Consider the following 57,671-nt stretch of genomic DNA (forward strand, 5'->3'; position numbering starts at 1 on the left):
TTGTTGTAATGGTTTTAGTAGTGCTCGATGTAAGAAGTAGTAAGTAACACATGCGGGAGTAGCTCAGTTGGTAGAGCGCAACCTTGCCAAGGTTGAGGTCGAGAGTTCGAGCCTCTTCTCCCGCTCCAGATTTTGTTGTAATGGTTTTAGTAGTGCTCGATGTAAGAAGTAGTAAGTAACACATGCGGGAGTAGCTCAGTTGGTAGAGCGCAACCTTGCCAAGGTTGAGGTCGAGAGTTCGAGCCTCTTCTCCCGCTCCAATTTCAAAGAGCAGATTTTCCTTTGATCTGTTTTATAGTTGCACCGCTTTTTTGTTATCAGTTTTAATGAAAAACGCACCCCTGGCGGGGTAGCAAAGTGGTTATGCAGCGGCCTGCAAAGCCGTTTACGCCGGTTCGATCCCGACCCCCGCCTCCAATATTTCTCCCTTTGAAAAAAATAAGTTACGAAAACAATTCGCAGATGAGTTAAGCGCGGATTGTCTGCGGTATTTTTTTTGTCCTTAGCTCACTCTTGCTATAGTTGATCCACTTATTCCAGGGAGAAGTGGTGGCCGCCTTTTGTTGGTTATAGTCCGCTAAATTTGAAAGCCACTTCCGGCATGCTCCCGCCGATTATTTCGCTTATCGCGCGTCCGGAACCTGCGCCCATAGTCCAGCCCAGACTGCCGTGGCCGACATTGAGATAGAGATTGTGAAACTTTGTTTTCCCGATATAAGGGCGATTGGAAGGTGTCAATGGCCTTAGCCCAGACCAATAAATTGGGTTTTCGTAACAGCACGCATCAGGAAACAGCTCGCGAGTGCGGCGAGTAATTGCTAAGCAGCGGGCTGTATTAAGTTCGCGCGAGTAACCATTAATCTCGCAGGTCCCCGCCACGCGCAGGCGCTCACCCAAGCGTGATATTACGAGCTTATAGCCGTCGTCCGTGAGGGAAACGCAGGGTGCTTGATCTGGTTTGACGATAGGGTAGGTCGCCGAATAGCCCTTGCCTGGATAAATCATTAAATTTATACCCAATGGACGCAGTAATTGCGGTGCAAAGCTAGCAATGGCAACCACATAGGCATCCGCGTGCAAGATTTTGTATTGACCAGTTTCATCAATCACTTCAACACCGATAATCTTTGCGCAAGCGCCACTACCTTCAGAGAGTAAGCGCGTGACGCTTGTGTTGAATCGAAAAGCTACCCCTGCTGCAGCAGTTTGCTGCGCAAGGCCGCAGGTAAATTTGTGGGCATCACCTGATTCATCGGTTTCCGTATAATCACCACCGACTATCTTGTGACGCATGCTGGATAAGGCTGGTTCTTTTTTTACTACCTCATCGGCATTTATTGTGTTACGTGGGCAGCCAAGTTCGCGCATTAATTTTGCGGCATGCAAAGAGCGTTCGAACTCTTGTTGGTTGGTGTAGAAATGCAAAATCCCTTTGCTTAAGTTGTCGTAACTGAGTCCGGTTTCTTTGCGCACAGCCAGCAAGGTTTTGCGACTGTATTCTGACAGTGCAAGGATCTGGCGGATATTTTCATCAGTACGTTTGCGGCTGCATTCCCGTAAAAAACTTAAGCCCCAAAGCCATTGTTGCAGTTCAGCACGAGGTCGAAACAGTAGTGGTGCGTCGTCTTTCCCCAAATATTTTAAAAGCTTAAAAGGCGCATGGGGATTTGCCCAAGGTTCTGCGTGCGATACCGCAATTTGTCCGCCATTGGCAAAGCTGGTTTCTTGTGCGACGCCTGGTTGCCGCTCGATTACGCAAACATCATGGCCTGCTTTATTTAAAAACCATGCGGAGGAAGTACCGATGATGCCCGCGCCCAAGACCATGATCTTCATTGGTGTGCGCGCCACGGTGTCGCTACTAAGCTAAGCGTGTGCCATATTGGGTCAATGTGAGTCATCAAAGCAGTAGGAGGACGGGGCAGGGGCGCTGCTAGAAAAAATGCAGTAGGAGTTTATTTGGATATCTTGGCTTTGGTGATTTCTTGTGTAACGGCACGTGTAATCACCTCTTCCATCGTTTTGTGGAGTCCTGAGCGTATTTCTAATGCAAGACTCTCGACGGCGGTTTGCAAGACATCTGCCAGGCTATCTCTGACCCTGTGCTCGAGCACAAAATCAATCCGCCCCAATACTTGTCGTAAAACGTTTTCCCGTATGGTTTGTTCTAGTGTCTGCCACTGTTCTTCGCTAATCTTTGCCTGACTAAGAGAGGCTTGGTTGCTAGCATCCTCAAGTTGAAAATCAGAGTTCAGGCTGGGGTAAATTACTTCGGTAAGGACGGGGATGCTTGAGTCGATTTGATTATTCATGTTGATTTTGCGACGATGTGAGTTGGCGTCATGCCTTGCTGTTGATAGTTGCGGTAGCGCTCGCGGCCAGAATTGGTATCTTGTTGCTCGCTAGAGATGATTTCTATCAGGCGCGTAAAACGATTGAAATTTTTGGGAATGCGCTGCGTCAGATTGATGAGTAGCTCGTGATGCGGGAACTCTGCGTTGGCATCGTCCGTCAATATGATCGCAGTCTGGCGCGCCAGGGAATCACCAGACATCACATGAGGCAAAAAATCGCTTTCTGAGAAGTTCCAAAGTGCCTCATTGAGCTTGCTAAGTTGCACTTGGTCATTGTCAAATACCACCACTTTGCAGTTGGCTGCGCGGGCTTTTCTGATTAAACGGCAGGTGTAGCTAATTTTGTCGGCGACATTGCTGTGAAAGTCGATTCTAGTCATGATAGTCTGGTCGGGCTCAGAAACGAATACCAGATTCGGATTCCGATTTACGATTCGATTCTGGGGGCGCTTTCTCGGGAGCGTTCTTAGTTTTCGGCGCAGGTGCAGGGGCGGCCGACTCTGCCGCTGGATAGCGATATTCTTTAGGCAGTTTGCTGCTTTCTGGGTAGCCAGCAGTACTAAAGGCGGTGCGCCATTCTGCGCTGTTAAATCCGCGAAATTTGCTATTTTTAATTACCAGCAGCGGCAATTGCGTGTCGCCCCCCGCTTGCTTTAATTTGGCAATGTCATCGTTAGATGTGACAGTTTTTTCTGAAAACGGTATGCCTTGTTGTTTGAGTAATGCGCGTCCTTCATTGCAGGGCGCGCAGGATTCTGCGGTGTACAGGGTGACCGGGTTCATCGCAACCGCGGCAGCTAATTCAGGTGGTAATGGAACGCCGCTATTGTCGCTGCTGAGAGATTTTCTCTCTACTTGTTTAGCGTTGGCCGGTGGCGGTACATCGCTGTACGTTATTTTTCCATCCGCGCCTACCCATTTGTATAGCTCGGCGTGGGCATTGGCCGCTAACAGGCAGCTCAATAACAGGCAACTGGCATTAAATAAAGTGTGTGGTTTCATGGTCAAAATCTCCTTGGAGCAAATAGTGCATGATAGTGCATGATTTATCGATTGAACTGTATTTCAATTTGTAAGCGCGCCTTCAATTACTCATGCCGCTATGGCGCAACAGTGCATCTATGCTTGGGTCGCGATCGCGAAATGCGCGGAAAGATTCAATTGCCGGGCGCGAGCCGCCCACTTCCAACACTTCAGTCTGGAATTTTTTCCCAGCGCTGCGTGATAAGGTGCTGCCTTCGATTTTTGCCGCTTCTTCAAAAGCGCCGTAGGCGTCGGCAGATAAGACCTCGGCCCACTTGTAACTGAAGTAGCCAGCGGCATAACCGCCGGCGAAGATGTGGCCGAAAGAATGTTGAAAGCGATTAAACTCAGGGGGATTAAATACCGAGACTTGTTCCCTGACAGTATTGAGTATGTCTTGCACTAAATGAGCTCCGCCTGGGTGGGCGTCATTATGCAAGCGCAGATCAAACAGAGAAAATTCGACTTGGCGTAAAGTCTGCATGCCAGACTGGAAGTTTTTCGCGGCGATCATCTTATCGAACAGGGCGCGCGGCAAAGCTGCGCCGGTATCTGCATGCGCCGTCATATGCTGCAAGACATCCCATTCCCAGCAAAAATTTTCCATGAATTGTGAGGGGAGTTCGACCGCATCCCACTCTACGCCGGAGATGCCGGAGACTGACAAGTCCTCCACCTGGGTCAGCAAATGATGCAAGCCATGGCCGAATTCGTGGAACAAGGTGATCACTTCATCATGCGTGAACAGGGCTGGCTTCTTGACGCCATCTACGCTGACTGGCTCGCTGAAATTACAGGTCAGATATGCCACTGGTGTTTGCATGCCCTTGCTGGTGCGACGGCGGCCGCGCGCATCGTCCATCCAGGCACCGCCACGTTTGCCATCACGCGCATACAGGTCCAGGTAGAACTGACCGACCAGTTGGCCGTCTTTTTCTAGCCGGTAAAATTTCACGTCAGTATGCCAGCTAGGGGCACTGTCTAGCTTGATCTCTACCGCAAACAGGGTTTGGATCACGCGGAACAAACCATTTACCACCTTCTGCTCTGGGAAGTAGAGTTTCACTTCTTGTTCAGAAAAGGCATAACGCTGTTCTCGCAATTTTTCAGAGGCATAGGTGGTATCCCAGGCTTGTAAATCATCAAGGCCCAGATTGTCACGTGCAAAGGCGCGCAGTTCTGCCAGATCTTTTTCGGCAAAAGAGCGTCCGCGGGTTGCCAGGTCGAGTAGAAATTCACTTACTTGCGCCGGGGTTTCTGCCATCTTGGCGACCAGTGAAACTTCAGCATAATTTTTGTAGCCGAGTAAAACGGCTTCTTCTTTGCGTAGCTCGAGTAATTCGTTAATGATGCTGGTGTTGTCCCATTCAGGCTTGGCACCTAACTCTGAAGCTTTGGTAGCATTGGCACGATAGATACTTTCACGCAGCGCGCGATTTTCTGCGTATTGTAAAACCGGGAAGTAAGAGGGGAAATGCAGGGTAAATTTATAGCCTGGTTTTCCATCTTTTTCTGCCGCATTTTTTGCCGCCTGCAAGACGTCTTCCGGCAATCCTGAGAGCTCGCTCACATCTTCTACGAACAGACCGTAAGCGTTGGTCGCGTCAAGTACGTTTTCAGAAAACTTGGTCGACAAGGCAGCATGCTTTTCTTGTATCTCGGCATAGCGCTGTTTTTTATCATCGGTCAGTTCGGCACCGCTCAGGCGGAAATCCCGTATCGCATTGTTGATGATGGTTTTTCTGGCCGCTGGCAGTTGTTCAAAATTGGCGGCGGCGCGCAAGGCCTTGTATTTGTCGAACAGTGCCAGGTTTTGGCCTAGCTCGGTCCAGAATTCGGTGACGACGGGTTGATTCTCGTTGTAGACGGCGCGTAATTCAGGCGTGTCGACCACTGCATTGAGATGGCCGATGATGCTCCAGGCGCGTCCTAGTTGTTCGGTCGCGTCTTCTAAAGGCACTACAAAATTCTCCCAGCTTACCGGCTCTGTACTTTGTTCTAGTTGCGCCACTACCGCACGATTTTGTTCCAGTAAAAGCTCAATGGCTGGCGTGACGTGTTCTGGCAGTATCGCGTCAAAACGCGGCAAATCACTAAAGTCGAGTAGTGGAGAGGGAGAATTTGCTAGTGTCATATTAGGTTCTTTCAGCTGCTTCAATCGTGTTAACCAAGAGCATGGTAATTGTCATCGGGCCTACGCCGCCAGGTACCGGAGTGACATAGCCAGCGACTTCCTTGACGTTAGCGAAGTCGATGTCGCCACAGAGTTTTCCTTCATCGTCACGGTTCATGCCGACATCGAGTACCACGGCGCCAGGTTTGACCATGTCCGCGGTGACGATGTTGCGTTTGCCGGTGGCGACCACCAGAATATCTGCGTTACGGGTGTGGTAGCCCAGATCACGGGTCTTAGAATTGCAGATGGTGACGGTAGCGCCTGCTTGCAAGAGCAACATGGCCTGCGGCTTACCAACGATGTTCGATGCACCGACCACGACTGCATTGGCGCCACGTATTGGATAGTCGATCGATTCCAGCATTTTCATCACGCCATAAGGCGTGCAAGGGCGGAACAGCGGCTGACCTGTCATTAACAGACCGGCGTTGCTGATATGAAAACCGTCCACATCCTTGTTGGCAGCGATCGCTTCGATGACCTTATTGGCGTCGATGTGCGCAGGTAAAGGCAGTTGTACCAAGATGCCATTGATTTTTGGATCCTGGTTGAGTCGATCTATATGTGCCAGCAGCGCCGCTTCGCTGAGCTCAGCTTCATATTTCTCTAAAACCGAATAAAAACCACAGTCTTCGCAAGCCTTGACCTTGTTGCGTACATACACTTGTGAGGCCGGATTTTCACCGACCAAGATCACCGCCAGGCCTGGTTGTTTGCCCTGCGCGCTCAGTGCCGCGGCGCGTTGTGTCACGTCGGCTCGAATTTGTTGGGAAAGTTGGGTTCCGCTAATGATGTGGGCTGTCATGATGGGCTTTAGTGTAGATGTGTAAAGAAGAGTGCAAATTAGTTCAGACTAGGATTATAAGGGATGCATACAGGATGAGGGCGCTCAGTGATACTGAAAAGCCTTGATTAAGTGTGGTTTGTGGCGGTTATTGCGAAACCTGTGCTGCGCCCGATGACGCGGTTTTTTAGAAAAGTTAAAAATGCTCTGCGCAATATCCATGCGCCTTACAAGCCATTTATGCTCTGGAAGGCGCATGGATGCTGCGCGTAGCAAAAAAAGAGCGAATTTACTAGAAGAAAAAGTAATATATTTATTGAAATGATATTTTTCCCCAGGGTTTTGTTTGATGCCCGCATATTGCCAAATCAGGCGCGAATGCTAGGTGAAAAAGACATGAATATTTTTGCACCGCAGCACAAATGCCACATTATGAAATCATAAACCGCAATTTGAAAAATTGAAAAACTCCTGTTAGAATGCCTACACTAATACAATGATGTGCAATTTGTACTCGGTTTGTCTGCAGTTTTGAGATTCTATTTTGTTTGTCGTTACGTCCATAGCGCACTCCCCATAAGCGCACCCACTAGGAAAGAGGAGATTCTTTATGTCACCCCAGATAGACCAAGTTTTGGCGCAAGCCATCAATGATCCTGATGTTATCGAAACCAATGAATGGCTGGCGGCCTTAGAGTCAGTTATTGATAACGAAGGACCTGAACGCGCGCATTATTTGATGGAGCGCATGGTCGATCTGGCGCGCCGCCGTGGCTCGCATATCCCTTTTTCCAGCAATACCGCCTACGTCAACACAATACCGGCCGATGTCGGCGCGCATTGTCCGGGCAATCTCGAGATCGAAGAAAAGCTGCGTTCCATGATGCGCTGGAATGCGATGGCGATGGTGGTCAAGGCGAATCGTCTGGATGGCGATCTGGGTGGTCATCTGTCTAGTTTCGCTTCTTTGGCGAATATGTTGGGCATAGGTTTCAATCACTTCTGGCATGCACCTACTGAAGACCATGGCGGCGATTTGCTGTACATCCAGGGCCATTCTTCACCAGGCGTGTATGCGCGGGCCTTCCTGGAAGGCCGTCTGACCGAAGATCAGTTGCTGCACTTCCGCCGCGAAGTCGATGGCAAGGGTTTATCTTCCTACCCTCATCCGAAATTGATGCCAGACTTTTGGCAGTTCCCTACCGTGTCTATGGGCTTGGGCCCTTTGATGTCTATTTACCAGGCGCGTTTCCTGAAATACCTGCATGCGCGCGGGATTGCCGATACAGCCAATCGTAAGGTTTGGGCCTTTTGTGGCGACGGCGAGATGGATGAGCCGGAATCGATGGGCGCGATCGGTATGGCCGGGCGCGAACAACTCGACAATTTGATCATCGTTGTCAACTGTAATCTACAGCGTCTGGACGGTCCGGTGCGTGGCAACGGCAAGATCATTCAGGAGCTGGAATCCGATTTCCGTGGTGCTGGCTGGAACGTGGTTAAAGTCATTTGGGGCGAGGGCTGGGATGCCTTGCTGGCCAAAGATAAAGACGGCATCTTGCAAAAAGTCATGATGGAAACCGTGGATGGCGAATACCAAAACTACAAAGCCAAAGATGGTGCCTATGTACGCAGCCATTTCTTCGGCAAGCACCCTAAATTATTAGAGATGGTCGCGCAAATGTCGGATGACGATATCTGGCGTCTGACCCGCGGTGGCCATGATCCACACAAGATTTACGCTGCCTTTAAAGTGGCACAAGAGCATAAAGGTCAACCGACAGTCTTGCTGGTGAAAAGCGTTAAAGGTTTTGGTTTCGGTAAATCTGGTGAGGCGCGCAATACTGCCCATAACACCAAGAAGCTCGATGACGAAGCCATCAAGGCGCTGCGTGATCGCTTCCAGTTGCCGATCTCGGATGATCAGTTGCCGGCGATTCCTTTCTTCAAGCCGGCCGATGACACGCCAGAGATGAAGTATCTGCAAGAACGTCGCGCTGCCCTCGGTGGTTATTTGCCGCAACGCCGCCAGAAAGCGGATGAAGTACTGGTGGTGCCAGAATTGACGGCGTTCCAGGCGATGCTTGAGCCTACCGCCGAAGGTCGTGAGATCTCAACTACCGCAGCCTATGTGCGTGTCTTGACCGCCTTGTTGCGTGATTCCAGCCTGGGTCAGCGTATCGTGCCTATCATGGTCGACGAGTCGCGCACCTTTGGTATGGAAGGTCTGTTCCGTCAGATCGGTATCTTTAGTCAAGTCGGGCAATTGTATGAGCCTGTCGATAAGGATCAGGTGATGTACTACCGCGAAGATAAGGCCGGCCAGATTCTACAAGAAGGTATCAATGAAGCCGGCGGTATGAGTTCATGGATCGCTGCGGCGACTTCTTACTCGACGAATAACCGCGTGATGATTCCGTTTTATACCTACTACTCAATGTTCGGTTTGCAGCGCGTCGGCGATCTGGCTTGGGCGGCTGGTGACATGCGTTCACGCGGTTTCCTGATGGCCGGTACAGCTGGCCGTACTACCTTGAATGGTGAAGGTCTGCAACATGAAGACGGTCATAGCCACGTCTTGGCCTCAACCATTCCTAACTGCGTTCCTTACGATCCGACTTTTGCGCATGAGGTTGCGGTGATTATTCATGACGGTCTGCGCCGCATGGTCACCAATCAGGAAGATGTGTTCTATTACATCACCATCATGAACGAGAACTATAGCCATCCTGGTCTGAAAGCGGGGCAGGAAGAGGGCATCATCAAGGGTCTGTATCAGTTGCAAAAATCGCCTGAGACGACCAAGCACCGTGTGCAGTTGATGGGTTCGGGCACGATCTTGCGTGAAGTGATCGCCGCCTCTGATCTGCTGTTTGCTGATTGGGGGATTGCCGCTGACGTTTGGTCGGCACCATCGTTTACCTTGCTGGCACGTGATGGTCAGGACGCAGAGCGCTGGAATATGTTGCATCCAACCGATGATGCACGCCTGCCTTACATCACCGCGTGTCTGAAAGATACTCAGGGTCCTATCGTGGTCTCTACCGATTACATGCGTACTTTTGCCGAGCAGGTGCGTGCCTTTATTCCTAAGGGCCGCAGCTACAAGGTCTTGGGTACCGATGGTTTTGGTCGCTCCGATTCTCGTGCTAAATTGCGTGAGTTCTTTGAAGTGAACCGCTATTTTGTCGTGATTGCCGCCTTGAAATCGTTAGCAGATGAAGGTGCGATTTCTGCATCGGTAGTGGCGCAGGCGATAGATAAATATGGCATTGATGCTGAAAAAGCCAATCCAGTGTCGGTGTAAAAATATGCGTAGGGTGGGCACCGATCTTGTGCCCACGCGGTTGATTTAGGCATGGTGGGCAAAAAATGCCCACCCTACATAAAAGCAAAGCGGAGTGAATACTATGAGTGCAATCGAAGTCAAAGTGCCGGATATCGGCGATTTCAAGGAAGTGGAAGTCATAGAGTTGATGGTCAAGGTAGGCGATACCGTCAAACTTGATCAGTCACTGGTGACGGTAGAATCAGACAAGGCCAGCATGGAAATTCCCTCCAGCCACGCCGGTGTCGTCAAAGAGATTAAAGTCAAGGTCGGTGACAAAATCGCCGAAGGTTCTCTGCTGCTGATCGTAGAATCCGCTGGTGATGCCGCTGTTCCTGCTAGTGCAGCACCCGTAGCTGCCGCTGTGGCCGCAACCGCAACTGCTGCTACCCCGGTTGCAGCAGCTGACGCCGCGCCTGCACCAGCCGCATCAGCCGCAGCACCAGCCGCAATTGCTTCGGTGACGCCAGCTGGTAATGCGCACGCTTCGCCATCGATACGTAAGTTTGCGCGTGAACTCGGTGTCGATCTGACGCGGGTTTCCGGATCGGGCCAAAAAGGCCGGATTACCGAAGAAGACGTACAAAACTTCGTCAAAGGCATCATGTCCTCATCGACTGCTGCGCCAGCATTGGCTGCCAGTGCGGGTGGTGCTGGTAGCGCCACCAATGGTAGCGGCCTGGGTATCAACCTGTTGCCTTGGCCTTCGCTCGATTTTAGTAAATTCGGCGCGACCGAATTACTGCCTTTGTCACGCATCAAAAAACTCAGCGGCCCGAATCTGCACCGCAACTGGGTGATGATCCCGCACGTGACGCATTTTGACGAAGCCGATATCACAGGCCTGGAAGAGTTCCGTAAATCGTCCAATGATGCTTTGGTCAAGTCTGGCGTTAAGCTGACTATGCTGGCCTTTGTGATCAAGGCTAGCGTTGCGGCACTGAAGAAATTTAAGGCCTTCAATGCTTCCTTAGACGCCACCGGTGAAAACCTGATCCTGAAGTCTTACTACAACATCGGCTTTGCCGCCGATACGCCAAATGGCTTGATGGTGCCGGTGATTAAAAACGCTGACCAGAAAACCCTGTCGCAAATCGCGCTAGAAATGGGTGAGTTGTCGGCGCAGGCGCGTGACGGCAAGCTTAAACCTGCTGACATGCAAGGCGCGACTTTTACGATTTCCTCCTTGGGCGGCATCGGTGGTACGGCATTTACGCCTATCATCAATGCGCCTGAAGTGGCGATTTTGGGTCTCTCCAAGTCTTCCATGAAGCCGGTCTGGGATGGCAAGCAATTCGTGCCGCGCCTGATCCTGCCTATGTCGCTGTCCTACGATCACCGCGTGATCGACGGCGCGATGGCGGCCAAGTTCTCTGCGTATCTGGGCGATGTCTTGTCCGATCTGCGTAAAACCTTACTGTAAGCGGAGACTAATAATGAGCACGATAGAAATTAAAGTACCGGACATCGGCGATTTTAAAGAAGTTGAAGTCATAGAATTACTGGTCAAAGTGGGCGACACCGTTAAGGTCGATCAGTCACTGGTGACGGTAGAGTCAGACAAGGCCAGCATGGAGATCCCTTCCAGCCACGCCGGTGTCATCACCGAACTAAAGGTCAAGATCGGTGACAAGATTGCCGAAGGTTCTTTGCTGGCAGTAGTCACGGCAAGTGCTGATGCGGCACCTGCAGCGGCACCAGTTGCAGCAGCCCCCGCTCCAGTCGCAGTATCACCAGCTGCAGTAGCAGCACCGGCAGCACCGACAGCAGCGCTTACGGCTGCACCAGCCGCTTCCAGCTATGCCGGTCAAGTCGATGTTGAATGCGACATGATGGTGTTGGGCGCAGGTCCGGGCGGCTATTCGGCCGCGTTCCGTTCGGCTGATCTGGGCATGAATACCGTCTTGGTCGAGAAGTATGCCACCCTCGGCGGTGTCTGCCTCAATGTCGGTTGCATCCCGTCCAAAGCCCTGTTGCACGTGGCTGCCGTGATCGATGAAACCGCTTCCATGGCCAAGCATGGCGTGACGTTTGCCGCACCGGCAATCGACATTGCGGCTTTGCGCGGCTACAAAGAAGGCGTCATCAAAAAAATGACCACAGGCTTGTCCGGCATGGCCAAGGCGCGTAAGGTCAATGTAGTGCAGGGTGTCGGTCAGTTCGTCAGCCCGCATCACATCACCGTGACTGCGGCCGATGGCACGCAAAAGACCATACAGTTCAAGCAGGCGATTATCGCTGCAGGTTCTGCCGTAGTGAACCTGCCATTTGTGCCGGCGGACCCGCGTATCGTCGATAGTACCGGCGCGCTGGAATTGCGTCAGATCCCTAAACGCATGCTGGTCATCGGCGGCGGCATCATCGGCCTGGAAATGGCGACTGTGTATTCGACTTTAGGTGCGCGCATCGACGTGGTCGAGATGATGGACGGTCTGATGCAAGGCGCAGACCGCGACATGGTCAAGGTCTGGCAAAAGTTCAACGAAAAACGTTTCGACAATATTATGTTGAAGACCAAAACCGTAGCCGTAGAAGCACTGCCTGAAGGCATCAAGGTCACGTTTGAAGCCGCAGAAGCGGGCGCTGCTGCGCCGGCACCACAGCTGTACGATCTGGTATTGGTTGCGGTAGGCCGCAGCCCTAACGGCAAGAAGATCGCCGCCGACAAGGCTGGCGTGGCAGTGACGGATCGCGGTTTCATCAACGTCGATAAGCAGATGCGTACTAACGTGCCGCACATCTTCGCCATCGGTGACTTGGTCGGCCAACCTATGCTGGCGCACAAGGCGGTACATGAAGCGCATGTCGCAGCCGAAGCAGCGTTTGGCGAGAAAGCCTTTTTTGACGCCAAGGTCATCCCATCGGTGGCTTACACCGACCCTGAAGTGGCATGGGTAGGGATCACCGAAGACGAAGCCAAAGCTAAAGGCATCAAGCTGGAAAAAGGGCATTTCCCTTGGGCTGCCTCTGGCCGTGCAGTGGCCAATGGTCGTGACGAAGGCTTCACCAAGTTGCTGTTTGATGCGGAAACCAAACGCATCGTCGGCGGCGCCATGGTCGGCACCCACGCCGGCGACATGATAGGTGAGATCGCGCTGGCAATAGAGATGGGCGCAGATGCAGTCGATATCGGCAAAACCATCCATCCGCATCCAACTCTGGGTGAATCGATAGGCATGGCAGCAGAAGTCTACAAAGGCGTCTGCACCGATTTACCGCCTATGCGTAAGAAGTAAATCAGCGCTTAGCACTAGGATCTGAACTTTAGACCTAAGCCGCCAAAGCCTAAAAAGCCCGCGTGCAAGCAATTGCCAGCGGGCTTTTTTATTCAGAGTAAATAAAAATAGTGCCTAGCCCAGCGCGCATATTCCATGCGGGCTGCAGGGCAGGCAGGCTGGAAACCCGCATGGAATATGCGCAGTGACGTTGCCTGCATTTGAAATTGCATGCGGGGTAAACGATGAAGTCCTATACGCCTTACTGGCTTATGTATTGATTGCGGCTTCTGGGCCTGGTGTGTTCATATCGGTAGGGTGCGCCATGCGCACCGCTGGCGCGAGACCAACAGCAGGTAAATTCGGCAAGCATTGCTTCAAATGGTGCGCATGGCGCACCCTACGCTTGATTGATGACGCACAATTACATGTCAAATTAATAGCAATATTGTAAGCGCATCGCTTACAATCTCCAGTGTGGCCGCCGCTGAGGCGGTTTCGTCAAACAAAGTTCATCCGCCGCAAGCAGGCCGCGGATCTTATTTTTGCGTTCCGGTGCGGCGGATAAACGCTATTCGTTAGGCGTCATTAACCCCATGCTCCACGACAATCTTCTTAGCAGAATCTTCGACCATGTGGAAAACGGCGAAGTCGACAAGGCCGTTAGAACCTGCCTGCGTTTGTCTCGCCACATTGGCGATCACATGAATACAGCACTGTTCCTACGTGAACTCCTCGACGATAAGAAGGAAATCGAGCGCGTTTTATTTGATGAAACCAGTCATCTGAAGGAAGAGGCACAAAAGTACATATCCAAACAGTCATTCGAACGATGGTTAAATTCGCGAACCCTCCCGTTTAGTATGACGCAATCGACATCTGACGGCGAAGAACGGAATGTACTAGTGATCTCTGTTGGAGAGTTCCCGGCAGAACTTGAACAATGTGAAAAATCGATCTCAGACCTAAAACTGCCGCCAACTATGGGTGAGTACGACAGCGCTGCCTTTACGGATCGATACGACTCAATGAAGAGTGGATTTCGATTGCGAATCAAGGGAATTAACACTATAAAATCGAGAATTCTGAACCACTGTCAGAATTTTTCTATTCAAGTTGAAAAGCAACTGCAAGCCCAAAAGAAGTCAGTGACGTTCCTGCAAGCCGCGCAAAACGAGGTGCAAAACTACTTTAAAACCAGATCTGATGATGTCTATGAGAAGTTGCAGAAGGCCAATCAACTCGTGGACTCAAATTCCAGTGAAGATTTCTCATTGCTTCTTACTCAAGTGCGCAGAGCAATAAAATCGGTAGCCGATCATTTTTACCCAGCGGAAGTCGCACCCAAACGCTGCGCCGATGGCGTTGAACGCGTCTTGGGCGATGAGCAGTATCTAAACAGACTCCATGAGTTTGTCTACACGAGTTTCCCTCGATCGACCGCTACGGATCTCTTTCGGGCGGAGTTGGATTTCCTCCTGCTCTTCGCACGTAAACTTAACGACATTGCTTCCAAAGGCGTTCATGCAGATGTTTCGCTCTCAGAGGCGAAGCAGGGTTTTCTAGGGCTCTATCTATTTCTCTACAACCTATGTCAGCGGCTTGAAGAAAAATGACAACTAACGAGTAAGGTTAGATTGTGATCGCGAAGCGAGTCACAATCTAAAGAGGTCAGGGTCAGGCCTTTCGGTAACACATTTGCACGAGCTGCCAGGGTCAGGTCTTGCGTTGCAACAGCGTTGTGAAGCAAGGCGCACTCGATGTGCGGCATGCGCAATGCGCAGCAAGCTCAGTGGTAAACTGCTCGCTGCGAAGAAAATTCGATGAATATCCAATAGAGTGAGCACATGAGTTCAAAAGGTCCTGGGTTTGCCGTTTTGTATCGGTGGCGTCTGCACGAAGACGCTGAAGTATCATTTGTGAGAGCATGGACACGCGTTTCAGAGTTGCTGCTTTCTGAGCGTGGCTCGCTAGGCTCTCGTCTGCACCGCGGTCCCGATGGTCTGTGGTACAGCTATGCACAGTGGCCGAGCGCAGAAGCCAGAAAACAGGCATTCGCTCTCGAATCTGTCGATCCTGAAGCTGAGCGCCAGATGGCCGAGGCCATCGCCGAAGGGTTTCCTGAAATCGTTCTAGAGTCAGTCTCTGACCTCATGGTTCTACCTACAAAAAACCAAAAAAGTGGGCATCGCAATTGAATTCAAGCTTGCAACTCGGTAAGGCGTAGCGCGCTTCATCTATTCCGCCGTAGACAATCTCAAAACAGGCACCGCCACTGCGCATATTCCATGCGTGCTGCAGGCCAGGCAGGCTGGAAACCCGCATGGAATATGCGTGTTGGCGATACTCATTTTTGTTTTAGCTCCTGGCGCATCGCGTCTAAGGCTACCGACTGGTGGCCGGCGCGCCAGACTAAAACGGTTTTCACGCGTGCTAGCCGTTGCGGCAAGGTGGACACGGTAATCTCATTTTCTGCGCGCACGGTATCGAGTACCGAGCGCGGCATGATGGCTACGCCGGCGCCGGCCGCCACACAGGCGACGATGGCATGATAGGAGCCTAGTTCCAGCACGCGGTCAGGCACGGTGTCAGAGGCGCTTAGCCAATCTTCTAAAATGCGTCTATACGTACAGCCTGCCGGAAACGCGATCACGCTGCGTTTTTTTAAATCTCTGGCAGTCTTGACCGCTGGGGTATTCTTGGCGGTAATTAACACCAGTTCTTCGATGAAGGCGACTTCGGATTCGAGTTCATTCAGAGTAAATGGCTGGGCCACGAAGGCCGCTTCTATCTCAAAATTATGTAGCTTGGCGATCAGCGCGCCGGACGTACCCGGCACCAACTCTAACTGTACCTCTGGATATTTGAGGTGATAGTTTGACAGCAGTGGTGGCAGGCGTGCCGCCGCCGTGCTCTCCATCGTACCCAGGCGCAAGCTGCCGCGGGGTAAGCCGCTACGCATTGCCGATTCTGCCTCGGTCGCCAGACGCAGCAAGCGTTCTGCATAGCCCATCAGTATCTTGCCTTCGCTAGACAAATTGAGTTTGCCGCCGTGGCGCTGGAACAGTTGCACGCCCAGACGTTGTTCCAGATTTTGCACCCTTGTCGTGATGTTCGATTGCACGCGGTTCAGTTGGTTGGCGGCCTTGCTAATGCCGCCGTAATCGGCAACCGTCTTGAAAATATGCAGTGATTCCAGATCAATGTTTCTCATGCTATGTTTCTCATTTTAAGATCCTCCTATCTTTATTATTCATTTTTACAAATACCTTAGTCAAGTTAAACTTGTTGCATGACTGATCGCCACTTACCCATTTCCTCGCATTCATGCGCCGCTGCTGATACGCCAGTAGCCTCACCCTTAGCCAAGGTATTGGCTGGCTTGATCGCACTGGCGATTGCGATGGGCATAGGGCGCTTTGCGTTTACCCCGTTGCTGCCGATGATGTTGCAGGATGCTGGCTTGTCTATCTCAGGCGCAGCCTGGCTGGCTTCGGCCAATTATCTTGGCTATCTGATCGGCGCCTTGAGCGCCATGGGCTTGCGCCTGGTGCCGCCACGCGCTATCCGTGCCGGATTAGTGCTGATCGTGATCGCCACCTTCGCGATGGGGTACACGCAATCGTTCCAGGCATGGTTATGCTTAAGACTGATCGCCGGCGTCGCCAGCGCCTGGGTATTGATCGCAGTGTCGGCCTGGTCGCTGGCAGCATTGGCGGTGTATCAAAAACCGCTGTTCAGTAGTATGGTTTTCTCTGGAGTCGGCTGTGGTATGGCTGTGGCAGGTATCGCGTCCTTGGTACAGACTGAGCGCCATGCCGGATCGGCCACAACATGGATGGCACTGGGACTGATGGCAGCAACGGCGACGGCCCTGGTCTGGCGCTATTTTCGGGCCGACCAAACGCTCGCTAGCGTTGCTGCTGATGCGGCTAGCGCTGGTGGCAATGGCAGCAAGCGATTTCAGTGGAATAGCGATGCCATACGCCTGGTATGCTGTTATGGCGTGTTTGGTTTTGGCTATATTATTCCGGCCACTTTTTTGCCTGTGATGGCTAAAAATTTATTGCAGGATTCGAGCTTGTTTGCCTGGTTGTGGCCAGTGTTTGGGCTTGCCGCTGCCGTTTCTACGCTGTTGGTGGCTGTGCTGGTACGGACTATGAGCAGACGTCATATATGGATGTTGAGCCAGTTGCTGATGGCGTTTGGCATCGTCTTGCCGGTAGTCTCACCGCAATTGCTGACCGTGTTTGTGGCCAGTTTATGCGTAGGTGGTAACTTCATGATCATTACTCTGGTGGCTTTGCAGGAAGCACGGCAGACAGCGGGCCATAATTCCGACTATGCCGGCCATCATGCCGCCACCTTGATCGCCGCCATGACGTCGGCGTTTGCCTGCGGGCAGATTATCGGCCCGCTAACGATTAATGCGACGCTTAATGGCAACGCCCGATTTTCTAGCGGACTGGTGATGGCGGCAGTCTTGCTGGCGCTGGCGACGCTGCTATTACGTAAACCTTTGCGCAAACCAGCCAGTGACAAACTACAGATTTTTAATCAGGGAGTAAAGCGATGAGTCATAGTGAACAAATACAGCCAACGGCATCAATGAATACCGGTATGTCAGGCGCTGAGCGTATGCCGGCCTTATCGACGGAGTCTATGGATGCGGCCCAGCGCGCAGCCGCCCAGGAATTAATCGATGGACCTCGCGGCGCTGTATTCGGCCCTTTTATTCCTTTGCTGCGCAGCCCGGATCTGATGAGTAGGCTACAGAAAGTCGGTGAATATATCCGTTTTCATAGCGCACTGGAGACGCGCATCAATGAGTTCGTGATGCTAATCGTATCGCGTCAATGGACCCAGCAGTTTGAATGGCGCATGCATTATCCGCTGGCGCTCAAAGCCGGTGTGGCAGAAGATGTGTTAACTGCGCTCGGAGAAGGACGTCGTCCGCTAGGCATGCGCGAGGACGAGCAGATCGCCTATGACGTATGCGAAGAACTGGCGCGCACCCATGGCGTCTCTGACTTCACTTACCAACAGGCGGTAGCGCAATTTGGCGAGCGCGGCGTGATCGACATGCTGGGCTTGGTAGGATATTTCAGCACCGTCTCGATGATCATGAACGTGGCGCGCACACCGCCTATGAGTAGTTCATATCTGCCACCCTTGGCAGCGTATCCGGCTTAGTGCTACCGCATTGAAGGCTAGATTTGCGACGGGACGGTATTCCAGCAAATACACGTGATGAATTGCTGCTTGATCGCCATGCTCGTCTTGCCTTACGACAGCTTTGTCTGCGCTGCCCACAGAGAGTGAAATTGACCAATCAGGGTTTTCCCGGAATGTATCATTTTGGGGGAGTGTTACTGTAGCCTTTTGGGGTGTATGCTGGTGGTTCTGTTATATACAGGGGAAAAGCCATGCGGCGTCGCACACTAATACAACTGGCCGGGCTATCTGGTCTTGGCGTTAGGCCTGCATGGGGGCAGGAACTCAAACCCATGCAGATTTCCACCTTGTCCGAGCTAGACCCAGCGACCCGCATCGCGGAATTAATCATTACTGAGGCCTATCGTAGGTTGGGGATACAGGCGGTGGTCCATAAACTACCGGGTGAGCGCTCATTGCGTAGCGCGAACAATGGTGAAATGGATGGCGAGCTATATCGTAGGCTGGGGATGGAGCTTGACTATCCAAATTTATTGATTGTACCGGTACCTCTACTGACGTATGAAATTGTGATTTTTTCGCGTGGCACCAATTTTGTGGTTAACGGTTGGGAGAGTTTGCGTCCATACACGATAGGCTTTGTCAAAAGTATCAAAATTGTAGAAAAAAATACACAGGGAATGAAGGTCGAGGTGGCGAATAGTTTGCGTCAGGCATTTTTGAAAATGATGCTAGGTCGTTCTGATGTCGTTGTGGCGAATCGAGCCTCGGGTTTAGCGGTGCTCAGAGAACTTAATTTGACTGAAATTAAAGTGCTGACGCCACCCTTGGCTTCGTTTCCCGTATTTCACTATCTCAATAGTAAGCATGCGGCCCTGGTGCCTAAGCTGACCACGGTGTTGCAGCAAATGCAGAAAGACAAAAGCATAGAAAACTTCCAAAAGACGGTCATGTCTGAACTGGATGGGTATCTTGCTCCGCCTGTCGATCTGAGCGTGCCAGGCAGCGTTTGAGTGCAGTGGCAAGGGTGGCGATTGCTTGCGAACATCAAGCATTCATGCTTTTTTGATCCGGTTTCGACGTTCAACTCATCCCCATCGGTGCCAGGCAAACGGCAGAGCAAGCTGATTGATGTGCTTGCTTTCGTTAGCGCTAAGCCTTACCTTGCTTGCGGATCTAGGCAACTTCTAACAGCCGCTATTCGGACGTATCGCCTTGTTGTAACTCCTCACAATACCGACCTTGCTTTGGTTTGCGCCTTGCGCTGTATCCCTATCAAAGCCTTTTAAAAGTTCACTGAAGTCAGGACTTAGAATTTTCTCAAATATTGTGTTGCTTGTAATAAATAAATTGCGACATTTGAACTGTTGTTGTAGTCAGATCGCTCTGTTGTTCAATCTGGGTTTGCCGTTGTCGTTTATCGACTAAATGTCTGCTAGCATGCAAAGTAGCCAGCAATGGCGCCAATGCAGAAGAACGAGAAGTTAAGGGGGAATCCCGACTGCATAGAACAAAAAACTATTTTTGGAGAAATGGGTGTTCAATTCCTACTCTGGTGTAAGTCGATTGCTCGGTGTAGCGCTAATTCATGCATTGGCGATCTGCCTGGTACTGGACTATCTGACGATCGATGGAAATATCTCTATTTTCTGGATACCTAGTGGCATCGCTTTGGCCAGCGTCTTACTGGGTGGTCGCGCTTATCTGATATCGATTTTTTTCGGGGCATTCGGTGCCTACCTGTGGATGGGGCGTAGCGTGGCTCCCGCTCTGATTATTTCTCTGGTCAATATAACAGACGTCTGGCTAGTGAACTTACTATTGAGCCGACTGAGTGTTCATCACTTCCCATTTAACGCCCGCCTGACGCATGCCCGAGATTATCTGGGTTTGCTGGCGGTTGCCATGCCGGTTGCTGTACTGGCTGCGCTTATCGGCGTGCTTTGTTTGTTGGTTGTGGGTGAGGTCGGTGCTGACGCGTTCGCGATTTCTCTGCTGCATTGGTGGATGGGCAGTGTCTTGGGAATTGGCATCGTCACGCCCTTGATCTTGGTGTGGCGACATAATACCGTTGGTCAGTTTATTGCCGCGCGTGCCGCCGAAGCCTTGATCGGGTTTACTTTGTCTTTTTTGATAGGCCAAATCGTTTTCTTGGGGTGGTGGGACGAATCGCTAGAAATTATTGTCAATCCGTATTGGAGCTTTTTGTTTGTCGCCTGGGCTGCCGCACGTTATGGACGGCATGGCGCTTTGTTAATGGTCTGTATGAGTGTCTTGCAGGCGCTGATGGGAGCAATTCGTGTCAGCGGCTATTTTGCCAAAGACAGTGTGCAGTTGGGCTTAACAAATTTATGGTTGTATGCGTTAGTGCTGACGGTGTTAGGCGTGATGCTTGCACTGGTTATTAATGAGCGCAAGCAGGCTGAAACTCTGGCGAAGGAGAGTGAAAAGAGCCATAGGAATTTACTCGATTGCTCACCTGAGGCTATCGGGGTGATACGTAATAACCGTATCGTCTATGTAAATCGCTCCGCAGTGACGATGTTTGCTGCGAACAGTATCGAGGATTTGGTCGGTAAATCGATGTTGGATTTGGTGCATCCTGATTTTCATTCAATCGCAGCGGCGCGCGCTAAACAAATCGTCGTCGATGGCGTCGCCGTACCCATGATAGAGGAAGTATTTGTCAGATTGAACGGTAAACCGTTTGATGTTGAGGTACAAAGTACCCCGATTATTTTCGATGGTTTGGCCTCGGTTCACGTCATTGTGCGCGACGTGACTGAGGGTAAATGGAATATTAAAAATGAAAAATTTCGTACCAAAATTTTAGAGTTGCTCGCCAGCGACACAGCACTTCGCGAGCAGCTCCAGGCTATCGTGTTGGGTGTAGAGCAGCTCGATACGACTGCCATTTGCAGTATTTTATTACTCGATAAATCAGGCCTGCATCTTGGCCAGGGAGTCGCGCCCAACTTACCTGATTTTTATAATCAAGCCATTGATGGCGTCGCTATCGGAATGGGAGTCGGTTCATGTGGCACGGCGGCGTTTACCGGCGAAACCGTGATCGTCAGCGATATTGCCCACCATCCTTATTGGGCACCCTATGCCGAGCTAGCGGCGCGTGCTGGTCTGAAAGCCTGTTGGTCGCAGCCGATACGCTCGTCTGCAGGGGCAATTTTGGGCAGTTTTGCGATTTATCATCGGACCGTGAATATCCCTGGCGATAAAGATATCGCACTCATAGAGCAGTGCGCAGATCTGGCCAGTATTGCGATAGAAAGAAATAATGCGGAAGAAAAGCTGAGCGAGAGCGAAGCGCATTTCCGCCTGCTCACGGAAGATGTTGCCGATGTGGTGTGGCGCATGGACAGTAACTACATCATCACCTACGTCAGTCCGGCTGACGAACGATTACGGGGTTATCCTGCTAGCGAGGTAATCGGACGCTCTTTGGCTGATTTGTTGACAGGCCTAGGGTCCGAAAAAGTAGCAGAAATCATGCATCGCCGTAGTACCGCTGAACAAGCCGGGCAGTTGATAGGGAGTGAGACCTTTGAGGTGGAGCAACACTGCAAACATGGCAAAACCATCTGGATGGAAACCACCTCAAATCCGGAACGCGGCCCCGATGGGGAGATCATTGCTTATCATGGGATTAGTCGTGATATCACAAAACGTAAGGACGTAGAACTGGAGCTACGCATTGCGGCGATAGCTTTTGAATCGCAGCAGGGGATGTTTGTCACCGATGCCGCATGGTCGATTTTACGTGTGAATCAGGCGTTTACTGAAATTACCGGTTATAGCGCAGAGGATGTATTCGGGCAAAGCCCACGCATGCTCAGTTCAGGGCGGCACGACGAGAAATTTTATGAAGAAATGACAGAAAGAATCGCTAGCAGCGGAACCTGGCAAGGCGAGATCTGGGATAAACGTAAGAACGGCGAAATTTTCCCTGCCTGGTTGATCTTGACTGCGGTCAGTGGCGAGGATGGTTTGACCAGCCATTACGTCGCAACCCTGAGTGATATGAGTGTGCGCAAGGCGGCCGAAGAGCAGATTAAGACCCTGGCGTTTTATGACTCGTTGACGGGATTGCCGAACCGACGTTTATTGGTAAATCGCCTCGAACAAGCCATGGCAACTGTGTCGCGCCATCAAAGGTACGGCGCTTTATTATTTATCGATCTGGATAATTTCAAGACGCTCAACGACACCTTGGGCCATGATATCGGTGACTTATTATTGGAGCAGGTTGCGCAGCGCCTGTGTACCTGCATACGAGATGGCGATACGGTAGCGCGTTTGGGCGGCGACGAATTTGTGGTCATGTTGGAAAATTTAAGTGAGCATCAGATAGATGCAGCCAGCCAGGTCGAGGTTGTCGGTGAAAAGATTTTACATGCATTAAATCAGACTTATCAGCTGGCGAACTATGAGCATCAAAGTACCCCTAGCATAGGCATGACCTTGTTTGGCGGTGAGCGCGAGAGCATAGAAGAGCCGCTAAAACGTGCCGATTTAGCGATGTACCAAGCCAAGGCAGCCGGCAGAAACACCCTGCGCTTTTATGATCCCAAGATGCAGGCCGTGGTGACGGCAAGAGTGCTACTCGATGCAGAATTACGTGAAGCGCTAAGCAGTGCGCAGTTCGTTTTGTATTACCAGGCGCAAGTCCAGGGGACATGCCGAACCGTCGGTGCGGAGGCGCTGGTGCGCTGGATGCATCCACAACGCGGTATGGTTTCACCTCTGGAATTTATTCCATTTGCCGAAGAGTCAGGCTTGATCCTGCCTTTAGGGCATTGGGTCTTGTGTGCCGCCTGTAGGCAGTTGGCCGAGTGGGCGCTGCAGCCGGAGATGAGTGCATTGTCGATGTCGGTCAATGTCAGTCCGCGCCAGTTTCACCAGGTCGATTTTGTCGATCAAGTGTTACGCATTCTCGACGATAGTGGTGCCAATCCCGAGCGACTCAAACTGGAATTGACTGAGGGACTGTTGGTTACAAATGTGGAAGACGTGATCGCCAAGATGAGTGCGCTCAAACAAAGAGGGGTGGGGTTCTCGCTGGACGATTTTGGTACTGGCTATTCTTCTCTGGCGTATTTGAAGCGTCTGCCGCTGGATCAGTTAAAGATTGATCAAAGCTTCGTACGCGATATTTTGATCGATCCGAATGATGCCGCGATCGCTAAGATGGTGGTGGTGCTAGCCGATAGTTTGGGTTTAGCTGTGATTGCCGAAGGCGTTGAAACTGAAGAGCAACGCGCCTTGCTGGCAAGCCAGGGCTGCCATGCTTACCAGGGTTATTTATTCAGCGCTCCTCTACCGATTGCGCAGTTTGAAGACTTTGTCCGCTATAGTTTTGCCGCCAGTCTGCAGGATCGCAATTTACTGGGGCTATCCAGGCATCCCCGCCAACACGCATATCCCATGCGCCCTGGCGGGTAGGCAGGCTGAAGACCCGCATGCTTATTGCGCAATGGGCCTGGGCTATTTTGAGATGAGTTTGGTGCCAGGTACTAACCAGTGCTTGGCAAGTTTCAGGTAAACCTGAATGGCCGATATGCCGTAAAAAAGCCGGGCAGTTCGATTGGCCCGGCTTTACATTTTGCGTTAGGGGCGCTCAGTGCCCGCGGTGTTTCAGCGTTGAAGTGCCTCAGTCTATAAGTCGCAGACTTAGTAAGGTCCGCTTTCTAACCAGCGTTCTAATTGCGGCATTCTGTCGTTACCCCAGAAACGCTCGCCTTCAACGATGAAGAAGGGTGAGCCGAAAACGCCACGGGCTTCGGCCATGTCTACCTCGGCTTTGACGCGGGCGCGGCTGGCCGGCGCGCTGATCGCTTCCTGAAATTCTTCAGTTTCTATTCCCAGTTCGGCGGAGAGGCTCTGTAATTCTTCTGTCGCGGCGATATTTCTGCCTTCGACAAAATAAGCTTTGAGTACCAGATTGGCGAATTGACAGCCAAGTTTAGGGTTGCGATCGTGGATGGCATGAAACACGCGTGTCGCCTGTTCGGTATTCACGCCTAAGGACGATGGACTCTTGTAGGCAACGCCATAATACGCGGCCAGACGTTCGGCATCGCGTATCACATAGTCGCTACGCATCATACTGCTAGGTATTTTGATGCGCTCCAGCGATTGAAAATTGGCATCGAGTACGATTGCGTGCCAGTTGACGCTGCGCGCATGGCGCGCTGCCAGAGCATCAATCAACTGCGAGGCGATATAGCCGTAAGGAGAAGAAAAGTCGAAATAAAAATCGATAGGCGTGGACATGCATGTTTCCTAAGGGTGAGCGACGGGGCAGGGCGCTTATGCCACCTTGCGAAGAACGCAAAGTATCTATGAAACGGGCACTTCTCACAAGTACCAGTTGTTCGAATTTTAAGGCTGCTCGCTTTTCAATGCGCGCGTGCCAGCGTGCACGTTTATTCGGGGCGGTGATTCAGCGGAGAAGGTCAAGGAAAATTCGTGTAAAATTGCCCGTTGGAAACAATCTTTAGTTGTTCAGCACTCGTTTTTTGAGCGGCTACAATGAGAGTAATCGCAATATCAGCATAGATAGACCATGAATAACGACGTTACATCGCAACACCATAAAGCCATGGATTTTTTCCTGGCGCGGCAACCTATATTGAATCGGCAGCAAAGTTTGATGGCCTACGAATTACTCTTTCGTAGTGCGGCTCTTGGTCCTGCAGGTGTGGTGGACGATGTGGCGGCGACCGCCTCGGTGATTGAGCATGCTTCAGAACTGGGGCTGGATAATGTAATTGGTGGCTCATTGGGCTTTTTTAATGTCGATACCAAAGTCTTGTTAAGCGATTTTATAGAGTTTTTACCACGCGATAAGGTGGTGTTGGAGATTTTGGAAACGGTAGAGGCCAGCGACGAAGTGCTGGCGCGGGTAGCCGGGTTGCTGGCGCTGGGCTATCGATTTGCGCTCGATGATGTGATTGCTGATTCACCCAGTCTGCGTAAGCTCTTGCCTATGGTAGAGATTATCAAGATCGATATTATGGGCATGTCGCGCAGCGATCTGACTGCCCTGTATCAGCAATTTAAAGGTGCCAACAAGAAAATGCTGGCCGAAAAAGTCGAGACTCTGGACGAATTTAATTTTTGCATGGGCTTGGGTTTTGATTATTTCCAAGGCTATTATTTTGCCAAGCCGCTTATTCTGACTGGCAAAAAGCTCTCGCCCTCACAACTGGCCATCGTGCAATTGATTGCATTGATCGTGGCCGATGCCGACACTGCTGTGATAGAGCTGGCGATCAAACATGATGCTTCTTTAGGTTTAAATTTACTGCGTCTGGTCAATACGCCTGCTTTTTTGACTTCTCAACGCATAGAGTCGTTGCGCCAGGCGCTGGCTGTGTTGGGGCGTAGGCAGTTACAGCGCTGGTTACAAATTTTACTGTATGCCGCACCTGGTAAAGTCGACAGTTTTATGTCGCCCTTGTTGATGCTAGCCACCACCCGTGGCAAGTTGATGGAGTTAATCGCCCAACAAATCATGCCACGTAATCAAACTGCGGCCGATACCGCTTTTACGGTCGGTATCATGTCCTTGATGGATACGCTCTTTAGTTCTGCTATGCCGCAAATTTTGGAACAAATTTCGGTGGTGGACGAGGTTAAGTCGGCTTTGCTGGAGCGCCGTGGACGCTATGGCGAGATGCTGCACTTGGTCGAGCAGATCGAAATGCTGGATCAAGATGAAGTGGCCGCAGCGCAACTGCTGGCTGAGTTGGAACGGCTAGGCATCAGCAAGGAGAAACTATTCGAATTGCAAGTACAGGCCTTTGAATGGAGTGATGCGATTTCGCGCAGTGCGGCCTAATTTTTTTCGAATCAATACGCTTCACTTCATCGCTGTGCTAAATTTTCATACGTGTCTGGCGCATTTACTGTAAGGTCACGCTACTCTTCCGCAGTAGTAAGCGCGGCCTTCCTCTCTCTTTCCCCCTCTGTAAATATTGACGCGAGTTTGATCGTGATGGTCCGGGCTCGGGCATGGCGGTGCTCTGGATTGATGCTTATGCTGGTGGCGAGTGAAAAAGCGTAAAGTCTCAGAAAGCAGTATGGCAATATCTTCCGTGTTACCAGTATCTCCTGATTATTTTAGTGATGCCCTGCAGTTGAGCATGCTGGCCAATCTGAGCCAACACGGCTGGTCGCAACACAGGCTTTTTTTGCCTGAAACGCTCAGAATGTTGTTGGCGGCAGAGTGTGGCAGTTTAGCTGCCAGCGGCGCACTCAAACCGGCCGGGGTTGGGCGTACGGCCTTATTGACCTTGCAACCGGCTATCCGAGGAGATCAGATCCTATGGTTAAACCCTGGTCAGTCTCAGGCTTGTGACGATTATTTGGCTATCATGGAAAGTCTGCGCCTAGTTCTCAACCAGCATTTTTATCTGGGGTTGGAGGAGTATGAAAGTCACTTTGCTTTCTATGCGCCGGGTAGCGCGTATCGGCAGCATCTGGATAGATTCCGGGATGACGATAGCCGTACCGTATCGGTCGTAATTTACCTGAATCAGGATTGGCTGTCCGAGCAGGGCGGTGCCTTGCGCTTGCATCCGCAAGGGCTGGCGAGCCAGGATGTGCTGCCTACGGGCGCCACCATGGTCTTGTTCTTATCGGCAGAAATGCTGCATGAGGTCTTGCCGGCAACGCGCGACCGCCTGTCGCTGACCGGCTGGTTCCGCCGGCGTCGTTAATTTACCCCAGCCTAACCCGCATTTACAACACATACTCCAGGATGGCAAAGTAATGCGCGCCGCTGCCACCCAAGACAAACAAATGCCAGATGCCGTGGCCGTGCTTGACACGGGTGTCGAGCACAAAAAAGATAATGCCTACGGTGTACAGTAAACCGCCTGCTGCCAGCCAGGCGAAGCCTGCGCTGCCCAGTGCGTTCATCAAGGGTACGATGGCGGCTAAGGCGGCCCAGCCCATCACGACATAAATCACTACAGAAAAAATTCTGGCTTCACTTTGTGGCCTCAGCTCCAACAGGCTGCCTAGGATGCCTAGACTCCAGATCACTGCGAGTAAAGGCCAGCCCCAAGAGTGGCGCAGTGTAACCAGACAAAATGGGGTGTAACTGCCGGCAATGAGCAGATAAATACTGTGATGGTCTAGTTTTTGTAAGAGGCTTTTTGCCGGCCCGCGCACGCTGTGATACAGGCTAGAGAAGCTATATAGTAGTGTCAGCGTGATACCGTAAATGATGACACTGGTGAGTTTCCACGGGTCGCCGTCCATCGCTGCACGCATTACCAGCACGCCGCTACCGATCAGGGCTAACAGCGCACCGAATAGATGAGTCGCTGCGTTAAATCTTTCTCCGTAGTACATGGCTTGATACATCCTGTGGGTTTGAACTGTGTGCGGTGCAGCATAGCACGCCCCGGTTTTTTCTTGCTAGAGGGCGTGGTCTAGCTTAGGCCAGACTGCGCAATGTAGAACCGCAGGGCAGCGCGCCGCTACTGCGATTTTGCATAAGTCCGAATAGGCTGTGTTAGTCTGCTGGCATGAAAAATATGGCACTTACATCAGAATCACGAAACCAGTCTTGGAAAGACTGGTTTTTACTCCTATTTTTACTCAGCGCAGCCACGCTGGCGTGCCTATTGTTGGACCCGTATGTCTCGCTAACTAGTCTCTCCATGCTATACGTGTTGGCGGTCGTGCTGGTTTCGTCTCGCCTCGGCCGTAGCCATTCCGTGCTGGCTGCGTTTGCCGCGGTGGCGGCTCTGAATTTCTTTTTCGTACCGCCACGCTGGACGTTTCAGGTGGAACGCTCGGAACATTTTATCGCGCTCCTGACCATGTTGGTGCTGGCTTTGGTGATTAATCACTTAGCCTCAGGGATGCGGCGCGAGACTGAGATGGCAAGGCTCAATGAAACCCGGGCCCGCCAATTGCAAAGCCTGGCCATCGCATTGGCCGATGCCGATACGCCGCAGGCGGTAAAACTGTTGGGGCAGCGTGCACTCGATACCGCCTTCAGCGGTACCAACACCCTGGCGCTATTCGAGGCTGACGCGAGCGAACTTGATCTTCCATTAGAACTTCCGAATGCAATACGTGACGGCTTGCGCTGTTGCCTCAAGGAGGCCGTGGTCCTGGGGGCGGGTACTGGTCGCTGGACTGAACTCGATGCCTGGTATATACCGCTAGGTGAGCTGCGTCAGGGGCGAGAGTTGAGTGGTGCAGTCTGCATACAAGCGGTGGCCGGCGATGATGAGAGTGGCCGTGAACACGCGGTGGCGCTGTGTAGCATGCTCGCGCAAGCTTTGTGGCGTCTGCGCCTGAGCGTGGCGATGCAGGCTGCGCAGCGGGAGGCGCAAAAGCAGCAATTGCAAGGCATCTTTCTGGCAGCGATTTCGCATGATCTACGTACTCCGCTGGCGGTGGTGGTGGGTGCCGCCTCGGCTTTGCAACTGCAGCACGATAAACTTAGCGTGCTAGAGCAACAGCGCTTATTGACGAGTATCGTGAATGAGGCTGGCCATTTGGCGAACCTGACCGAAAATACTTTGCAATTGGTACGTCTGGCCAATTCTGCTCAGCCCTTGACACGCGACTGGGAGTCTATGGAAGAAATCACCGGCAGCGTGCTGGCCAGAATCAGGCAATACGATAGTAGTCGCCGTATCGTCTCTAAGGTCCCGGATAGCCTACCTTTGGTGCGAGTTGATGCAGTGCTGATTTCTCAATTGATAAGCAATTTGCTTGAAAACGCATTGAAATATACCGACGCCGCCATCCATCTGGTAGTTAGTCTGGAGACTCAGGTTGAGGGTGAGAATCTGCTGGTATCTGTCAAAGACCGCGGCCCGGGTATCTCGGAGGCCGAGTTAGCCACTATTTTCGATGCTTACTCGCGTGGTGATCATAGCGAGCGCAGTCAGCAACGTGGCTCAGGCCTGGGTTTAGCCGTCTGCCGCGCCATCGCGCAGGCGCACGGCGGCAGCTTGATTTTGCGGCGCCGTAGCGGTGGCGGCAGCAGCTTTATCCTGAGTTTGCCGCTAACTCTAGAACAACCATTTAAGCAAGGAGAGCAGCCATGAGGGTGCTAATCGTCGAAGACGATAAAGATATCAGAGCGCTGATGCGCACCTCGCTGTCGGTAGAGGGCTTTGAGGTGCAGACGGCGGTCTCGGTGAGCGAAGCGAGCGCCTTGTTAAAACACGCTATGCCGGACGTGATGGTGCTCGATCTTGGTTTGCCCGATGGTGATGGCGTCGATCTGGTACGCCAGGTGCGCAGACATCACAACTTGCCGATTTTGGTGGTGTCGGCACGACATCAAGAGGCACAAAAAATCCAATTGCTCGATGCCGGTGCTGACGATTATCTGACCAAGCCTTTTAGCGTGGGCGAGTTGCTGGCACGCATACGGGTCGCCTTGCGCCATCGCGGTACCAACTTGGCGGCGGCGGTCACGCAATATAGTCTGGCCGATTTGTGCGTGGATTTAAACGCACATTCGGTTGTTAATAAAGGGCAGCAACTACATCTGACCAAGACCGAATTCAACTTGTTGGCGCGACTGGTGCGCAGCAGCGGTAAGGTGGTCACGCACAGACAATTGCTGGTCGATGTCTGGGGTGACGAGTTCGTCGATCACACTCATTACCTGCGTTTGTACATGGGGCAGTTGCGCGCAAAAATCGAAGACAATCCGGCCGAACCACGTTATCTGTTAACCGAAACCGGGGTCGGCTATCGCTTGGCGGCGAGCTGATTGACGGACAGGAAGCCCGCATAAGAAAGTCGTTGGGCTGTGTGTAAATACTACAATGAAATTTTTCCTTATGCTTTCCTAATGCTGGTGAATGGATAGTGGCCACCTGTCCCACTTTTTTGGATTGTCATGAGTAATAATTCTAGTCGCGAAAGCGTCGCTGCACTCACTCTGGGTGCTTTAGGCGTGGTGTATGGCGACATCGGTACCAGTCCTTTGTATACCATGAAAGAAGTATTTAGCCCGACTATCGGCTTACCGCTCGATGCTGCGCATTTGATCGGTGCCGTGTCGGCGATCTTCTGGGGGCTGATGATGGTGGTCACTCTCAAATATGTCTTGCTGATTTTACGTGCCGATAACCGTGGTGAAGGCGGCATCATGGCACTGACGGCTTTGGCGGCCAAGGCGGCTGGCACTAGCGGCAAGCGTCGCGTGATCTTGCTACTGACCGGTGTCTTTGGTGCTGCTTTGTTTTACGGCGACAGCATCATCACCCCTGCGGTGACGGTGCTGGGTGCGGTCGAAGGTCTGGAAGTAATCTCCGTTAGTTTTAAAACCTATGTGGTGCCGATTGCGCTCACTGTTTTGATCGCCTTGTTCGCGATGCAGCGCTACGGAACGGCGGTGGTAGGTAAATTGTTTGGGCCTGTGATTGTGCTGTGGTTTGGGGTGCTGGCCGTGACCGGCATCAATGAGATTATTCAACAACCGGCTATTTTGGCGGCACTCAATCCCCTCAATGCCGTGCGCTTTTTGAGCACACAGGGCTGGCATGTTTTTGTGGTGGGCGGCGCGATCGTACTGGCTTTTACCGGTGCCGAGGCGCTGTATGCCGACATGGGACATTTTGGCAAACGCCCGATACAACTGGCGTGGGTAGGTTTGGTTTTACCTGCGCTGGCGCTCAATTACATGGGACAGGGCGCTTTGTTGATGCGTGACCCTGGCGCGCTAGAAAATCCGTTTTTTCGTTTGTTTCCCGCCAGTTTATTGATACCTGCGGTGGTACTGGCTACCTTCGCTGCGGTGATTGCCTCGCAAGCGGTGATCTCGGGTGCGTATTCCATGACCAAGCAGGCCATGCAACTGGGTTTGCTGCCACGCATGCAAGTGAACTTTACTTCGGCCAAAGAAATGGGGCAGATTTACATGCCTGGCGTGAATTGGGTCTTGCTGGCCGGTGTGCTATTGGCGGTAGTGGGTTTTGGTAGCTCTTCGGCGATGGCGGCGGCTTATGGGATCGCAGTCACGGTGACGATGTTGATCACGACTATCTTGACCTTCTTCGTGGTGCGCCATAGCTGGAAGTTTCCTTTAGCGGTGGCAGTGACTTCTACTTGTGTATTTCTGGCGTTCGACATTTTGTTGGTGTTGTCCTGCTCACTGAAGTTCTTTCAGGGCGGCTGGTTTCCGCTGGCGATGGGCGGTGTGATCTTCCTGGTTATGGCAACCTGGCGTCGCGGGCGTGAATTGCTAATCAATAGCATACGCCAGCATGATCCAGAACTGCTGCCGTTTATCACCGCCTTGTCGAATGACAGCATACCGCGTGCTTCGCGTACTGCGGTGTATGCGGTGGCCAATCCGGATACCGTACCGCAAGCCCTGATGCATAACCTTAAGCATAATCAGGTGCTGCATGAACGCAATCTGATACTCACCGTGGTGTTCCATGATGTGCCGTGGATACCGTTTGAAGAGAGGGTGCAAGTAGCAGCGCTGGCACCGGGATTTTGGAAAGTGAAGGTGAACTATGGTTTTAAAAACACGCCGGATATTCCCAAGGCATTAGAACTATGCGCGGCGCATGGTCTGAGCTTGAACCTGTTTGAAACCTCTTACTTTTTGAGCCGGGAGATCGTGGTGCCGACCCGCGGTACTGGTATGGCGCATTGGCGAGAATTGCTGTTTACCCTGATGTCGCGTAATGCCGGAAGTGTGGTTGATTTCTTCCGTCTGCCGAATAATTGTGTGATCGAACTAGGCACGCGGGTGCAAATCTAAAAATCGGCCAGCCCTGTTGCGCAATCCCCATGCGGTTCTCCAGCCTGCATGGCTGAAGAACCGCATAAACAGTGCGCAACAGGGCATGCCCTTTGCACGCCCTATTTTAAATCCTATTTTATACAGAGTGAACTCATGAAAAAATCTATCTTAGTCCGTATCGTCTTAAGCCTGCTAGCCGTGCTGTTGACACCGTTATTGAATAGTTTGTTGATGCCCACTGCCGTGCTGGTATCGGGCAATGCGGCGCTGGGGCAAATGGCTAATTCGGATGCCAGCTATGTCGCTTCTATTGCCGGCATGAATCTGGGCAGCATGCTATCGGGTACCTCAGGCAGCGTGTTACTGCTGGCCTTGCTGCTGATCTGGGGCTCTTTGCTGATCAATCGCCGTAGTAAGTAATCAAAATAATCAAAAAAAAAATAGAAACGAGAACCTAAAATGAAAAAAACAATAAGCCGTAGTTTGCCGATTTCCCTGATGTTGATAGTCAGTCTGAGTGCCTGCATGGGTAAGCCTGACCTGGAAGAATTGGTCGAGATTAAGCCTAACGAGACCTCATTCATGATCAAGCTGGAAGGCGATAGCAAAACCGGGCAGGCCAAGTTTATGTCGGAAGAATTTTTGGAGCAAAACAAAGTCGCCACCAAACGCATTTCTATCCCACACCGCAAGCGCAGCACCGGCAATAATTCGAATGACTATGAATGGATACCGACTGCCAAATTGGTTACGGTGGACCGTACGCCGGTTTCGCGTGAATGGACTAGTAGCGAAAAAACCGGCACCAGCAGTAAGAACGAGGGCATACGGGTGGAGTCGGTAGAGTCTATCGATTTTTCTATCGGGGTGGTGATGACGGCTTCGATACCGGAAGATAAGGCCGCTAAATTTTTGTATAACTACGCCGGCAAGGCCTTACGCGACGTCGCCGATCAAGATATTCGTACCTACGTGCAGGCTGGTTTGTCGCGCGAGTTTGGGGTGCGCAGTTTGATCGATGGTCAGCATCAGAAAAAAGAGATTTTCGATAAAGTGCTGATCGATACGCGAGCCCACTTTGCCGATTTGGGCGTAGTCATCAATAATCTGGGCTATGCCGAAGGCATGACTTACTCTGACCCCGGCATACAAAAAGCCATCAATGAAACTTACGCGGCGCAGCAATCGGTAGAAAAAGCCAAGGCCAAGGTACAAGAAGCAACGCAGATGCGCTTAGCCGCTGAAGAGTTTGCCAAAGCACGTGAAGCGCAGGTGGCTAAAACGCAGTTGGAAATTGAAATGCTCAAGGCGCAGGCGATGGTAGAGTTTGCCAAGAACCTCAAACCGGGCATGTTACCCAATATCGTGCCGCAGGGCAGTCAGCTGTTGTTCGGTTTAGATAAACCGCTCAAGTAAATTTAAGTCTGGCTGCAAAAGTTGCTTGGCGGTGTGCACTGGTCGCGCTAACTGAACTCGAGCGCACCGCTGAATAAACCGTCGCGCATCAGGCTGGGGGGCTGTCCGGTCCAACGCTTAAAGGAGCGCCGGAAGTTGTTGGCATCATGGAAACCGAGGTGCTGCGCTACTGCCTCATTGTCGTAGTCTAGCGTTTGAAACAGGTAGAGTGCAACATGGGTGCGTACCTGGTCTAGTTCTGCTTGAAAGTGGCTACCATGGCGCGCCAGATGACGCTTCATGGTTGCCGGGCTGATGCCAAAGGCTTGCGCGCAGGCGTCTAGCGTGGGTGCGGCACGGATATTGACGAGTAGATAGTCGTACAAGGCACCGAGTAAACTCGGCAGCATCGGGGTACTGAGTGCCTCGAGTTCTAGCTTTTGCAGGATCAGCGCGGCGGCCATGGAGTTGCCACGCGGCCAGGGTTTATCTAAGTATTCTGAAACGATCAGCATGGCATCCAGATGGCAATTAAAACGCAAATCGCCGCCTAAATGCGCCTTATGTTGTTCGCTATGGCGCGGGCTGCCGCGATTGAAACAGAAGCGCCACGGCAGCCGTTCTCCGCTCAGCCAGCGGCACATTCCGGCCACCGCTGCCATATGCATTTCGACTAGAAATGGCAATAGACTGGGTGCGCCAAAACTATCGGTCCAGTACAGTACTGCCATACCGCCTTCGTCCTTGAAACGTGGCTGCAATAGCGGGCAAAGCTTGCTTTGGTAGCGCACCAGTATCTGCAAGGCCTGCCGCAAATTGCCTGCCTGCAGCAACGCGTGGCTGACGTCACCATAATGGCCTGGCAACATCTGTTGCCCCAGCATGAAACTGGTGTCGCGACTATCTAGTGCGCGTATCAGGTTGCTGAGCATTTTCAGGTACTGGCTAGGGCTAATGGTATCGCCGACTGGTGAGCCTAAACCAGCACCAAAATCAGCGTCAAAACCAGCACCACAACCAGCACCAAAACCAGCACCAAAACCAGCACCAAAACCAGCACCAACGCTGGCTTCGATCAAGGGCGAATTCAATGTGTCATGGGGCCGCCGGCTGGCCGGAGTCAACGCCACGCCATGCATGATGCAAGTGCTACTCAGGTCCTGGCTGTGGGCGTAGCCCAGCAACAGGGCCGGCTGATGTTGCGCCAGGATGCAAGGCTCACTCGCTTGCAGGTAGTTGATCACGCCGCCGCCAGAGCGTCACACTCTCTGGTGCTTGTATCGAGCACCCGATTTAATTTTGTCAATACGGTCTCGGCAGGAGCGTCTGCCATCGCGCAAGCATGGCGTATGCGGATATCGATGTGCTGGCCCATGGAACGATGCTGCATATGGCGCACCATAAAACATAGATGCTGCGCCATTGACTCGGCGCTGGCCAGGCTGGTTTCCGGCATCAGGATGGCAAAGCGATCGCCGGCGTAACGGCACAGCAAATCCTCGTTGCGTAAATTGAGTAAGAGCATGTGCCCGACCGCTTGCAGCACAAGGTCGCCTTGCGGCTGGCCAAAGTGACGGTTGATCAGGTGAAAACCGTCTATATCCAATAGCACGACGGCGCAGTTTGGCAGTGGCTGGCGCTGCTGTTCTTGCTCGATTTGTTCGCGCAGATATTCGGCAGTGGCGAGCTGGGTAAGGCGATCAAAGGCACGATGACTGCGAAACAGACGCTCACGTTTTTGCAAATGTTCGTTGAGTCGAAATTGTTCCTGACGCCAGTAATACATGCCGCTTGTCAGTGTCAGCATGCCACCCAACATCAGGGCGGCTTCCAGAAAATTATCCCAGAGTTGTTCTTTGGGAACAGTGAAGAATTCGTCGAGGCAATCGGCCGATTCGCCTAACATGATGGCAGCAAGGCCCGCCGCCAGTAAAGTTGTGACCCGACCTTTCGGGCGGCTGCTGAGCAACATCAGTAGCCAGATGCCAGCCATGATGGCGCTGCCACCTTCGCCGGCGATATCCATCCATTGCCAGCGCTGCATAGGTTTGAGCGTGCCCATGCTGGCATACGCGACCAGACACAGCAAGAGCGCAACCGCGGTGACGATCAGGAGAGGTCGATGTAGTCTGAGCATAATAAAGGTCTTTTTTGGTGGCTGGCACAGATAAATTGAAGTGCGCGAGGATAGCGCCGCAAGGTGACAGGCGGATGACAGGGATGCATGAATTTTTGAATCCGTAAAAAATGTCGTCAGGCAGCAACGAGGGGCAATTTAGCTCACCGTCGTGACTGACTTAAACAGGACTTTCGCAAAATTGTTACGGCAAGGCCGATACCAAGACGCTGGGGCGGTTTTGCGTAAGTCCTATTCAAGTGAGAAATACCTGTATGGCCGGAATCGCGTTCTGGTGTCGCAGTCAATCCGGCTCATTCTTTCTGTTTTTTCGTGCATATCGCCGAAAAATGGCGCTAGGACATGGAGCGGACGGGCCAGAGCGCCGCAGCTGTCATGTAATCGTCATATACGGCTTCTACACTCCGTGCTTTCTTTCCTTCCACCTGAGCTTGATCAATGAAAACCACGCAAACCTCCTCACCTATCACGCAAGTGCAAACAGAAACACAATTTGTGCATCGTTGCCGTCCTTCAGTGTTAAGCCTGTGCTTGTTGAGCGCCTTTGGCTCGATTTGCACGCTTGCGCCATCGAGTGCGCAAGCTCAAACGAGCGATGCGCCAAGCACGAGTGTCGAGATCCATGGCCAGCGCGCCAGTTTGCGCAAATCGATCGCCGCGCAAGAAAAAGCGGACAACATCGTTAACGTGATCAGTAGTGATGATATTGGTGGCTTGCCGGACAAGAACGCCGCTGAAGCGCTGGCGCGTCTGCCTGGCGTTTCGGTGCAGCGCGATCAAGGCGAGGGCCGTTATGTTACGGTGCGCGGTATCGGTGCCGACCTCAATGCCGTCACCATCAATGGCGCCTTAGTACCGTCGCCGGAAGCGAGTCGCCGCGCGCTGGCGCTCGACATCTTGCCCGCTGGTCTGATACGCACGCTGGAAGTAACTAAGACCTTAAGGCCGGATCAGGACGCTAATTCACTGGGCGGCACTACCGACGTCAAGACCTTATCGGCTTTTGATATTTCTGGGAAGATGCTGACCTTGAATGCCGGTGCCAATTATGACGAGAACAGCGGTAAGACCAGCCCGAATCTGGGTATGGCATGGGCCGATCGTTTTATGGATGGCAAGCTTGGGGTGGCGGCCGGCATCAGCCTGGAAAAACGTGAGTTTGGCTCAGACAATGTGGAGACGGGCGGCGCCTGGAGCGGCACCGGTGCCGATGCCAAATTGGGCGGATTTGAATTGCGCAATTACCTGCCGGTACGTGAGCGACGCGCATTTGCATTGAATCTCGATTTTCGCCCGGGTAAAGACAGTGCGTATTTTCTGCGTAGTTTTATGAGTGACTTTAGTGATGATGAAGTTCGTGATCGACTCACGATCAGTAATATTGCCGGTGGGGCAGTGGCTGAGGGCGCGACCGCCAGTGCCCGCGCCGAACGTCGCTTGCGGCAACGTAAATATACTCAAAACATCAGTTCTGTGGTGCTTGGCACCGAGCAGAAATATCGGCACTGGACGCTGGACCTCAATGCAGGTGTCAGTAAGGCCAGCGATGACACGCCGGAATCCATTAACGATGCGCGGTTTCGTGGCAATAGTATTTTTGCGGAAGTCGGGTTTCACGGCAGTCAGGTGCCGCAGTTAGTCGGACCGGCCAGTATGTACGACGCCGCCAGTTACAGCCTCAATGCGATCACCTTGCAGCAACGGCTATCCGAAGATAGCGAAAAACATGCGCAGTTCGATCTGGCACGCAAGTTTCATCTCGATCATGTTGAGTCCACCTTGAAATTCGGTGCCAAAACCAGTCGTCGCGAAAAAACTAACGATACCAATCAGTGGTTGTATAACAGCAGCAAAAGTTCTAGCGCAAATTACTGGGGGGCGGGCACTACTGCGCTGAAAGACTTTGTGCAAGAACCGCTCGATTACCAGTTGGGACAGATAGTCAATGGCATTAATCCGGCCTTGATCCGTGCCCGGGTGGCGGGTCTGAATCGTGATGCTGCCAGGATGCAGCTGGAGTCGAACCTGAATGATTACAGCATGCATGAAAATATAGACGCTGCGTATCTGCAAAACGCTTTTGATTTTGAGGCCTGGCATGTTTTGGCTGGCGTGCGCATGGAACGTACCGGTTTTGATGCCAGCGGCAGTCAGGTCAATGGCAGCAAATTGCAGGCCGTCACGCGTGATAATTCTTATACCGATTGGCTGCCATCCTTGCAGGCGCGCTACGATCTCGATCGTCAAACCAGCGTCAGGGCGGCCTGGACCAATGCGGTGGTCAGGGCCAATTTCGGCCAGCTTGCGCCTGGCATTAATCTGGTCAGTAATACCGAGGCGGTGATTGGCAATCCCGACTTGAAACCTCTCAAAGGCGCGAATCTGGATCTAGGCGTGGAACGTATGTTGGGCAGCGACGGTAGCGTGTCAGCTTACCTGTTTTACAAAGACATTAAAAATTTCACTTATTCCACCAATCTGGCTGGCACAGGGAAATGGCTGGGTTATACCAGCGCGAGTTCTTACGCCAATGGCGATGCGGCAAGCGTGAAGGGGATAGAACTGGCCTATACGCAAACTCTGAGTATGTTGCCAGCGCCCTGGAACGGTTTGCTGGTCGGCGTCAATACCAGCTTGAGCAGTTCCAGCGCCAACATCAGTCGTTACGACAGCGCAGCCGGCAAGACGCTGGCACGCAAGATCAGTTTGCCTAGCCAGTCGGATCAGATCGTCAATCTCATGCTGGGTTATGAGCAGGGGCCGGTCAGCACGCGTCTGGCACTCAATTACAAATCTGCGTATCTGCTGGAAATGGGCTCCGACATCTTGAAGGCGGATCAGGATCGCATCGTCGATGCGCAAAAACAACTCGATTTTTCTTTCGCCTATCAGTTTAATAAGCGCATTCAATTGATCTTTGAAGCGAGTAATCTCAACAATGAAAAATACTATGTGTATCAGGGCAGTACTCCCTACAACGCGCAGTATGAGCAATATGGACGTAGCTATAAATTGAGCCTGAAAGCGAGCCTGTTTTAATTTTTATTTGGCAGCTTAAAGAAATCACTACACGGCAGCCCTGTTACGCAATACCGGTGCGCCTGTCGGGCCAGGATGGCTGGTAAGGCGCATGGATACTGCGTATTGGGGCATGCCGTTTTTAAAATTATCTGCGCGCGGTAGGGGCGGGATGTAAATAACAAGTCGTAGAAAAATATGATGAGAACATAAGATGAGAACAATCGAATTAAGTAAACATTTGGGTGTGGGACGCTTGCTGGTGTTGGTGATAATGCTGACACTGACGCAGACTGTATCTGCCGCCAGCTCCCCTAAAACCCCCGCAACTATTCCTGCTGCAGTCGCCAGGGCACAAGAGTTGGCGGCGCTGCCGGACGGCGGCTGGTTGGTGCTAGACAAGCAGACTCTGCGGCTGTTGGATGGCAATGGTAAAGAGCGGGCAAAACTGCCTATGCGCGCCAAGCATCTCGACACCCGGCCGCATGCACGGGGCGTCTTTGCGGTGCTCATCGACGCCGATACACAGCGCCCGATCCCGCTTCTGGTCGATGTGAAGGCCGGCACTATTCAGGCGCAATCCGCATTTCCTCTACCTCAATTTGCGGTCGAGACCGCGTGTTTGTATCGCGACGCGCAGCAACTTGATTATCTGTTCCTGGTCGGTAAAAACGGGGTGAGCGAGCAATGGCTGTTGCAGGGCGAGAGCCCCAGGCTAGTGCGCAAACTGGCCTTGCCGCCGCAAGCCAAACATTGCCGCAGCGACGATCTCAGTCATACTTTGTTGGTCAGCGAAGCTGATTTGGGATTGTGGGCCTATGCTGCCGATCCAGAAGCTAGCGCAGCGATAGGCAATCATCTGCCGCTGGCGCTGCGTGCGCCATTTGGCCGTTTGCAAGGCGGAGCGGGCGCCTTTGTCGTGCTGCCGGGTGGTGTGGCATTGATCGACACTAAGAGCGAAAACCTGCATTTACTGCGCCTACATCAGGGGCAGTGGCAGCACTTGGCGCAGCAACGGCTTCGCTTTGGTCATGAAATCGGACAGTTAGGTTTGCGAGAAGTTGCCGGTGGCATGCAACTGCTATTGCGCGACGAACAGGCTAAGACCTGGCATGTGCAAGCGCAGCCTTGGAAGCGTACGCTTGCCACAGGCAAGGCATCAGACGATAGGGAGATTGCGATTATTCAAGCGCAAGTGCAAACCGATCCTGTGGCGCGTTACGGTGACGCGGCAGATGATCCGGCGATCTGGGTGAATCAAGCGGATACAGCTAACTCAAGAGTGCTAGGCACGAATAAGAAGCAAGGTTTGCTGGTCTACGATATGGCGGGTAAACAATTGCAGTTGCTGGAAAGCGGGCGCTTGAATAATGTTGATCTGCGCCAGAATCTGCAATTTGGCGGGCAAAGTTTTGATCTTGCTGTAGCCACCCAGCGCGACGAGAATAGTCTGGTGGTGTTTGCGATTAATGCCGGCGGCGAGGTGGCCGAGGCGGCACGTATCGCCACTGATTTGGATAAGATATACGGCACCTGCCTGTATCGTCCTCTGGGCGGCGGCTTGGAAGTGTTCGTCAATGACAAGGACGGTCGCTTTCAACAGATACGCATAGAGCGATCGGATCAGGGTTTTACCGGACGCGTGGTACGACGCTTCAAGCTCGCCAGCCAGCCAGAGGGCTGCGTGGCTGATGATAAGAATGCCAAGCTCTACCTCGGCGAGGAGAAACGCGGCATCTGGCTGGCCTCGGCAGCTGCCGACAGTGAACCAGCGTTGCAGTTGATACTGCCGGTCGGCCCGCAGTTACACGCAGACGTGGAAGGCATGGCGATCTATTTCGGCGCCAAGCAAGATTATCTGCTGGTCTCTAGCCAGGGCGATAGCAGCTATCTGGTGCTGGATGCGCAAGCGCCTTACCGCGTGCGCGGCAAGTTTAGAGTTGGCGTCAATCCTTCCTCGGGCATAGATGGCACCTCTGAAACCGATGGACTCGATGTCAGTTCGGTCAACTTCGGTGGTAAATTTAGTGCAGGAATGCTGGTGGTGCAGGATGGCAACAAGCGACTGCCGGACGGCCCGCAAAATTTTAAATATGTGGCCTGGGAAGACATTGCGCGTGCGCTCAAACTGCCACTGCCCTAACTTGCGTGCGGACCAGCAGTCTTCAGATCTCGGTATTGGTCCGCATTGCCAGGCTTTACTCTTAGCGATTGGCCGCTGCCCGATTTTGCAGCGAATAATGCTGAATAATACTGACTAATGCCGACCGATTTTATTTGCGTTTGCGGTGCACGAAATTCTGAGAGATTCGGAGAGATAAGTTTCGCAACGGAAATGAAATCGTGTTATTTTATTATGGGTAAGCAATAACAAAAACCAAAAAAATCCCATGCAAAAATCTGATAGCGAATTTTCTGCCGAGTTTGAACGCTTGTTAGACCTTGCATTTCATGCCGAAAAGGTCGCTAGTCGCCGTTTGGCGCGCCAGCTAGGCTGCTCGCTAGAGCAAGCTCTCAGACAGACCCTGGCGCTAGTGGCAGGGCCTGCTGGATTAGCGCAATTATGTGCGCAGCGTTTAGCTCAACGCGCTGAGTTGGCGGCCACACTGGCGGCGCGCCGCCAACTGAAGGTCGAGGCCCGTGCGGCTCAGTCTTTGCAGCAGCAGGCACCGGCCCATGCATGGCGTGCCTGGTTCGATGGCTCGGCCCATCCAAATCCTGGGCGTTGCGGTATCGGCGCGGTATTGATTGCGCCCGATGGCCGGCAGTTTGAGATTTCGCAAGCGGCGGGTTATGGCAATAGTAGCGAGGCCGAATACCTGGCTCTGATCGCTTTGCTGGAAATGGCCTTGCCATTGCAGCCTCCTTTGCTGTTTGTATATGGCGACAGTCAGGTCGTGATTCATGATGTCCAGGGCTCGGAGCGGCTGGCGGCGCTTAGTCTGCAGCGCTACCGGTCTCAGGTCTGGACAGTGTTGCGGCAAATGCCAGAAGTGCATTTGCGTTGGGTGCCACGTCATAAAAATGCTGTCGCCGATGCCTTGTCGCAAAGTGCATCCGGCCTGATCGTGTCTGAAAGTGCCGACATTCATACGCCAGACACAATCGTTCATCAATATTGAGGCTAAGCAAGGTGTATACTTTTAGTTCTATTGCTAGCTTTTTTATACATTACTATTCGATGTAAGCATCAGTAAGGTCAATGCAAAATGCTCAAGCAGCCTGGTTTTACCTATCCGCTATGGCGCCGAAATAGTAACCATCACAACTCAAGGACCGCAATGAAATCTCCCTATGCTTTCGCGCAGTTAAACCCGCTTTTCCATAAGACGGTCTTGGCCGCCAGCATTGCCATATTCATCAGTGCCTGTGCCACCTCAAATTCTCCAGATGCTGTGCAGAGTGCAGCGCAAGCCTTGGCATTGGCGGGCGCGGACAGTATTTATTTTGGCGGCGACATTATTACCATCAATGATGCGCAACCGAGTGCTGAGGCGGTAGCGGTGAATGGCGGCAAAATCGTTGCGGTTGGTAAGCGCGCCGAGATAGAGAAGGCGCAGCGCGGTACAAAAACCAAGATGGTCGATCTGGCTGGTAAGACCATGCTGCCGGGTTTTGTCGATGGGCATAGCCATTTTACGGCGGTGGGCATGCAAGCCAATTCCGCCAATCTCTTGCCTTTGCCTGATGGCCCGGTTAATACCATTGCGCAATTGCAGCAAGTGATGCGCGAATTTATCGCCAAGTCGCCAGTGGTGAAAGCGCATGGGGTTGCGGTTGGCTTCAATTATGATGATTCGCAACTGAAAGAGCGCAGACATCCTACCCGTCAGGAGCTTGATGCCGTTTCTAAGGATATTCCGATTATGGTGATTCATCAGTCCGGTCACCTCGGTGTGTTAAACAGCAAGGCGCTGGCGAATATGAAGATCAATGCCAAGAGCGTCAATCCTAGCGGCGGAGTTATCCGGCGCGAAGCCGATCGCAAGACACCATCGGGCGTGCTAGAAGAAAATGCATTTTTTGGTATCGTGTATAAAATGCTGCCGGCATTGACTCCCTCCGAAATAGTGATGCAACTAAAGGCGAGCGAGGCGATTTATCTAGAGAATGGATTTACCACTATACAAGACGGTAAGACCGATTTAGCCACTCTGAAAGCCTTGCCGGAAATGGCCAAGAACGGGGTTTTTAAAGCCGATATCGTGTCCTATGCCGATATTGCGGCAATGGGCGATGACCCTATCTTGCATAGTGCCTCCATGTCGCGCGATTACAGCAATCATTTCCGTATCGGTGGCGTGAAGTTGACCTACGATGGTTCGCCGCAAGGTAAAACAGCCTGGTTCACCGAGCCGTATTTCAAAGTGCCGGCCGGTCAGAAAAAGAGCTATGCCGGTTATGCCGCCTTCAGTGATGCCGAGGCGCTGAAATGGTACACCTTGGCGACCCAAAATAATTGGCAAATGCTAAATCATGCGAACGGTGACGCCGCTATCGATCAACTGATCAAGACCGTGACGTCGGTGCAAACTGCAGCACCAGGCAAAGACAGACGTAGCGTTTTGATCCATGGTCAGTATTTGCGACAAGACCAGATTCCGGCGCTACAAAGACTGGGTATATTCCCCTCGCTATATCCTATGCATAGCTTTTACTGGGGCGACTGGCATAGAGAATCGGTGGCCGGTGCCAAGCGCGCCGAGTTTATTTCGCCTACCGGCGCGGTGCTCGCTCGTGGCATGAAATTTAGCATACACTCGGATGCGCCCGTGACTTTTCCTAACTCTATGCGCATCTTGGATAGCGCGGTCAACCGTACTACCCGCAGCGGCTACGTGTTAGGTGCAGATCAGCGGGTCGAGCCTCTGGTCGCCTTAAAAGCCATGACGCTGTGGCCTGCCTATCAGCATTTTGAAGAAGCCAGCAAAGGCAGCATCGAAGTTGGTAAACTGGCTGATCTGGTGATTTTATCGGCGAATCCACTCAAGCTAGAGCGCGCTAAACTGGTCAATCTGAAAGTGCTGGAAACCATCAAGGAAGGTCAGTCGGTGTATCTTTCCGCGTCCAAACGAGATTAGGCAGGATTTTTTTAGCATCACGCCAGCACGCATATTCCATGCGCTTCTTCAGGCATGCTGGCTTGAAACCCGCATGGAATATGCGCGCCGGGCTAGGCGTTTTGGTTAGCTGTTCGGGCGGGCTAAAGGTAAATCTGATGGGTACGCAATTGCGCTATTTTTATAAAGGGTAGAGTATGACGGTGCAGCACAAACACGTTCGCCATGTTGGCAGCAAGCAGAAAATTTTTCGTAATCTGGCTTTTGTGTTGGTCGGTCTGGCTGGTTTTTCGACCTCTCAGGTTCAAGCTCAAACGCAAACTTCCTCCTCCAGCAAAGCGGAAACGAGCTTTGTGATCGTTAGTGGCAGTGCCGCGTATAAACAAAGAATCGCCTTGCCGCCAGATGCAGTGCTGACTGTGCGGGTAGAGGACGTCTCGCGTGCTGATGCGCATGCCCGGGTCTTGGCTGAAACTAGCGAAGTGTTCGGCAACCGCCAGGTGCCGATACGATTTTTACTCAAAGTGCCTAGCTCAGCGATAGAAGAGCGGTTTAGCTATTCGCTGCGCGCCAGCATTAAGTCTGGCAATGATTTGTTGTTTACCACCACGCGCAGCTACCCGGTGCTGACCCGTGGCGCGGCCAATCAAGTTGATCTGATGCTCGATGCGGTGCCACCACCAGTGCCCACGTCAGTGCCGAATGTGGCGAAGCCTGCGCCTGTCCAAATGCTCAAGCGTGAGTTGGTTTTGCCCGCCAGTTTCGCCGGAGTGCTGCCTTGCGCCGATTGCCAGGGCGTGGCGCAAACCCTGAGCTTGCGTGCGGACGGCCTGTATCGCTTACGCCGCACCTATCTGGGCAAAGATGTGGCTGCGATGTCTGAACTGGGGCGCTGGAGCCTGGACGCCAGTGGCAAACAACTTCGCTTGACTAGTCCGGATGCGGTGATTCACATGGCGTTGCTCGATGACGGGAATTTACGTTTGCTCGATCAGCAAGGCCTAAGCATCAAGACATCGGCAAATCTCGACTTGAGGCGTACCGTCCAACTTGATCCAATTAGTGAAACATTACGCTGGCGTGGTGAATTGAGCTATGCCGGGGACGTTGCGACTGTTACCGATTGTGCCAGCGAAATACGCTGGCCGGTGGCAGTCGGCGCAGATTATTTGAATGTAGCGCAGCAGTATAGCCAAGCGGCCAAACCTATGCTGATACATTTTGATGGTCGACTTAGTCTCATGCCAGCGACGCAAGGCGCGGCTCTTGAGCAAATGCTGATAGAGCGTCTAGAGAAAACCGAGCCAGGCAAGACTTGCCTGCCGCTTAGAACGGCGAACGCCAGGGAGCTGCAAATGCCGGAAAAAAACCATGTTGATGCCAAGCCGGTCGCCAGTTTGAGCGAGACTTACTGGAAGCTCAGCGAGTTAGATGGGGTGAAAATTTCCATGTCGGCGACCCAAAAACGCGAGGTGAGAATTACTCTGAGCGCGGAAGGAGGGCGTGTCAGCGGTTTTGGTGGTTGCAATCAAATTAATGGGGCGTATCAACAAAGCGCTAGCGCGCTACGTTTCCTGCAAATGGCGAGCACCCGTATGGCCTGCGCGGCACCGTTTATGGAATTGGAAAGTCAGGTGCTCAGTATGCTCGATGCTGTGAGCGCGTATCGGCTAGATGGCGAGCAGTTAGTGTTACTCAAGGGTGAGCAGGTGGTGGCGCGTTTTGACGCGGTTTATTTGCGCTGATTACACGAGATTAATAGGCGTAGATGAGGCTATTTGGGCGGTAATTTGGGCGGTAATTAGGGCTGTATTAAGGGTTTATAGAGAATTATTTGAAATTATTTGATTTTCCCGACATATTTATCGCGAGAGACTGTTACTAATGCTATTCTTTATGCCAATTGCAAAAAGCCAAGGTTTTTTTGTGATATTTGCTCGTTGTTGATGTTTTGTTTTTTCTTATTTTATTTCACTTTACGGAGATTTTCATGACACGTTTGACTAAAATCGTACTCGCTTGTGCATTAGCTTTCCCAGTTGCCGCGTTTGCCCAAGCGACTGTTACTACTGCCAGCGCAGCAGCATCTGGTGTCCGTGCAAAAGCCGGTGAAATCGAAGTGCGCGCGACCGTGGTTGAATTAGACATGGCCAATCGTACCGCTACCTTAAAAGGTCCTAAAGGTAAATTGGTGACAGTAAATGTACCAGCGGAAGTGAAAAATTTTGATCAAGTCTTAGTCGGCGATGAGTTGGTCGTGCGTTACATGACTGCAGTTGCTGCAAAACTGGAGCCAGTTTCAAATAATGGTATTCGTGAACGCGTAGAGTCGACCACTACAGGTGCTGCTCCTGCTGGTGGTATGCCAGGTGCGCTAGTTGGTCGTAAAGTTGAAATTTTGGCGGATGTCAAAGCGATAGACACGAAGGCTGGCACTGCTACACTGCGCGGCGCAACACGCACTTTTACAATCGCGATTCCTGAAGGTATGGACGTGAGCAAAGTAAAAGTCGGCAGCCAAGTCCGTGCTGTATTTGTTGAAGCGGTAGTTCTCAATGTTGAGCATGTAGCTAAGCCAGCAGCACCAGCGGCTGCAGCTAAGCCAGCAGCAGCGTCGGCACCGGCAGCGAAGAAGTAATCGGTAGTCGCTTGGTTTTTCATCATAAAGGAGTAAAAATTGATATGAAAATTCAACTGAAAAATAGTCTATTGCCACTGGCAATGGCGGCCTCTTTGTTGAGCGGCTGTGCAAGTGGTCCAGAAGTGCATGCGGTATTTGATAGAGCTGCCGACTTCACGCAATATAAAACCTTCGCATTCGCCAGTCCTTTAGCAACGGATCGCGGTGGCTATCAAAGCATTGTTTCGCAAGAATTGAAGGCCAATACCAAGCGTGAAATGGAAGCGCGTGGTATGCGTCTGGTTGAAACAGCACCGCAACTGCTGGTCAACTTCAATGCTAGCTTGAGTGACAAAACGCGTGTCAGCACGATGCCGGTTTCCACGGTTGGCTACGGCATGGGTATGGGTTATTACGGCTACCGTGGCGGCATGTATACGGCCTATCCTATGTATATGGATCAGACCGTGGTATCTCAATACAAAGAAGGCACTTTAAACATCGACGTAGTTGATGCTGCACGCAAGCAATTGGTGTGGGAAGGTGTTGTTACCGATAGCGTGACGCAAAAAGATCTGACAAATATGCCAGAAGCCTTAGCAATTGCGGTGAAAGCGGCTTTCGCCAAGTATCCTTTGCCTGCACCAGGTAAGTAATTCTTTGCGATTTAGTTCGCGAACCAAAAAGCGAACCTGAGGGTTCGCTTTTTTTATTGGTGGATTGTTCGCGAATGCGCTGGTTTCAGTATTTTGTGCCGTTTGAAGCTGTATAAATGATTGACCATGCTTGTTGCTATCCCATACACTTTCGCAATTAATAAGAATTTCCCTACCTGAAGAAGACCTATCATGACTTTTAAACGAATTTTCCTTGCTGTACTCATTCTGGTTTTGCTGGTGACTGCGTATTTTGCGGCAGCCTTAAATTGGAGTTATTCATCGGGTGAGCGGGCTGGCTGGATACAGAAATTGTCGAACAAGGGCTGGATCTGTAAAACCTGGGAAGGCGAACTGGCTTTGGTGTCTTTGCCCGGCAGCGCTACGGTAGAGAAATTTCAATTTTCGGTTCACGATGAGAAAGTGGCGGCCGAACTGACTGAGGTAATGGGGCGTCGCGTGACCTTGCATTATGAAGAAAAAGTTGGCTTGCCAACTTCATGCTTCGGTGAAACCCGTCATTTTGTGACCAAGGTCACTGTCGCTAATGATATTTCTATTTCTCCAGGCGTGGTGGTACATAGAGAAGCGCCGGATGCCGCTGCCGCATCAGTCCCTGCCGTCACTAAATAGTTTTTTAGTCCTGAACAACTTAGCGCAACTTAGCGTCATTGCGCGCAGCGTTGTTGCATGACCTTGACTGGCGAATTTGACTGTCAGCGTATGAGTATTTGATATGGATGCGGTAATGAAAAAACGTCTGCTCATGGGTGTCGCATGGACACTGAGTCAGTGCTACCTGGCTGATCTTGCCTACGCCGCGCAGCCATTGGGCATCGGTCAGGCGCTTGCCCTTGCGAGCCAGAACTCGGGTAAGTTGGGTGGGGCTAATGCCGCCGTGACGCAGGCGCAGGAACAAGTGCAGGCTGTGGCTGGTCTTGGTGGCCCTATCCTCGCGGTAACTGGTATGGGCTATAGTTTTGAGCGTCAGCAAAATATTAGCCTGCAGCCCTACGCGAATAATATTAATGGCATGATCAACGGTCTGCCTATACCACCTAGTGCTTTGCCGATTCCGATTGATATTCCGACCTTGCCAGATTCGGTGAATCTGCATGTGCGTAAAACCGGCGCTGCGGGTTTTGTGAATGCGATACTGCCTTTGTATACCGGCGGCCGTATCGACGGAGTACGCGGTGTCGCAGCAGGGCGCGCTTCTGAAAGTGTCGCGAATGCGCAGCAAGAGCGCGATGAAGTACAAGCGACTCTAATACAGCGCTATTTCGGGGTGCAGGCGACGGGGCAAGTGGCGCAATTGCGCGAGGCGGCAAGATTGGGCGTGGCCGAGCATCTGGCCACTGCCAAACGTCTGGAAGCGGCGGGTCTGTTGGCAAAGGTAGAACGCTTACAGGCTGATGTGGCGTATGCCAATGCCGTGCGCGATGCTTCTAAGGCGCAGCACGATAGTGCACTGGCGCGGCGTGCCCTCGATGCCATGCTCGATACCGAACATGCTGCGGCGGTGCTGGCGACGCCATTATTTGTCGATACCCGCAGTCTGGAACCTTTAGAAAATTATGTCACCCGTGCGCTGGCCGCGCATCCTGGTATGGCTATCGTCAGCGCCAAGCGTCAGCAAACTGAGGGCCTGCATCAGATTGAAGAGGGCTTGCACAAACCTAGTGTGTTTGCCTATGGTGTGGCAGAACCGCATGGGGGGCGGCCCGATTGGATGGTTGGCATTGTGGTCAATTGGGTGTTGATCGATGGCACGGATAGAGCCGCCTTGTCACGATCGAGTTTGGCCGCGGCGCAAAGAGTCGATCAGGCTGAACGTCAGGCCAGGCAAGATATCGCCTTGCTGGTGGAGCGCAATTATCGCAATCTGGATCAAGCAAAATTGAAATATCTGGCGCTGCGTGCCGACGAGGAGTTGGCGCGGGAGTATCTGCGACTGCGCGTCAAGAGCCTGGCGGCCGGTCTGGGGACTGCGGTCGAGGTGATTGATGCTCAGCTCAATCTGGCTAAGGTGCAGGCCGAACAAACCGGCGCGGCCTATGAATACAGTATGGCGCTGGTGGCTTTGCTAAGCACTACCGGTGAGCTGGCAAATTTTCCGCAACTAGCACAGAGTGCAGATATTCAGCACAGGCAATAATGTCTTTGTCGGTCGGTTTTGAACTGTGTACATCAAATTTAATCTAGTCTGAATAGTGATAGCGAGTTGTCTTCGATGAAAACAAAAATAATTCCAATCTTGGTACTGGCGCTGGTGGCTGCTCTGATCGCCTTAGGCTTGTGGTTGTCTGGGCGAACTGGGCCTATCCAGTTTCAGGGGCAAATGGAGGCCGAGCAGATTTCGGTTGCGCCTAAGGTGCCGGGGCGGGTCAGCCAGGTGCTGGTCACCGAAGGGCAGCTCATTACTGCCGGTACCCATCTGATCGTCATGGATGCGCCGGAAATAGAAGCCAAGGCGCAGCAAGCTAATGCGGTAAGAGACGCGGCGCAGGCGCTCAATGATAAAGCGCAAAACGGAGCCCGCAAGGAAGAGATACGCATGGCACAGATGAACGCGCAGCGCGCTACGATAGGCGCGAATCTGGCGGAAACTTCGTTCAAGCGGGTAGACGGTTTGGCACGCGATGGCCTGATCGCAACACAAAAACGCGATGAGGCAGAGGCCAATTGGCGCGCCAATGCTGATCTGGCGCGTGCCGCACAGGCACAATACGAGATGGCGCTGGCCGGAGCCCGTAGCGAAGATAAGGCGGCCGCTGCGGCACAATTACGCCAGGCGGGCGGTGCGGTGGCAGAAGTCAATGCGGCATTGAAGGAGTCGCAATTGACTAGCCCGGTGGCCGGTGAAGTGACCAAGGTCAACGCCAGGGTGGGCGAGTTGTCGCCCGCCGGGGTGCCGGTGGTGGTGGTGACTGATCTGGCGCGCAACTGGCTGGTCTTGAATGTGCGCGAAGATTTACTCAGCCGGTTTCAGAAAGGTAAACGATTTACTGCCGCGATTCCGGCGTTGAATTTAAAAGAGCTGGAGTTCGAGGTATATGCGTTGGCCGCGCAGCCCGATTTTGCCACCTGGCGCGCCGCACCTGGTGGTACCAACTTTGATGCCAAAACCTTTGAAATTAAGGCGCGCCCAGTCAAGCCTTTGGCTGGGGCCCGCCCTGGTATGTCGGTGTTGGTGAGTGTGACGCCCTAGTGTCCGTGTCTAAGAAAAAAACATCAGCATGGCGCCGCGTGATGCGGCGCGAGTGGCTGGCCTTACGCGCCAACCCTTGGGAATTGGCCTTAATGAGCTGGTGGCCCTTGTTGTTGCTGGCGATACTATGGTGGACGCTGGCTGCAGGCCTGCCGCGCAATTTGCCACTGGTGTGGGTTGATCACGATAAGTCAGCCAGTTCGCGTCAGCTTTTGCAGTTACTTGAGTCCTCGCCGACGCTCGGCCTTAGTTTACGACTGCCCGATGAAATGGCCGCCATGCACGCGGTACGCAGCGGTCATGCGCTAGCTTGGCTGGTGGTGCCGCGTGATTTTGAGCGCGATATAAAACATGGCGTTGCACCCACCGTGCACCTGCAGGTCAATGCCCAGCAATCGACCGGGGCCGGAATGGTGAAGAGTCAGGTGCAAACTGCGCTGGCGCTGTTTTCGGCGGGTGCTGAATTGAAAATCCGCACGGCGCAAGGCGAGTCGGCCGCATCAGCCATGAATAATCTAGAGCCGCTGCGGCCGGGCTTGATGACTTTATTTAACGGCAGCATGAATTACGAAGCGTTTTTAGTCCCAGCCTTAGGCACCGCCTTGCTGCAATTATTTGCCATGTTCATTGCGGTCGCCTGTGTTGGCCGTGAGCTTAAGCATGGCACGGTCAAGGCGTGGCTGGAGCACGCTGATGGTAATTTGCTGACTGCCTTGGCTGCGAAATTAGTGATCAATCTGGCGCCATTGGCGCTGCTTACTTGTGGCATGTTATTTGGGCTTAGCCTGGTCCGCGGTTTCGTGGTCCAGGGATCCTTGCCCCTGTTATTGCTGGCCCATCTGCTGGGCTTATTAGCCAACGCGGCGCTGGGCGTGGTGGCGGTGCTGGCAACGCGCAGCTTGCGCATGGGCTTGTCGGTGGCGGGCGTGATCGCTTCTCCGGCGTTTACCTATTCCGGTGCTGGTTATCCTTTGATGGCGATGCCGTTGGCGGCGCAGGCCTGGGCCTGGCTGTTGCCGTTGACCCATTTATTAAGACTACAGGCCGAGCAATGGGGTATGGGCGCGCCTGTGATCTATAGCCTCGATGACTTGTGGGTATTGGCAGCGATGGCTATTTTTCCTTGCTTACTCGTGCCTAGACTGATGTCGCGTTGCTTAAGTGCCGATGCCTGGGGGCGAGCATGAGTTTGAGTTTGGGTTTGAGTAAGTGCGTGAGCAAGAAGCATTTTATGGCCGATTTTTTACGCGGCTGGCGTTTCACTTGGCGTTATCTGCGGCGCGACAGTGGTGCCTTATTATTGCTGGTGGCAGCTGGCGCTTTCTATGCATTTTTTTACCCTTTGCCGTATTCGACCGAGCAGATCAGACGCGTGCCGGTAGCCGTGGTGGATGGCGACCAGAGTAGTTTGTCGCGTCAGTTAGTGCGCTTCGCGCAAGCCTCACCGGGGCTAGATGTGAAGCTCGTCACCGCCAGCCAGATTCAGGCACAGCAAGCCTTGTGGAAGCGCGAAGTGGAAGGTGTGCTGGTGATACCCCCAGGTTTGGCGCGCCATGTCACGCAAGGGCAAGCCATGACTTTACCGGTGTTGGGTAATGGCAGTTATTTGCTCCTGAATAAAATGGTGCTGGAAGGTTTCGCCAAAAGCGTGGGTACGCTGTCGGCGGGCATAGAAATCGCCAAGCGGCAAGCGCATGGTGCTAGCCCGCAGCAGGCAGCGCAGCAACGCGCTCCCGTGCATTTAAAAATTGACGCCTTATTTAACGAGAGCGAAGGTTACGCCAGCTATATCGTGCCGGCAGTCGCGGTAATTATTGTGCAGCAAACCCTATTGATCGGTGCCTCGATTATGGTTGGCAGCTGGTGTCAGCGTGGACGGGCCCGAGCACGCTGGTTGTTGAAGCGCCCGGCACGTGCACTGGGTGTTTGGCTCTTGTTGGCGCTGATAGGCATGCTTAATGGTCTGTTTTTCTTTGGCTTTGTGTTTTGGTTTTGGGATTATCCGCGTGGCGGTGATTTTTTTGTGGCGACGCTGGTGTTATTGCCTTTCGTGTTGACCAGTTCTGCGCTGGGTATCGCCCTCGGTGCATGGGCGCGTCAGCGCGAAGCGGTGTTTATGCTGGCGGTGGCTACCTCGATTCCCTTATTGTTTTTAAGCGGCATCTCGTGGCCGCTAGAAGCAGTGCCACAGGCTTTGCAATGGCTGGCCTTGGCCTTGCCTACCAGTTCCGGTATTCAGGCACTGGTGGCGGTGAATCAAATGGGCGCTAGCTTAGCGGAGGTGTTGCCGCAGTTGCGACATCTATGCTTACTCAGTTTTATCTGGATGGCGCTGGCTGTGTGGATGCTAGCGCGCGCCGCCAAATCTCAGCGCTGATATTGCTGCTGATCCTTCCCTAAAAAACACACGCATGCACAAGCCGTCGGCAGGCGCGTAAGTATTGCGTTTTGGCTGAGCTACTTTGGATAATTTTGCGGGCCCGGCTTGCGGCTTTGCCTCGCCATTTTGCCCCCAACTCCGGCACTTAGGGATAGGTTGTTGTGATCAGAACGCCAAAGGTTTTTGGCATGATGACTATGCGGCGTTTAGAGTGAATCCTCTACGATATTGCTAAATGATTAATGAAAATAACTAAATTTGTTACTGTTTTAACTATGAAAATTTCTGTAAAAACACGTCTTTTCTCTATTGAAGAGAGTGAAATTCGGTAACGGAAGCGGTAAAAACAAACTGTTGTTTTTTGTTGTTGTTGGAAAATATTTTATTTTGACAACATAAATTCCATATCAACATAGTGTGGTAACTTGATAAATCGGGGTTTAAGCATAAGCCTTGTGAGGGATATTTTTTTAATAATTGTCTGATGATGCTGTGAATTCCGGATGAGGGATACGATGTTAAAGCGTTCCAAAGAAGAGACAATTTTTTTGATGCTCGGTGCGCTGAGCATTTTTAGTATATTTCCGTTTGGCGTAGTCAGATTATTGCAGGGAAATTGGGCGCTCGCTGCGGTGGATTTAACTATCGTGTTGGTGATAGTGGGCGTGATGATTTTTGTCTGGATGACCCAGAAGATACGCATTGCCAGCATACTGGCCACCATCTTTTATTCTGCTGGCATGCTGGCCTCGGTGTACGTCAAGGGGCATGCCCTCGTGTATTGGGTTTATCCAACCATGATCGCCGCTTTTTTCATGCTCAATGCGAGCGAAGCTTTGCTGATCAACACCACGTCCCTGGTATTGTTGGTGGTAACTCTGTTCGATAGGATGAGTTTGCTGGATCTATCCAGCGTGGTGATTACCCTGATACTGATTAATCTTTTTTCGTATATTTTTTCTTATCGTACCAACCTACAGCACCTGGAACTGAATCATCAGGCCGAGCTCGATTTTCTGACCGGTGTCGGTAACCGGCGTGCCTTTAATCGCAAGATGACGGAGTTGTTCCGTCCGCATAATGCGCGTATTGATGCCTGTCTGTTCGTGCTCGATCTGGATCACTTTAAATACGTCAATGATCAATTCGGCCATGCGGTTGGCGATCAGGTGCTGGTGAGGTTTTGCGAATTGATGCGCTCGCGCATCCGCGCGATAGATAGCATGTTCCGTTTCGGTGGCGAAGAATTTGTGATCGTAGCGATGCGCACCGATCACGAGTCGGCGAAAAATTTGGCCGAGGAACTACGCGCCTTGGTGGAAGGCACCATTTTTATCCCTAACTACCAGGTAACGGTATCGATAGGTGTCGCCAAACGCTGCGAGGCCGAGTCTGGTGATGCCTGGTTTCAGCGTGCCGATGCCATGCTGTACGAAGCCAAGCAAGCAGGTCGTAACCAGATCATTATGGCGCACTGAGGTAATCTCTGCCGTTTCTATCGCTCGCTTTTAACGCTGATTTTGACGCGGATCGCTTTTTTAATTAAGCGCTGATCTGTTGATATAGACCGGTCACTTTATCCATGATTTCTAAAAGACGCTCGCTGGTGGTGGCAACGTTGGTCGCGGCCAGATTGCGCCCTTTGTTATCGTCGGTTTGCTTGATCGCGTTATCGAAAAATAGCCATTGTTGCTGTGCCATCGCCAACTCTTCATTAATCCGCGTATTGTTGTTCGCGGAAGCGTTCAATATGCTCATGCTGGCGATAAATTCTTTGCGGGCGGCTTCTAGCTTGGCATTGCCATCGGTGGGTGTGACACCCCATTGCGCGGCCTGATAATACTTGGCGATACGTTGCGACAGCATACGTTGGCGGCCGGCTAAGTTAACCAATTGACCGTTGCTGGTGCCTGCATGTTTTTCCAGTTGGCTGGTGATGCTATCGTTCATGCGCAGCAATTCTTCACTGATGCTCATGATGGCTTTGGCGTCGTGTTTATTCGCGGCCTTGCCGACCAGCAGCTCTTTGTAGCTGCCCCAGGTTTTTTCCATCTCCTGCATGGCCGATTTTATTTCTGGCGTCGGCGCGTACGCGCGTAACTCGACCGCCTGTCTGTCAAATGTCGATAGTGAGAGATCGAGAATTTTTTTGGATCGTTCCAGGTCGACTTCTAGTCCGATTTGCAGATAGGCCTTGGCCATGCGTTGCGAAAGCATGCGTTGCCGACCGGATTTGTTGATGGCATCGCTAATATTGTTGAGCTGCGCCTGGGCGCAGGAGACTGCCGCGAAGTGGCTGGTCAAAAGCAGGCTGATCGCCAGAAAATTTCTACGCTTCATGTGAGTCTCTCTAGATCGTGGGGGATAGCCCGCAGTCTAGGTAGTGTGTTGCGTAATCGCAATAGTTCTATAGAGCTAAGTCTTCTGGAATCTATTCTCTGTCTATTTATATACTCTACCCGGGTATTTTTCTATTGCGCAATGTTTATATGCGCAAGCGATGAGTTTTAGAAAATTTTAAGGGGAGTATATGTCAAGAGCCCAATGAAAACTGAGCAGCTTGGTTAAAGAGAGCCGCCAAAGAACAGCAGTAAGGGTGGTCATGTCTACGTAATGAGGCTGGCGCGGTTTTGTATACCTCCGGTAAATATCAGGGGGATTGCGCAGACGTGCATTGCCAAACTGCTAGCAAGTGAATTAGCATGGTATTGATGCAGATCATGAAAAATGGCACAGGCATCTTAAAATAATTGACACAGGAGACAAGTATGTCGCAACAAAGTAGCGGTAGATCGGGTGATAGTGCCGCGCCGGATATCAAAACCATCATAGACGAAGAGTCGCCTTTCCCACCTATCCGCAGAGTGGGGATGTTTCGGACTTTCGTGTGGTTGCAATTGGGTTGGAAAGATTTTCTGGCCGCACCGCGGGTTAGCCTGTTTTATGGCGTCTGTTTCGCTGCCATGGGCTTACTGTTGAACACGGTGCTGGCGCACGCTCCACAGTATTTGTCGGCGATGTCTTGTGGTTTTTTGTTACTCGGGCCCTTATTGTCGCTGGGACTGTACGATATCAGCCGCCGCCTGGAGCGCGAAAAAAGCGGCATGCTGGCCACCTTGTTTTCTATGCGTGGGCGTTGGAGCAATATCGGTATTCTGGCGCTGGTGCTGGCGGTGATCATGCTGGTGTGGGCGCGTGCTTCTCTGGTAGTTTTTGCGCTGTTCTATAACAAGGGCATGCCGACCATGCACGGTTTTTTATCCCAGCTTTTTTCGCTCGAGAACCTGGAGTTTATTGCGGTCTATTGCTGCATAGGTTTTGTGTTTGCCAGTGTCGTCTTTGCCATCACTTGGGTTTCGATACCCTTGATGCTCGATAGAGATACCGACGCGATTACCGCCATGATCATCAGTACCGTTTCTTTGTTTATTAACGTGCCCGCGACCCTAGTCTGGGCGTTGACGATCGTGGCTCTGGTGGTGCTGGGCTTGTTTAGCTGGAATCTGGGCTTGATTATCGCCATGCCTGTGGTTGGCCACGCTACCTGGCATGCTTATCGCGAGGTAGTGGGGCGGCACGGCGAGTCGCCTTGATGCGATTGCTGTCGTAAAAAAGGGTGTTGATGTCTGAGATATCAACGCCCTTTTTTCACTTTTACACTTTCATTTCAGTGCTGGTATCGCTTGCGGAGTCAAAGTTTTGATCGCTTGTTCGCTGATTTTTTTCTGCAGCATGCTCAAGGCCACTTCCAGTTGTCTGTCCTCGCCTTTAAATGTGGCGTTGGGTAGATTATCGACTTCGACATCCGGCGCGACGCCCGCACCTTCTACCAGCCAGCGGCCGTCGCTGACCGCAAACTGGCCGTTTTCTGCGACCCGCGCCATGCCATTGTCGGCCAAGGTGTTTTGATCATCTAGCCAGACCCCGGCACCGGCGGTGCGCTTGCCGACTAGCGGTGCGAGTTTAAGCTCCTTAATACCCGCGGCGAAGGTTTCGCCATCCGAGTAAGTGAGTTCATCAATCAAGACCACCAGATGGCCGCGGAAGGTTTGCTGCATATTGGTGCCGATTACGCCTTTGGGCGAGGTCCAGAATGCCCAGGCCTTGCGCAAGAGTTTTTCTATGATAAAACTATCGATATTGCCGCCATTATTGCGGCGCACGTCGATGATTAAACCATCACGATTGATATTGGCATAAAACTCGCGGGCAAAATTGGCGATATCATTTTTACCCATGGCGCGCAGATGCAGATAGCCAATCTGACCCTGCGAGGCGCTATTCACGCGGTTGCTGCGTCCTTGTTCCCAATCGCTATAGCGCAGACTGGCGTGCTTCTCCATGTTGACCGGGGTGACGATGAAGTTATTGGCAGCAGCCTTGCCACGCTTAACTTGCAACAGCACTTGCTGGTCGACCTGATTAAGTAAGAGGTCAGAAATGTCGCGCGCCTCCAGCACCGCATGGCCGTTGACGGCGGTGATCAGATCGCCGTCTTGAATATCCAGATCAGGCTGTGCCAAGGGCGAGCCCTGCGATGGTAATTCGGCCTCGCTGCGATAAATGTGCTCTATCCGATATCCGGCGTCCGTGCGCGCCAGTATCGCCCCTAGGCTGGCGTTTTGCCCATCAGCTGCTGCTTTGCGTACGTCGCCGGCACGTAACTGAGAGTGCAGGGTGCCCAACTCACTGATCATCTGTGCCAGCACATCATTGAGCTCGGCTCTATCGGTGACGCGCTCTACCAGTGGTGCGTATTTGTGGCGCATCTGCTCCCAGGAGACACCGCGCATTTTGTCATCGAACAGAAAATCTCTGTGCATGCGCCAGGCATCGAGAAATATTTGCTGCCATTCTTTGCGTGGAGCGGAGCGAAAACTCCAGTCATCCATCTTCACTTTGGCTTTGCTGATGTCGGCCGGCTGTTTGGCACCGGCCTCGACGATCACAAATTCGCCGCTGCTAGTTGCACCAGCGGTGCTGGCAGTTCGATAGAACAGATGTTTCTTAGCGTTGGCTAGTTGATAGCTCTGTACGCTTGCGGCAAATAGTTCGGGCTGTGCTGCGACAGCGCTGATCGCCAGTGTTTTTAAGTTGAACTTGCGCTCATCAGTACCTTCTCGCTCCATGAAATACAGGCGTTTGTCATCGACCGCCAGATCCTGGTAATTGCCGGCCGCTAGCGGCACCTGGTACAGACGTTGACTCAGACCTGCATAGACGATGGACGGTGTTGCGGGTGTTGCTGGTGTCGATGTTTTGCTGTCGCCTTCAGTTTTTTTGTCTGCATGGGTTTCTGGCTTATTCGCTTTGCTTAGTTCATCCTCAGGTTTGAAGGGGAAGCGCAGGCCTGCTTGCAGCGCCAGAGCATATACGC

General features: G+C 52.2%; 43 protein-coding genes and 3 tRNA genes (1 of these 46 only partly in view). 33 read left to right on the forward strand and 13 right to left on the reverse strand.

Annotation, left to right across the window (positions count from 1 at the left end; genetic code table 11):
- The first annotated feature begins 52 nt into the window (after positions 1–52).
- The 3 genes from ACO0K8_RS00870 (at position 53) to ACO0K8_RS00880 (ending at position 417) form a co-directional block, all read left to right on the forward strand.
- Positions 53–128, forward strand: a tRNA-Gly gene (locus ACO0K8_RS00870).
- 56 nt (positions 129–184) lie between these two features.
- Positions 185–260: transfer RNA gene (locus ACO0K8_RS00875), tRNA-Gly, on the forward strand.
- Between the two features lie 83 nt (positions 261–343).
- Positions 344–417: transfer RNA gene (locus tag ACO0K8_RS00880), tRNA-Cys, on the forward strand.
- Positions 418–567: 150 nt separating this feature from the next.
- Here the strand turns inward: ACO0K8_RS00880 and ACO0K8_RS00885 are convergent.
- The 6 genes from ACO0K8_RS00885 to folD all read right to left on the reverse strand — a co-directional run bounded on the left by ACO0K8_RS00885 (position 568) and on the right by folD (position 6,358).
- A complete protein-coding gene (locus ACO0K8_RS00885; RefSeq protein WP_422945832.1) occupies positions 568–1,836 on the reverse strand; it encodes a D-amino acid dehydrogenase in 1,269 nt (422 codons plus the stop codon).
- Positions 1,837–1,955: 119 nt separating this feature from the next.
- The gene (locus tag ACO0K8_RS00890) at positions 1,956–2,312 is read right to left on the reverse strand and encodes a hypothetical protein (protein WP_422944738.1); all 357 of its coding nucleotides are present in this window, start codon (positions 2,310–2,312) and stop codon (positions 1,956–1,958) included.
- Positions 2,309–2,734 (reverse strand): DNA polymerase III subunit chi, encoded by a 426-nt coding sequence (locus tag ACO0K8_RS00895; protein WP_422944739.1) that lies wholly within the window; start codon positions 2,732–2,734, stop codon positions 2,309–2,311. The genes ACO0K8_RS00890 and ACO0K8_RS00895 overlap by 4 nt, the downstream gene beginning before the upstream one ends.
- 16 nt (positions 2,735–2,750) lie before the next feature.
- A complete protein-coding gene (locus ACO0K8_RS00900) occupies positions 2,751–3,356 on the reverse strand; it encodes a glutaredoxin family protein (protein ID WP_422944740.1) in 606 nt (201 codons plus the stop codon).
- 82 nt (positions 3,357–3,438) lie between these two features.
- On the reverse strand, positions 3,439–5,511 hold the full coding sequence (locus tag ACO0K8_RS00905; RefSeq protein ID WP_422944741.1) for a M3 family metallopeptidase: 2,073 nt from the start codon (positions 5,509–5,511) through the stop codon (positions 3,439–3,441).
- A 1-nt stretch (position 5,512) separates the two neighbouring features.
- The gene (folD, locus tag ACO0K8_RS00910; protein ID WP_422944742.1) at positions 5,513–6,358 is read right to left on the reverse strand and encodes a bifunctional methylenetetrahydrofolate dehydrogenase/methenyltetrahydrofolate cyclohydrolase FolD; all 846 of its coding nucleotides are present in this window, start codon (positions 6,356–6,358) and stop codon (positions 5,513–5,515) included.
- A 589-nt stretch (positions 6,359–6,947) separates the two neighbouring features.
- Here folD and aceE point away from each other — a divergent pair.
- From aceE to ACO0K8_RS00935, 5 genes are all read left to right on the forward strand, one after another.
- Positions 6,948–9,644 (forward strand): pyruvate dehydrogenase (acetyl-transferring), homodimeric type, encoded by a 2,697-nt coding sequence (gene aceE / locus ACO0K8_RS00915; protein ID WP_422944743.1) that lies wholly within the window; start codon positions 6,948–6,950, stop codon positions 9,642–9,644.
- A gap of 103 nt (positions 9,645–9,747) precedes the next feature.
- Positions 9,748–11,088 (forward strand): dihydrolipoyllysine-residue acetyltransferase, encoded by a 1,341-nt coding sequence (aceF, locus tag ACO0K8_RS00920; RefSeq protein WP_422944744.1) that lies wholly within the window; start codon positions 9,748–9,750, stop codon positions 11,086–11,088.
- Between the two features lie 13 nt (positions 11,089–11,101).
- The gene (gene lpdA / locus ACO0K8_RS00925) at positions 11,102–12,901 is read left to right on the forward strand and encodes a dihydrolipoyl dehydrogenase (RefSeq protein ID WP_422944745.1); all 1,800 of its coding nucleotides are present in this window, start codon (positions 11,102–11,104) and stop codon (positions 12,899–12,901) included.
- A 524-nt stretch (positions 12,902–13,425) separates the two neighbouring features.
- On the forward strand, positions 13,426–14,496 hold the full coding sequence (locus ACO0K8_RS00930) for a hypothetical protein (protein WP_422944746.1): 1,071 nt from the start codon (positions 13,426–13,428) through the stop codon (positions 14,494–14,496).
- Between the two features lie 231 nt (positions 14,497–14,727).
- A complete protein-coding gene (locus ACO0K8_RS00935; RefSeq protein ID WP_422944747.1) occupies positions 14,728–15,078 on the forward strand; it encodes an antibiotic biosynthesis monooxygenase family protein in 351 nt (116 codons plus the stop codon).
- A gap of 149 nt (positions 15,079–15,227) precedes the next feature.
- Here ACO0K8_RS00935 and ACO0K8_RS00940 read toward each other — a convergent pair whose 3' ends face one another.
- A complete protein-coding gene (locus ACO0K8_RS00940; RefSeq protein WP_422944748.1) occupies positions 15,228–16,094 on the reverse strand; it encodes a LysR substrate-binding domain-containing protein in 867 nt (288 codons plus the stop codon).
- 78 nt (positions 16,095–16,172) lie between these two features.
- Here ACO0K8_RS00940 and ACO0K8_RS00945 point away from each other — a divergent pair, with 78 nt between their 5' ends.
- From ACO0K8_RS00945 to ACO0K8_RS00960, 4 genes are all read left to right on the forward strand, one after another.
- Positions 16,173–17,456: a YbfB/YjiJ family MFS transporter gene (locus tag ACO0K8_RS00945; RefSeq protein WP_422944749.1), complete on the forward strand. Its 1,284-nt coding sequence runs from the start codon at positions 16,173–16,175 to the stop codon at positions 17,454–17,456.
- Complete coding sequence (locus ACO0K8_RS00950) at positions 17,453–18,073, forward strand: carboxymuconolactone decarboxylase family protein (protein ID WP_422944750.1); 621 nt, start codon at positions 17,453–17,455, stop codon at positions 18,071–18,073. The genes ACO0K8_RS00945 and ACO0K8_RS00950 overlap by 4 nt, the downstream gene beginning before the upstream one ends.
- 233 nt (positions 18,074–18,306) lie before the next feature.
- A complete protein-coding gene (locus ACO0K8_RS00955; protein ID WP_422944751.1) occupies positions 18,307–19,068 on the forward strand; it encodes a substrate-binding periplasmic protein in 762 nt (253 codons plus the stop codon).
- 523 nt (positions 19,069–19,591) lie between these two features.
- The gene (locus tag ACO0K8_RS00960) at positions 19,592–23,512 is read left to right on the forward strand and encodes an EAL domain-containing protein (protein ID WP_422944752.1); all 3,921 of its coding nucleotides are present in this window, start codon (positions 19,592–19,594) and stop codon (positions 23,510–23,512) included.
- A gap of 228 nt (positions 23,513–23,740) precedes the next feature.
- Here the strand turns inward: ACO0K8_RS00960 and ACO0K8_RS00965 are convergent, their stop codons facing one another.
- Complete coding sequence (locus ACO0K8_RS00965; RefSeq protein WP_422944753.1) at positions 23,741–24,343, reverse strand: 2-hydroxychromene-2-carboxylate isomerase; 603 nt, start codon at positions 24,341–24,343, stop codon at positions 23,741–23,743.
- A gap of 292 nt (positions 24,344–24,635) precedes the next feature.
- On the opposite strand from ACO0K8_RS00965, the gene ACO0K8_RS00970 reads away from it, so the two are divergent.
- Both ACO0K8_RS00970 and ACO0K8_RS00975 read left to right on the forward strand, forming a co-directional pair.
- Positions 24,636–25,913, forward strand: a complete 1,278-nt coding sequence (locus tag ACO0K8_RS00970) for an EAL and HDOD domain-containing protein (protein ID WP_422944754.1) — start codon at positions 24,636–24,638, stop codon at positions 25,911–25,913.
- Positions 25,914–26,154: 241 nt separating this feature from the next.
- Entirely contained in the window at positions 26,155–26,793 is a 639-nt protein-coding gene (locus tag ACO0K8_RS00975; protein WP_422944755.1) for a 2OG-Fe(II) oxygenase, read from the forward strand.
- Positions 26,794–26,815: 22 nt separating this feature from the next.
- Here the strand turns inward: ACO0K8_RS00975 and trhA are convergent, their stop codons facing one another.
- The gene (trhA, locus tag ACO0K8_RS00980; RefSeq protein ID WP_422944756.1) at positions 26,816–27,433 is read right to left on the reverse strand and encodes a PAQR family membrane homeostasis protein TrhA; all 618 of its coding nucleotides are present in this window, start codon (positions 27,431–27,433) and stop codon (positions 26,816–26,818) included.
- Between the two features lie 185 nt (positions 27,434–27,618).
- Here trhA and ACO0K8_RS00985 point away from each other — a divergent pair, with 185 nt between their 5' ends.
- From ACO0K8_RS00985 to ACO0K8_RS01005, 5 genes are all read left to right on the forward strand, one after another.
- A complete protein-coding gene (locus ACO0K8_RS00985; RefSeq protein WP_422944757.1) occupies positions 27,619–29,151 on the forward strand; it encodes a sensor histidine kinase in 1,533 nt (510 codons plus the stop codon).
- Positions 29,148–29,828 carry a response regulator gene (locus ACO0K8_RS00990; RefSeq protein WP_422944758.1) on the forward strand — a complete coding sequence of 227 codons (681 nt, stop codon included), beginning with the start codon at positions 29,148–29,150 and terminating at the stop codon, positions 29,826–29,828. The genes ACO0K8_RS00985 and ACO0K8_RS00990 overlap by 4 nt, the downstream gene beginning before the upstream one ends.
- A 129-nt stretch (positions 29,829–29,957) precedes the next feature.
- Positions 29,958–31,835 (forward strand): potassium transporter Kup, encoded by a 1,878-nt coding sequence (locus ACO0K8_RS00995; protein WP_422944759.1) that lies wholly within the window; start codon positions 29,958–29,960, stop codon positions 31,833–31,835.
- 135 nt (positions 31,836–31,970) lie between these two features.
- Positions 31,971–32,237, forward strand: a complete 267-nt coding sequence (locus ACO0K8_RS01000; protein ID WP_422944760.1) for a hypothetical protein — start codon at positions 31,971–31,973, stop codon at positions 32,235–32,237.
- A 39-nt stretch (positions 32,238–32,276) separates the two neighbouring features.
- Positions 32,277–33,233, forward strand: a complete 957-nt coding sequence (locus ACO0K8_RS01005; RefSeq protein WP_422944761.1) for a hypothetical protein — start codon at positions 32,277–32,279, stop codon at positions 33,231–33,233.
- A gap of 47 nt (positions 33,234–33,280) precedes the next feature.
- Here ACO0K8_RS01005 and ACO0K8_RS01010 read toward each other — a convergent pair whose 3' ends face one another.
- Positions 33,281–34,456, reverse strand: a complete 1,176-nt coding sequence (locus tag ACO0K8_RS01010) for an AraC family transcriptional regulator ligand-binding domain-containing protein (RefSeq protein ID WP_422944762.1) — start codon at positions 34,454–34,456, stop codon at positions 33,281–33,283.
- Complete coding sequence (locus tag ACO0K8_RS01015) at positions 34,453–35,349, reverse strand: GGDEF domain-containing protein (RefSeq protein ID WP_422944763.1); 897 nt, start codon at positions 35,347–35,349, stop codon at positions 34,453–34,455. Before ACO0K8_RS01015 ends, ACO0K8_RS01010 begins: the two co-directional genes overlap by 4 nt.
- A gap of 438 nt (positions 35,350–35,787) precedes the next feature.
- Here ACO0K8_RS01015 and ACO0K8_RS01020 point away from each other — a divergent pair, with 438 nt between their 5' ends.
- The 13 genes from ACO0K8_RS01020 to ACO0K8_RS01080 all read left to right on the forward strand — a co-directional run bounded on the left by ACO0K8_RS01020 (position 35,788) and on the right by ACO0K8_RS01080 (position 53,772).
- Entirely contained in the window at positions 35,788–38,388 is a 2,601-nt protein-coding gene (locus tag ACO0K8_RS01020) for a TonB-dependent receptor (RefSeq protein ID WP_422944764.1), read from the forward strand.
- A gap of 193 nt (positions 38,389–38,581) precedes the next feature.
- The gene (locus ACO0K8_RS01025) at positions 38,582–40,510 is read left to right on the forward strand and encodes a phytase (protein ID WP_422944765.1); all 1,929 of its coding nucleotides are present in this window, start codon (positions 38,582–38,584) and stop codon (positions 40,508–40,510) included.
- A gap of 247 nt (positions 40,511–40,757) precedes the next feature.
- Positions 40,758–41,489, forward strand: coding sequence for a ribonuclease HI family protein (locus ACO0K8_RS01030; protein ID WP_422944766.1), 732 nt, complete (start codon positions 40,758–40,760; stop codon positions 41,487–41,489).
- A gap of 159 nt (positions 41,490–41,648) precedes the next feature.
- Entirely contained in the window at positions 41,649–43,448 is a 1,800-nt protein-coding gene (locus tag ACO0K8_RS01035) for an amidohydrolase (protein WP_422944767.1), read from the forward strand.
- Between the two features lie 176 nt (positions 43,449–43,624).
- Entirely contained in the window at positions 43,625–45,172 is a 1,548-nt protein-coding gene (locus ACO0K8_RS01040; protein WP_422944768.1) for a YbaY family lipoprotein, read from the forward strand.
- A 245-nt stretch (positions 45,173–45,417) separates the two neighbouring features.
- Complete coding sequence (locus ACO0K8_RS01045; protein ID WP_422944769.1) at positions 45,418–46,065, forward strand: hypothetical protein; 648 nt, start codon at positions 45,418–45,420, stop codon at positions 46,063–46,065.
- A gap of 44 nt (positions 46,066–46,109) precedes the next feature.
- Positions 46,110–46,703 carry a DUF4136 domain-containing protein gene (locus tag ACO0K8_RS01050; protein WP_422944770.1) on the forward strand — a complete coding sequence of 198 codons (594 nt, stop codon included), beginning with the start codon at positions 46,110–46,112 and terminating at the stop codon, positions 46,701–46,703.
- A gap of 192 nt (positions 46,704–46,895) precedes the next feature.
- On the forward strand, positions 46,896–47,336 hold the full coding sequence (locus tag ACO0K8_RS01055) for a hypothetical protein (protein WP_422944771.1): 441 nt from the start codon (positions 46,896–46,898) through the stop codon (positions 47,334–47,336).
- A 115-nt stretch (positions 47,337–47,451) separates the two neighbouring features.
- On the forward strand, positions 47,452–48,861 hold the full coding sequence (locus ACO0K8_RS01060; protein ID WP_422944772.1) for a TolC family protein: 1,410 nt from the start codon (positions 47,452–47,454) through the stop codon (positions 48,859–48,861).
- Between the two features lie 75 nt (positions 48,862–48,936).
- Complete coding sequence (locus ACO0K8_RS01065) at positions 48,937–49,914, forward strand: HlyD family secretion protein (protein WP_422944773.1); 978 nt, start codon at positions 48,937–48,939, stop codon at positions 49,912–49,914.
- 5 nt (positions 49,915–49,919) lie between these two features.
- A complete protein-coding gene (locus tag ACO0K8_RS01070) occupies positions 49,920–51,101 on the forward strand; it encodes an ABC transporter permease (RefSeq protein WP_422944774.1) in 1,182 nt (393 codons plus the stop codon).
- Positions 51,098–52,291: an ABC transporter permease gene (locus tag ACO0K8_RS01075; protein ID WP_422944775.1), complete on the forward strand. Its 1,194-nt coding sequence runs from the start codon at positions 51,098–51,100 to the stop codon at positions 52,289–52,291. The genes ACO0K8_RS01070 and ACO0K8_RS01075 overlap by 4 nt, the downstream gene beginning before the upstream one ends.
- A gap of 518 nt (positions 52,292–52,809) precedes the next feature.
- Entirely contained in the window at positions 52,810–53,772 is a 963-nt protein-coding gene (locus ACO0K8_RS01080; RefSeq protein ID WP_422944776.1) for a GGDEF domain-containing protein, read from the forward strand.
- A 64-nt stretch (positions 53,773–53,836) separates the two neighbouring features.
- Here the strand turns inward: ACO0K8_RS01080 and ACO0K8_RS01085 are convergent, their stop codons facing one another.
- On the reverse strand, positions 53,837–54,634 hold the full coding sequence (locus ACO0K8_RS01085) for a type IV pili methyl-accepting chemotaxis transducer N-terminal domain-containing protein (protein WP_422944777.1): 798 nt from the start codon (positions 54,632–54,634) through the stop codon (positions 53,837–53,839).
- Between the two features lie 428 nt (positions 54,635–55,062).
- On the opposite strand from ACO0K8_RS01085, the gene ACO0K8_RS01090 reads away from it, so the two are divergent.
- Positions 55,063–55,887 carry a DUF2189 domain-containing protein gene (locus tag ACO0K8_RS01090; protein ID WP_422944778.1) on the forward strand — a complete coding sequence of 275 codons (825 nt, stop codon included), beginning with the start codon at positions 55,063–55,065 and terminating at the stop codon, positions 55,885–55,887.
- Positions 55,888–55,956: 69 nt separating this feature from the next.
- Here ACO0K8_RS01090 and ACO0K8_RS01095 read toward each other — a convergent pair whose 3' ends face one another.
- Positions 55,957–57,671, reverse strand: partial view of a S41 family peptidase gene (locus tag ACO0K8_RS01095; protein WP_422944779.1) — the 3' portion only. Its footprint extends 1,621 nt past the window's final position; 1,715 of the gene's 3,336 nt are visible here — the last part of the coding sequence; the start codon falls outside the window, past its right edge; it ends in the stop codon at positions 55,957–55,959.

The sequence above is a fragment of the Undibacterium sp. Ren11W genome (assembly GCF_049340485.1).
In the GTDB taxonomy this organism is placed as follows: domain Bacteria; phylum Pseudomonadota; class Gammaproteobacteria; order Burkholderiales; family Burkholderiaceae_D; genus Undibacterium.

Bases quoted from the DNA above. Each gene is read 5' to 3' on its own strand.
- ACO0K8_RS00885 (WP_422945832.1), bottom strand. From the start codon at position 1,836: ATGAAGATCATGGTCTTGGGCGCGGGCATCATCGGTACTTCCTCCGCA.
- ACO0K8_RS00890 (WP_422944738.1), bottom strand. From the start codon at position 2,312: ATGAATAATCAAATCGACTCAAGCATCCCCGTCCTTACCGAAGTAATT.
- ACO0K8_RS00895 (WP_422944739.1), bottom strand. From the start codon at position 2,734: ATGACTAGAATCGACTTTCACAGCAATGTCGCCGACAAAATTAGCTAC.
- ACO0K8_RS00900 (WP_422944740.1), bottom strand. From the start codon at position 3,356: ATGAAACCACACACTTTATTTAATGCCAGTTGCCTGTTATTGAGCTGC.
- ACO0K8_RS00905 (WP_422944741.1), bottom strand. From the start codon at position 5,511: ATGACACTAGCAAATTCTCCCTCTCCACTACTCGACTTTAGTGATTTG.
- folD (WP_422944742.1), bottom strand. From the start codon at position 6,358: ATGACAGCCCACATCATTAGCGGAACCCAACTTTCCCAACAAATTCGA.
- aceE (WP_422944743.1), top strand. From the start codon at position 6,948: ATGTCACCCCAGATAGACCAAGTTTTGGCGCAAGCCATCAATGATCCT.
- aceF (WP_422944744.1), top strand. From the start codon at position 9,748: ATGAGTGCAATCGAAGTCAAAGTGCCGGATATCGGCGATTTCAAGGAA.
- lpdA (WP_422944745.1), top strand. From the start codon at position 11,102: ATGAGCACGATAGAAATTAAAGTACCGGACATCGGCGATTTTAAAGAA.
- ACO0K8_RS00935 (WP_422944747.1), top strand. From the start codon at position 14,728: ATGAGTTCAAAAGGTCCTGGGTTTGCCGTTTTGTATCGGTGGCGTCTG.
- ACO0K8_RS00940 (WP_422944748.1), bottom strand. From the start codon at position 16,094: ATGAGAAACATTGATCTGGAATCACTGCATATTTTCAAGACGGTTGCC.
- ACO0K8_RS00945 (WP_422944749.1), top strand. From the start codon at position 16,173: ATGACTGATCGCCACTTACCCATTTCCTCGCATTCATGCGCCGCTGCT.
- ACO0K8_RS00950 (WP_422944750.1), top strand. From the start codon at position 17,453: ATGAGTCATAGTGAACAAATACAGCCAACGGCATCAATGAATACCGGT.
- ACO0K8_RS00955 (WP_422944751.1), top strand. From the start codon at position 18,307: ATGCGGCGTCGCACACTAATACAACTGGCCGGGCTATCTGGTCTTGGC.
- ACO0K8_RS00965 (WP_422944753.1), bottom strand. From the start codon at position 24,343: ATGTCCACGCCTATCGATTTTTATTTCGACTTTTCTTCTCCTTACGGC.
- ACO0K8_RS00970 (WP_422944754.1), top strand. From the start codon at position 24,636: ATGAATAACGACGTTACATCGCAACACCATAAAGCCATGGATTTTTTC.
- ACO0K8_RS00975 (WP_422944755.1), top strand. From the start codon at position 26,155: ATGGCAATATCTTCCGTGTTACCAGTATCTCCTGATTATTTTAGTGAT.
- trhA (WP_422944756.1), bottom strand. From the start codon at position 27,433: ATGTACTACGGAGAAAGATTTAACGCAGCGACTCATCTATTCGGTGCG.
- ACO0K8_RS00985 (WP_422944757.1), top strand. From the start codon at position 27,619: ATGGCACTTACATCAGAATCACGAAACCAGTCTTGGAAAGACTGGTTT.
- ACO0K8_RS00990 (WP_422944758.1), top strand. From the start codon at position 29,148: ATGAGGGTGCTAATCGTCGAAGACGATAAAGATATCAGAGCGCTGATG.
- ACO0K8_RS00995 (WP_422944759.1), top strand. From the start codon at position 29,958: ATGAGTAATAATTCTAGTCGCGAAAGCGTCGCTGCACTCACTCTGGGT.
- ACO0K8_RS01000 (WP_422944760.1), top strand. From the start codon at position 31,971: ATGAAAAAATCTATCTTAGTCCGTATCGTCTTAAGCCTGCTAGCCGTG.
- ACO0K8_RS01005 (WP_422944761.1), top strand. From the start codon at position 32,277: ATGAAAAAAACAATAAGCCGTAGTTTGCCGATTTCCCTGATGTTGATA.
- ACO0K8_RS01015 (WP_422944763.1), bottom strand. From the start codon at position 35,349: ATGCTCAGACTACATCGACCTCTCCTGATCGTCACCGCGGTTGCGCTC.
- ACO0K8_RS01020 (WP_422944764.1), top strand. From the start codon at position 35,788: ATGAAAACCACGCAAACCTCCTCACCTATCACGCAAGTGCAAACAGAA.
- ACO0K8_RS01025 (WP_422944765.1), top strand. From the start codon at position 38,582: ATGAGAACAATCGAATTAAGTAAACATTTGGGTGTGGGACGCTTGCTG.
- ACO0K8_RS01030 (WP_422944766.1), top strand. From the start codon at position 40,758: ATGCAAAAATCTGATAGCGAATTTTCTGCCGAGTTTGAACGCTTGTTA.
- ACO0K8_RS01035 (WP_422944767.1), top strand. From the start codon at position 41,649: ATGAAATCTCCCTATGCTTTCGCGCAGTTAAACCCGCTTTTCCATAAG.
- ACO0K8_RS01040 (WP_422944768.1), top strand. From the start codon at position 43,625: ATGACGGTGCAGCACAAACACGTTCGCCATGTTGGCAGCAAGCAGAAA.
- ACO0K8_RS01045 (WP_422944769.1), top strand. From the start codon at position 45,418: ATGACACGTTTGACTAAAATCGTACTCGCTTGTGCATTAGCTTTCCCA.
- ACO0K8_RS01050 (WP_422944770.1), top strand. From the start codon at position 46,110: ATGAAAATTCAACTGAAAAATAGTCTATTGCCACTGGCAATGGCGGCC.
- ACO0K8_RS01055 (WP_422944771.1), top strand. From the start codon at position 46,896: ATGACTTTTAAACGAATTTTCCTTGCTGTACTCATTCTGGTTTTGCTG.
- ACO0K8_RS01060 (WP_422944772.1), top strand. From the start codon at position 47,452: ATGAAAAAACGTCTGCTCATGGGTGTCGCATGGACACTGAGTCAGTGC.
- ACO0K8_RS01065 (WP_422944773.1), top strand. From the start codon at position 48,937: ATGAAAACAAAAATAATTCCAATCTTGGTACTGGCGCTGGTGGCTGCT.
- ACO0K8_RS01075 (WP_422944775.1), top strand. From the start codon at position 51,098: ATGAGTTTGAGTTTGGGTTTGAGTAAGTGCGTGAGCAAGAAGCATTTT.
- ACO0K8_RS01080 (WP_422944776.1), top strand. From the start codon at position 52,810: ATGTTAAAGCGTTCCAAAGAAGAGACAATTTTTTTGATGCTCGGTGCG.
- ACO0K8_RS01085 (WP_422944777.1), bottom strand. From the start codon at position 54,634: ATGAAGCGTAGAAATTTTCTGGCGATCAGCCTGCTTTTGACCAGCCAC.
- ACO0K8_RS01090 (WP_422944778.1), top strand. From the start codon at position 55,063: ATGTCGCAACAAAGTAGCGGTAGATCGGGTGATAGTGCCGCGCCGGAT.